This window comes from Micromonospora radicis (assembly GCF_003583405.1).
Taxonomy (GTDB): Bacteria; Actinomycetota; Actinomycetes; order Mycobacteriales; family Micromonosporaceae; genus Micromonospora; species Micromonospora radicis.
The window spans coordinates 228,297-285,967 of sequence record NZ_QXEC01000002.1 but is presented as its reverse complement, the minus strand read 5'-3'; the positions used below and the strand labels follow the sequence as shown (position 1 = coordinate 285,967).

Annotated in this window: 48 protein-coding genes and 1 pseudogene (2 of these 49 cut by a window edge); 20 read left to right on the top strand and 29 right to left on the bottom strand. The window is 72.8% G+C overall.

What is annotated here, in order from left to right; all coding sequences use genetic code 11:
- The 7 genes from D2L64_RS03960 to rimP all read right to left on the bottom strand — a co-directional run.
- Positions 1-480 carry the 5' portion of a DHH family phosphoesterase gene (locus tag D2L64_RS03960; protein ID WP_119573462.1) on the bottom strand. It extends 609 nt beyond the left edge of the window, so 480 of the gene's 1,089 nt are visible here — the first part of the coding sequence; its start codon is at positions 478-480; its stop codon lies beyond the left edge, outside the window.
- A gap of 29 nt (positions 481-509) precedes the next feature.
- Positions 510-1,013: a 30S ribosome-binding factor RbfA gene (rbfA, locus tag D2L64_RS03955; protein WP_119573211.1), complete on the bottom strand. Its 504-nt coding sequence runs from the start codon at positions 1,011-1,013 to the stop codon at positions 510-512.
- 144 nt (positions 1,014-1,157) lie between these two features.
- Positions 1,158-1,451: a DUF503 domain-containing protein gene (locus tag D2L64_RS03950; protein WP_119573209.1), complete on the bottom strand. Its 294-nt coding sequence runs from the start codon at positions 1,449-1,451 to the stop codon at positions 1,158-1,160.
- Between the two features lie 89 nt (positions 1,452-1,540).
- Positions 1,541-4,531, bottom strand: coding sequence for a translation initiation factor IF-2 (gene infB / locus D2L64_RS03945; RefSeq protein ID WP_119573208.1), 2,991 nt, complete (start codon positions 4,529-4,531; stop codon positions 1,541-1,543).
- A gap of 115 nt (positions 4,532-4,646) precedes the next feature.
- Positions 4,647-4,955 (bottom strand): YlxR family protein, encoded by a 309-nt coding sequence (locus D2L64_RS03940; RefSeq protein ID WP_233558746.1) that lies wholly within the window; start codon positions 4,953-4,955, stop codon positions 4,647-4,649.
- A 16-nt stretch (positions 4,956-4,971) separates the two neighbouring features.
- On the bottom strand, positions 4,972-6,015 hold the full coding sequence (gene nusA, locus D2L64_RS03935; RefSeq protein ID WP_119573206.1) for a transcription termination factor NusA: 1,044 nt from the start codon (positions 6,013-6,015) through the stop codon (positions 4,972-4,974).
- Positions 6,012-6,665, bottom strand: a complete 654-nt coding sequence (gene rimP, locus D2L64_RS03930; protein WP_119573204.1) for a ribosome maturation factor RimP — start codon at positions 6,663-6,665, stop codon at positions 6,012-6,014. Before rimP ends, nusA begins: the two co-directional genes overlap by 4 nt.
- A gap of 223 nt (positions 6,666-6,888) precedes the next feature.
- Between rimP and D2L64_RS03925 the strand changes: the two genes are divergently transcribed.
- The 8 genes from D2L64_RS03925 (at position 6,889) to D2L64_RS03895 (ending at position 13,866) form a co-directional block, all read left to right on the top strand.
- Complete coding sequence (locus D2L64_RS03925) at positions 6,889-7,353, top strand: hypothetical protein (RefSeq protein WP_119573202.1); 465 nt, start codon at positions 6,889-6,891, stop codon at positions 7,351-7,353.
- A complete protein-coding gene (locus D2L64_RS03920; RefSeq protein WP_119573200.1) occupies positions 7,350-7,778 on the top strand; it encodes a ferritin-like domain-containing protein in 429 nt (142 codons plus the stop codon). The genes D2L64_RS03925 and D2L64_RS03920 overlap by 4 nt, the downstream gene beginning before the upstream one ends.
- Before the next feature lie 88 nt (positions 7,779-7,866).
- On the top strand, positions 7,867-8,448 hold the full coding sequence (locus tag D2L64_RS03915) for a PadR family transcriptional regulator (RefSeq protein WP_119573198.1): 582 nt from the start codon (positions 7,867-7,869) through the stop codon (positions 8,446-8,448).
- Between the two features lie 110 nt (positions 8,449-8,558).
- Positions 8,559-9,263, top strand: coding sequence for an ABC transporter ATP-binding protein (locus D2L64_RS03910; RefSeq protein WP_119573461.1), 705 nt, complete (start codon positions 8,559-8,561; stop codon positions 9,261-9,263).
- On the top strand, positions 9,260-11,989 hold the full coding sequence (locus D2L64_RS03905) for an ABC transporter permease (protein ID WP_233558745.1): 2,730 nt from the start codon (positions 9,260-9,262) through the stop codon (positions 11,987-11,989). Before D2L64_RS03910 ends, D2L64_RS03905 begins: the two co-directional genes overlap by 4 nt.
- A gap of 20 nt (positions 11,990-12,009) precedes the next feature.
- Entirely contained in the window at positions 12,010-12,525 is a 516-nt protein-coding gene (locus tag D2L64_RS03900; protein ID WP_119573196.1) for a nitroreductase/quinone reductase family protein, read from the top strand.
- A gap of 311 nt (positions 12,526-12,836) precedes the next feature.
- Positions 12,837-12,995: a hypothetical protein gene (locus D2L64_RS27785; RefSeq protein ID WP_233558744.1), complete on the top strand. Its 159-nt coding sequence runs from the start codon at positions 12,837-12,839 to the stop codon at positions 12,993-12,995.
- Between the two features lie 151 nt (positions 12,996-13,146).
- Positions 13,147-13,866 (top strand): nucleotidyltransferase domain-containing protein, encoded by a 720-nt coding sequence (locus D2L64_RS03895; protein ID WP_199714391.1) that lies wholly within the window; start codon positions 13,147-13,149, stop codon positions 13,864-13,866.
- Between the two features lie 44 nt (positions 13,867-13,910).
- On the opposite strand, the gene D2L64_RS03890 is transcribed toward D2L64_RS03895, so the two are convergent.
- Both D2L64_RS03890 and map read right to left on the bottom strand, forming a co-directional pair.
- A complete protein-coding gene (locus D2L64_RS03890) occupies positions 13,911-14,624 on the bottom strand; it encodes a VIT1/CCC1 transporter family protein (protein ID WP_119573192.1) in 714 nt (237 codons plus the stop codon).
- Positions 14,621-15,478, bottom strand: a complete 858-nt coding sequence (gene map / locus D2L64_RS03885) for a type I methionyl aminopeptidase (RefSeq protein WP_119573190.1) — start codon at positions 15,476-15,478, stop codon at positions 14,621-14,623. Before map ends, D2L64_RS03890 begins: the two co-directional genes overlap by 4 nt.
- Positions 15,479-15,572: 94 nt before the next feature.
- Between map and D2L64_RS03880 the strand changes: the two genes are divergently transcribed.
- Positions 15,573-15,887, top strand: coding sequence for an STAS domain-containing protein (locus tag D2L64_RS03880; RefSeq protein ID WP_199714390.1), 315 nt, complete (start codon positions 15,573-15,575; stop codon positions 15,885-15,887).
- A gap of 1 nt (position 15,888) precedes the next feature.
- Here the strand turns inward: D2L64_RS03880 and D2L64_RS03875 are convergent, their stop codons facing one another.
- From D2L64_RS03875 to pcaF, 7 genes and pseudogenes are all read right to left on the bottom strand, one after another.
- Complete coding sequence (locus tag D2L64_RS03875) at positions 15,889-19,566, bottom strand: SpoIIE family protein phosphatase (RefSeq protein ID WP_119573188.1); 3,678 nt, start codon at positions 19,564-19,566, stop codon at positions 15,889-15,891.
- Positions 19,567-19,717: 151 nt separating this feature from the next.
- Positions 19,718-20,485: a 3-oxoacyl-ACP reductase gene (locus tag D2L64_RS03870; RefSeq protein ID WP_119573458.1), complete on the bottom strand. Its 768-nt coding sequence runs from the start codon at positions 20,483-20,485 to the stop codon at positions 19,718-19,720.
- 2 nt (positions 20,486-20,487) lie between these two features.
- Positions 20,488-20,705 (bottom strand): annotated as a pseudogene (locus D2L64_RS03865) (aldehyde dehydrogenase family protein); the annotation flags it as partial.
- Positions 20,706-20,707: 2 nt separating this feature from the next.
- On the bottom strand, positions 20,708-22,072 hold the full coding sequence (locus tag D2L64_RS03860; protein WP_119573186.1) for a glutamine synthetase family protein: 1,365 nt from the start codon (positions 22,070-22,072) through the stop codon (positions 20,708-20,710).
- A gap of 446 nt (positions 22,073-22,518) precedes the next feature.
- On the bottom strand, positions 22,519-23,019 hold the full coding sequence (locus D2L64_RS03855) for a DUF456 domain-containing protein (protein WP_119573457.1): 501 nt from the start codon (positions 23,017-23,019) through the stop codon (positions 22,519-22,521).
- An 80-nt stretch (positions 23,020-23,099) separates the two neighbouring features.
- A complete protein-coding gene (locus D2L64_RS03850) occupies positions 23,100-25,316 on the bottom strand; it encodes a putative bifunctional diguanylate cyclase/phosphodiesterase (protein WP_119573184.1) in 2,217 nt (738 codons plus the stop codon).
- Positions 25,317-25,489: 173 nt separating this feature from the next.
- The gene (gene pcaF, locus D2L64_RS03845) at positions 25,490-26,692 is read right to left on the bottom strand and encodes a 3-oxoadipyl-CoA thiolase (RefSeq protein WP_119573182.1); all 1,203 of its coding nucleotides are present in this window, start codon (positions 26,690-26,692) and stop codon (positions 25,490-25,492) included.
- 106 nt (positions 26,693-26,798) lie between these two features.
- Here pcaF and D2L64_RS03840 point away from each other — a divergent pair, with 106 nt between their 5' ends.
- The 3 genes from D2L64_RS03840 (at position 26,799) to D2L64_RS03825 (ending at position 29,922) form a co-directional block, all read left to right on the top strand.
- On the top strand, positions 26,799-27,764 hold the full coding sequence (locus D2L64_RS03840) for a glutathione S-transferase family protein (protein WP_119573180.1): 966 nt from the start codon (positions 26,799-26,801) through the stop codon (positions 27,762-27,764).
- The gene (locus D2L64_RS27780; RefSeq protein ID WP_233558743.1) at positions 27,757-28,746 is read left to right on the top strand and encodes a DUF998 domain-containing protein; all 990 of its coding nucleotides are present in this window, start codon (positions 27,757-27,759) and stop codon (positions 28,744-28,746) included. Before D2L64_RS03840 ends, D2L64_RS27780 begins: the two co-directional genes overlap by 8 nt.
- A 108-nt stretch (positions 28,747-28,854) precedes the next feature.
- Entirely contained in the window at positions 28,855-29,922 is a 1,068-nt protein-coding gene (locus tag D2L64_RS03825; protein ID WP_119573178.1) for an NADH:flavin oxidoreductase/NADH oxidase, read from the top strand.
- 47 nt (positions 29,923-29,969) lie between these two features.
- Here the strand turns inward: D2L64_RS03825 and D2L64_RS03820 are convergent, their stop codons facing one another.
- Together D2L64_RS03820 and D2L64_RS03815 are read right to left on the bottom strand one after the other, a co-directional pair.
- Positions 29,970-33,683, bottom strand: a complete 3,714-nt coding sequence (locus D2L64_RS03820; protein ID WP_119573176.1) for an ATP-binding cassette domain-containing protein — start codon at positions 33,681-33,683, stop codon at positions 29,970-29,972.
- A gap of 127 nt (positions 33,684-33,810) precedes the next feature.
- On the bottom strand, positions 33,811-34,650 hold the full coding sequence (locus D2L64_RS03815) for a GNAT family N-acetyltransferase (protein WP_119573174.1): 840 nt from the start codon (positions 34,648-34,650) through the stop codon (positions 33,811-33,813).
- A 185-nt stretch (positions 34,651-34,835) separates the two neighbouring features.
- Here D2L64_RS03815 and D2L64_RS03810 point away from each other — a divergent pair, with 185 nt between their 5' ends.
- On the top strand, positions 34,836-35,414 hold the full coding sequence (locus D2L64_RS03810) for a PadR family transcriptional regulator (protein ID WP_119573172.1): 579 nt from the start codon (positions 34,836-34,838) through the stop codon (positions 35,412-35,414).
- A 699-nt stretch (positions 35,415-36,113) separates the two neighbouring features.
- On the opposite strand, the gene ispG is transcribed toward D2L64_RS03810, so the two are convergent.
- The 5 genes from ispG to D2L64_RS03780 all read right to left on the bottom strand — a co-directional run bounded on the left by ispG (position 36,114) and on the right by D2L64_RS03780 (position 42,114).
- The gene (gene ispG, locus D2L64_RS03800; RefSeq protein WP_119573168.1) at positions 36,114-37,286 is read right to left on the bottom strand and encodes a flavodoxin-dependent (E)-4-hydroxy-3-methylbut-2-enyl-diphosphate synthase; all 1,173 of its coding nucleotides are present in this window, start codon (positions 37,284-37,286) and stop codon (positions 36,114-36,116) included.
- 9 nt (positions 37,287-37,295) lie between these two features.
- Positions 37,296-38,546, bottom strand: a complete 1,251-nt coding sequence (locus tag D2L64_RS03795; protein WP_119573166.1) for a M50 family metallopeptidase — start codon at positions 38,544-38,546, stop codon at positions 37,296-37,298.
- A complete protein-coding gene (gene dxr / locus D2L64_RS03790) occupies positions 38,546-39,757 on the bottom strand; it encodes a 1-deoxy-D-xylulose-5-phosphate reductoisomerase (RefSeq protein ID WP_119573455.1) in 1,212 nt (403 codons plus the stop codon). Before dxr ends, D2L64_RS03795 begins: the two co-directional genes overlap by 1 nt.
- A gap of 269 nt (positions 39,758-40,026) precedes the next feature.
- Entirely contained in the window at positions 40,027-41,004 is a 978-nt protein-coding gene (locus D2L64_RS03785; protein ID WP_119573164.1) for an arsenic resistance protein, read from the bottom strand.
- 117 nt (positions 41,005-41,121) lie between these two features.
- Positions 41,122-42,114, bottom strand: a complete 993-nt coding sequence (locus D2L64_RS03780) for a P1 family peptidase (RefSeq protein ID WP_119573162.1) — start codon at positions 42,112-42,114, stop codon at positions 41,122-41,124.
- Between the two features lie 71 nt (positions 42,115-42,185).
- On the opposite strand from D2L64_RS03780, the gene D2L64_RS03775 reads away from it, so the two are divergent.
- On the top strand, positions 42,186-43,223 hold the full coding sequence (locus D2L64_RS03775; RefSeq protein ID WP_119573160.1) for a LacI family DNA-binding transcriptional regulator: 1,038 nt from the start codon (positions 42,186-42,188) through the stop codon (positions 43,221-43,223).
- On the opposite strand, the gene D2L64_RS03770 is transcribed toward D2L64_RS03775, so the two are convergent.
- Positions 43,165-44,076, bottom strand: coding sequence for a siderophore-interacting protein (locus D2L64_RS03770; RefSeq protein ID WP_119573158.1), 912 nt, complete (start codon positions 44,074-44,076; stop codon positions 43,165-43,167). The genes D2L64_RS03775 and D2L64_RS03770 overlap by 59 nt on opposite strands.
- Entirely contained in the window at positions 44,073-45,122 is a 1,050-nt protein-coding gene (locus tag D2L64_RS03765) for an iron-siderophore ABC transporter substrate-binding protein (protein WP_119573156.1), read from the bottom strand. The genes D2L64_RS03770 and D2L64_RS03765 overlap by 4 nt, the downstream gene beginning before the upstream one ends.
- A 107-nt stretch (positions 45,123-45,229) precedes the next feature.
- Between D2L64_RS03765 and D2L64_RS03760 the strand changes: the two genes are divergently transcribed.
- From D2L64_RS03760 to D2L64_RS03750, 3 genes are all read left to right on the top strand, one after another.
- Complete coding sequence (locus D2L64_RS03760; RefSeq protein ID WP_233558742.1) at positions 45,230-46,255, top strand: FecCD family ABC transporter permease; 1,026 nt, start codon at positions 45,230-45,232, stop codon at positions 46,253-46,255.
- A gap of 125 nt (positions 46,256-46,380) precedes the next feature.
- Positions 46,381-47,322, top strand: a complete 942-nt coding sequence (locus tag D2L64_RS03755) for a FecCD family ABC transporter permease (protein WP_233558741.1) — start codon at positions 46,381-46,383, stop codon at positions 47,320-47,322.
- 44 nt (positions 47,323-47,366) lie between these two features.
- Positions 47,367-48,179, top strand: a complete 813-nt coding sequence (locus D2L64_RS03750; RefSeq protein WP_119573152.1) for an ABC transporter ATP-binding protein — start codon at positions 47,367-47,369, stop codon at positions 48,177-48,179.
- Positions 48,180-48,766: 587 nt separating this feature from the next.
- Here D2L64_RS03750 and D2L64_RS03745 read toward each other — a convergent pair.
- Positions 48,767-51,331, bottom strand: coding sequence for a M14 family metallopeptidase (locus tag D2L64_RS03745; protein ID WP_158603444.1), 2,565 nt, complete (start codon positions 51,329-51,331; stop codon positions 48,767-48,769).
- A gap of 160 nt (positions 51,332-51,491) precedes the next feature.
- Entirely contained in the window at positions 51,492-52,037 is a 546-nt protein-coding gene (locus D2L64_RS03740) for a GNAT family N-acetyltransferase (RefSeq protein WP_119573148.1), read from the bottom strand.
- 112 nt (positions 52,038-52,149) lie between these two features.
- Between D2L64_RS03740 and D2L64_RS03735 the strand changes: the two genes are divergently transcribed.
- Positions 52,150-53,022, top strand: a complete 873-nt coding sequence (locus D2L64_RS03735; RefSeq protein ID WP_233558740.1) for a YhjD/YihY/BrkB family envelope integrity protein — start codon at positions 52,150-52,152, stop codon at positions 53,020-53,022.
- Complete coding sequence (locus D2L64_RS03730) at positions 53,019-54,617, top strand: phytoene desaturase family protein (protein WP_119573146.1); 1,599 nt, start codon at positions 53,019-53,021, stop codon at positions 54,615-54,617. The genes D2L64_RS03735 and D2L64_RS03730 overlap by 4 nt, the downstream gene beginning before the upstream one ends.
- 89 nt (positions 54,618-54,706) lie before the next feature.
- On the opposite strand, the gene D2L64_RS03725 is transcribed toward D2L64_RS03730, so the two are convergent.
- A complete protein-coding gene (locus tag D2L64_RS03725; protein WP_119573144.1) occupies positions 54,707-56,284 on the bottom strand; it encodes a Rieske 2Fe-2S domain-containing protein in 1,578 nt (525 codons plus the stop codon).
- 285 nt (positions 56,285-56,569) lie between these two features.
- On the opposite strand from D2L64_RS03725, the gene D2L64_RS03720 reads away from it, so the two are divergent.
- Positions 56,570-56,791, top strand: coding sequence for a DUF2631 domain-containing protein (locus tag D2L64_RS03720; RefSeq protein WP_119573142.1), 222 nt, complete (start codon positions 56,570-56,572; stop codon positions 56,789-56,791).
- A gap of 64 nt (positions 56,792-56,855) precedes the next feature.
- Here the strand turns inward: D2L64_RS03720 and D2L64_RS03715 are convergent, their stop codons facing one another.
- A protein-coding gene (locus tag D2L64_RS03715; protein WP_119573140.1) for a DivIVA domain-containing protein crosses the window boundary here: on the bottom strand, positions 56,856-57,671 show its 3' portion. Its footprint extends 390 nt past the window's final position; 816 of the gene's 1,206 nt are visible here — the last part of the coding sequence; its start codon lies off the right edge, out of view; its stop codon occupies positions 56,856-56,858.

Below are 57,671 nucleotides of genomic sequence, written 5' to 3'. Positions count from 1 at the left end.
GGTCGCCGCGGCGACCGGGTCGACCAGGTTGACGTCACCGAAGCCGGTGTTGGAGGCGTGGTGGTCGAGCACCAGCGCGACCCCGGTGCCGGACAGCCGGTCGGCCAGCGCGCCGAGACGCGACTCGCTCGCCGCGTCGAAGCAGATGACCAGATCCGGCTCCGGCTCCGCCTCCGTCGCCGGCACCAGCAACTCCAGCCCGGGCAGTTCCCGGAACGGCTCCGGCACCTCCGGCGGGCCGGGGAAGGTCGCCTGCAGCCGGCGTACGCCCAGCCGGCGCAGGCCGAGCCCGAAGCCCAGCATGCTGCCCAGCGCGTCCCCGTCCGGGTTGACGTGGCAGATCAGCAACACCCGGCCCTCGGGTGCCAGCCGGCGTACGGCCGCCACCGCCGCGTCCCAGTCGGCCTCGGTCGGGCCCGCCGTGACCGGCGCCGGGCCGGTACCGCCGACCGGGCGGCGCGGCGCCGCGGCGGGATCCACCTCGGTCAGGGCACCGCCCGAGGAGGCGGTCACCGCCGTTCCCCGCCCCGGGCCTCGTCGCCGGCACCGTCGGCGGCCTCGACCTCGTCACCCTCGGCCTCGTCGGCGTCCTCGTCGTCCTCCAGCCGGTACGGCTGGGCGTCGCCCGCGTACTCCGCCTTGGCCGCCAGTCGCTGTACCTCCGCGTCGGCGTTGCGCGCCGCGGCGAGCAGGTCGTCGATGTGCTTGACCTGGTCCTGCACGTCGTCCAGCACGAAGGTCAGGGTCGGCGAGTGGCGCAGACCGAGCGCCTTGCCGACCGTGCTCCGCAGCATGCCCTTGGCGCTGTCCAGCGCGGCGGCGGTACCCGCCTGGGCCGCCGCGTCGCCGAGCACGGTGTAGAAGACCGTGGCGTCGCGCAGGTCGGCGGTGATCCGGGCGTCGGTGATGGTGATCATGCCGAGGCGCGGATCCTTGATCTGGCTCCGCACCACCGACGCGACCAGTTCACGCACCCGCTCCGCGTGCCGGCGTACCTTGGCCGGATCCGTCATCTCGCCACCTCCACGGCGTACCGCTACCGGCCAGGACCGACGACGTCCACGTCGCCGGGCCACACCGGCCCCCAACACCTCGAACCCTACCCGCGCCGCCACGGCCGGCGCGCGGGGCGGCGGCGGGTGGCAGCACCACCGCCGTCAGTCGTCCGCGCCGTGCAGCCCACGACGCACCGACAGCAGTTCCACCTCCGGTCGACCGGCGACCAGCCGCTCGCAGGAGTCGATCACCTCTCGGGCGTGCGCCGGCTCGGCGGCCACCACCGCCACGCCGATCTCCGCGCGCCCGTGCAGGTCGAGCGCACCCACCTCGGCGGCCGACACCTCGAAGCGGCGCAGCGCCGCGACGATCGGCCGTACGTAGGACCTCTTGGCCTTCAGCGACCGGGAGTCGCCCGGCAGCAGCAGGTCGAATACTGCGGTTGCGGTGTACATCGCTGCGGACCCTACCCGCCCACCACCCCACATGATCAAGGGGTTTACGCCTTTCGGCGTAAACCCCTCGACCTGTGCTCACCGCAGGATCAGGCGCGAACCTTCTCCCGCATCTCGAAGGTCTCGATGACGTCGCCGACCTGGACGTTGTTGTAACCGGCCAGGGTCAGACCACACTCGAAGCCCTCGCGGACCTCCGTCGCGTCGTCCTTGAACCGCTTGAGCGAGCTGATCGTGAGGTTGTCCGCCACGACCGTGCCGTCGCGCAGCAGGCGCGCCTTCGCGTTGCGCCGGATGATGCCCGACCGGACGATGCAACCGGAGATGTTGCCGATCTTGGAGGAACGGAAGACCTCGCGGACCTCCGCGCTGCCCAGCTCGACCTCTTCGAACTCCGGCTTGAGTAGGCCCTTGAGCGCCGCCTCGATCTCCTCGATGGCCTGGTAGATGACGGTGTAGTACCGGATCTCCACGCCCTCGCGGTCGGCCATCTCGCGGACCTTGTTCGAGGCCCGCACGTTGAAGCCGATGATCGTGACCGGCTCGGACGAGGCGCTGGCGAGCATGACGTTGCTCTCGGTGATCGCGCCGACGCCCCGGTCGAGGACCTTGAGCTGAACCTCCTCGGGGATGTCGAGGTTGAACAGCGCGTCCTCCAGGGCCTCCACCGAACCGGAGACGTCACCCTTGAGGATGAGGTTGAGCGACGTCTTCTCGCCCTCCTTGAGCTGCTCCATGAGCGTCTCGAGGGTGGCCCGGCCACGGGAGTTGGCGAACGCCGCCGCCCGCCGCCGTGCCTGACGCTGCTCGGCGATCTGCCGCACCGTGCGGTCGTCCGCCGCGGCGAGGAAGGTGTCGCCCGCGCCGGGCACCGCGGTCAGACCGAGGACCATCACCGGACGCGCCGGACCGGCCTCGGTGACCTGGTTGCCGTTCTCGTCGAGCATCGCCCGGACCCGGCCGTGCGCCCCACCGGCGACGATCGAGTCGCCCGCCCGCAGGGTGCCCTTCTGCACCAGCACCGTCGCCACCGCACCACGGCCCTTGTCCAGGTGCGCCTCGATGGCCACACCCTGCGCCGGCCCGTCGATCGGAGCGGTCAGCTCCAGCGACGCGTCGGCGGTCAGCAGCACCGCTTCGAGGAGATCCTCGATGCCGATGCCGGGCTTCGCGGCCACGTTGACGAACATGGTGTCGCCGCCGTACTCCTCGGCGACCAGGCCGTACTCGGTCAGCTGCTGGCGGACCTTGTCCGGGTTGGCCTCCGGCTTGTCGACCTTGTTGACCGCGACCACGATCGGCACGTCCGCCGCCTTGGCGTGGTTGAGCGCCTCGATGGTCTGCGGCATCACGCCGTCGTCGGCCGCCACCACCAGGATCACGATGTCGGTGACCTGGGCACCACGGGCACGCATGGCGGTGAACGCCTCGTGACCCGGGGTGTCGATGAAGGTGACCGCCCGGTCCTCGCCCTCGTGCGGGACGTGGACCTGGTACGCGCCGATGTGCTGGGTGATGCCGCCGGCCTCACCGGCCACCACGTTCGCCTTGCGGATCGCGTCGAGCAGCTTGGTCTTACCGTGGTCGACGTGACCCATGACGGTCACCACCGGCGCACGGCTGACCAGGCGGTCCTCCGCGACCTCGGCGTCGAGGTCGATGTTGAACTGCGCGAGCAGCTCGCGGTCCTCGTCCTCCGGGCTGACGATCTGCACGTTGAAGCCGAGGTGCTCACCCAGCAGCAACAGGGTGTCGTCAGAGCAGGACTGGGTCGCGGTGACCATCTCGCCCAGGTTGAACATCTCCTGGACCAGCGAACCCGGGTTGGCGTTGATCTTGTCGGCGAAGTCCGACAGCGAGGCGCCACGGGAGAGTCGAACCGTCTGCCCCTGACCCCGGGGAGCACCCGAGCTCATGGTCGGGGCCGACAGGTTGTCGAACTCCTGTCTGCGCTGCTTCTTGGACTTGCGACCACGCGTCGGCTTGCCACCCGGACGCCCGAAGGCACCCGCGGCGCCGCCGCCACGGCCACGACCGCCGCCACCCGGACGACCGCCGCCACCGGCCGGCGCACCCGGGCGGAAACCGCCGCCCGCGCCGCCACCACCGCCACCGGGACCGCCACGGTAGCCACCGCCCGCGCCGCCACCACCGCCACCGGGGCCGCCACGGTAGCCACCGCCACCGCCGCCACCACCGGGGCCGCCACGGTAGCCACCGCCACCGCCGCCACCCGGACGGCCGGCACCGCCACCGCCACCGGGGCGACCGGCACCGGGACCACCCGGACGACCGGGCCGCTGGCTCGGCATCGAAGCCGGACTCGGCCGCGGCGGCATCGAGGCCGGGCTGGGCCGCGGCGGCATCGAAGCCGGGCTCGGCCGCGGACCACCGGCACCGGCGGCCGGCGGCCGCTGCTGCTGGCTGCCCTGAATGCCGAACGGGTTGTTACCGGCGCCCCGCGCCGGCGGACGCCCCTGCCGACCACCGGGCCCGGGAGCGGGCCCGCTGGGGCGGGCTGCCGGGGAACCCGGCCGGGGCGGCATGTTGCCGGGCCCCGGACGAGGGCCCGGACGGGCGCCCCCATCGGCCGGGGGCTCCCGGCGGACGTTCTCCCGCTGCTGCTGGCGGGCGGCCTGCGCGGCCTTGACCGCGGCCTCCTGCTCAGCCTTCAGCGCGGCCGCACGCGCCTCGGCGGCGGCCACCTCGATGTCATGAGCACTCGCCGGCTTGGCGACCGGGGCCGCCGACGGCGGCGGGCCGGGCACCGGGGCCTTCGGCTTGGGCCCGGGCATCGCCGGACGCCGGGGCGGCGTCGGCTTGGCGGTGATCCGGGGCTCGCCGGAGGTCGGCGACGGGGTCGGTGCCGCCGGAGCCGGTGCGGCCGACGGCGGAGCCGTCGGGGCGGCACCGGAGCCACCGGAGACGAAGGCGCCTCGCAGCCGCCGGGCGACCGGCGCCTCGACGGTGCTCGACGCGGACTTCACGAACTCGCCCATTTCCTTCAGCTTGGCGAGAACGGTCTTGCTTTCGACCCCGAGCTCCTTTGCAAGCTCGTGTACGCGGGCCTTACCTGCCACTGCACTCCTCACTCCGAGGTCGTGCGGGCAGCACCCGCAGCGACCTCACTCGTGCACTTGAAGCCTGGTCATTTCTGGGACTTCATCGTGTGCTCATGTCGGTCGTCCTACCTTGCTAGCGACCCTCGTCCGGTCGGGTGACCGGACGTGGTGGTTGACGCGTCAGGTACTCCGCGAGGGCTCCGTCACCCGGAACCCCGGCGAGGCGCAGCGCCCGCCCGAAGGCTCGACGCCGCACTGCCTGCGCGAAGCAGGCCGGATCCGGGTGCATGTTCGCTCCCCGACCCGGCAGGCTGCGGGCCGGATCGGGTCGGAGGCTGTAGCCAGCCCCCTCGTCGACCGCGACGATCCGCAGTAGTTCACTGGCCGGCGCACGCCGTCGGCAACCCACACAGGTGCGCTCCGGCTGCGCGCGTCGTACCACCGCTGGAAGTCTACCCCTAGCTACCCGAGACCGCGCCGCCCGGCTCCCGGACCTGATCGGCACCGGCCCGACCGGAGGCGGCGGTCTGTTCCGCATCCGACCGGATGTCGATCCGCCAACCGGTCAACCGGGCGGCAAGCCGGGCATTCTGCCCCTCCCGCCCGATCGCGAGCGACAACTGGAAGTCGGGCACGGTCACCCGCGCCGCCCGGCTCGCCAGGTCGACCACCTCGACCCGCAGGGCCTTGGCCGGCGAGAGCGCGTTGCCGACGAAGGTGGCCGGATCGTCCGACCAGTCGATGATGTCGATCTTCTCGCCGTGCAGTTCGCTCATCACCGCCCGCACCCGCTGCCCCATCGGGCCGATGCAGGCGCCCTTGGCGTTGACGCCGGGCGCGGTGGAGCGGACCGCGATCTTCGTACGGTGACCTGCCTCACGTGCGATCGCACCGATCTCGACCGTACCGTCGGCGATCTCCGGCACCTCCAGGGCGAAGAGCTTCTTCACCAGGTTCGGATGCGTACGCGACAGCGTGATCTGCGGGCCGCGCATGCCCTTGGCCACGTGCACCACCACGCACCGGATCCGCTCACCGTGCGTGTACCGCTCACCGGGCACCTGCTCGGACTGCGGCAACACGCCCTCGAGCTTGCCCAGGTCGACGGTGACGATGCCCTTCTCCGCCCGCGCCTCGTGGGCCTGCACCACGCCGGTCACCAGATCGCCGTCCCGACCGACGTACTCACCGAAGTGCGCCTCGTCGGTCGCCTCCCGCAGCCGCTGCAGGATCACCTGCTTGGCGGTCATGGCGGCGATCCGGCCGAAGTCGTGCGGGGTGTCGTCCCACTCCCGCTCGACGGTCCCCTCCGGGTCCAACTCCTGGGCGTAGACCAGCGCCGCGCCGCTCTTGCGGTCGATCTCCACCCGGGCGTGCTGCTGCGCCCCCTCGGTGTGCCGGTACGCGGTCAGCAGCGCGGTCTCGATCGCCGCGAGGATCGTGTCGAACGGGATCTCCCGCTCGCGCTCGAGTGCGCGCAGCGCCGCGAGGTCGATGTTCACCTCTCCTCGTCCTCCACATCGTCATCGTCGTCGTCATCGTCGTCGTCTTCTGATTCGGGCAGCTCGTCGAGGCGGCTGAACTCGACCTGCACCCGACCCGGCCCCAGCTCGGCGTAGGGCAACTCCAGCCGCTCGGTGTCGATCTCCAGCGCCACGCGCTCGTCGTCCGCGCCGACCACCCGGCCGGTGACCTGCCGGTCACCCGCCGCCCGGGCGCCGGCCACCGACTCGCCCCGGACGGTCACCCGGACCAGCCGGCCGACGTTGCGCCGCCAGTGTCGGGGCAGCGTCAGCGGACGGTCCACCCCGGGGGAGCTGACCTCCAGCTGGTACTCACCGGCGACGATGTCGCCGCCGGACTCCTCGGCCGCGTCCAGCGCCGCCGACACCGCGCGGGAGACGTCCGCCACCGCGTCCAGGTTCACGCCGCCGTCGGCGTCCACGATCACCCGCACCACGTGCCGGCGACCGGCCCGGGAAACGGACAGGTCCTCCAGGTCGTAGCCGGCGCCGTCGACCACCGGTGCGATCACCGCGCGTAGCCGCTCCCGCCGGGCAGCGAGGTCGCCACGGGGGCCCTGGCCGCCTCGTGGCGCCGGGCCGCCGCGGGGTCTCCCCGCCGTTCTGGTGGCACGGCCACGCTGCGTCATCTGTCGGACCCCTCCACTGCTCGCCGGCCACCATGCCGGCACGCCACCGGTGCGGACGCGCCGGTGGCTGCGCAGAGCGTAACGCGCCGGCCCGAGGAGGGCCCGGGCGGCGCACCGACGCCACCGCCGTACGCCGGCCGCCGCGATGGTGTTGACTTGTCCGGTGGCGATGGGCTCAACGACTCGGCGGGACGGATCGTCCCACCTGCTCTCCCGACGCGCGGTGCTGCGGGCCGGCGCGCTGCTGACGCTCGGCGGTGCCAGCGTGCCCCTGACCGGCTGTGACCTGCTCGACCGGGAGGAGCCCCCACGTCCCGATCCGCTCACCCCGCTGTTCGACGAGGCGCTGCGGCTCGCGGCCGGGCTGCGCGCCGCCGCCACCGCCCAACCCGACCTCGCCGGCCGGCTCACCCCGCTGGCCGAGGCACACGAGGCACACGCCGCCGAACTCGCCCAGCTGATCGGCGCCGCCCTGCCGTCGACGACCGTCACCCCCGACGATCCGACCGGAACACCCCCCGGCACACCGCCGGCCGACCGCGCCGCCACCCTGGCGGCGCTGCGCAAGGCCGAACGCGCGGGCCGGGACTCGGCCACCGCGGCCTGCGCCGCGGCACCCGAGGACCGGGCCGCGCTGCTCGGTTCGATCGCCGCCGCCCGGGCTACGCACCTGGAGGCCCTGCGATGAACGCCGAGTCGGCCCTGGCCGCGGCGCTGACCGCCGAGTACGCCGCGATCTGGGCGTACGGCCCGATCGGGGTACGCCTCGCCGAGGCCGAACGCAAGGCCGCAGTCGAGGCGGAGGCGGCCCACCGGGCGCGCCGCGACGCCCTCGTGGTGCAGTTGAGCACCGGCGGCGGCACCGTCCCGCCGGACCGGCCCGGGTACGCGCTGCCCTTCCCGGTGACCGACCGGGCCAGCGCCCTGCGGCTCGCGGTGCAGGTCGAGGAGCGGACGGCGGTGTTCTGGCGGGCGGTGCTGCCGGCCAGCGCGGGGGCGGAACGGGACCGGGCGCTGACCGCCCTGATCGACTACGCGGTGCGGGCGACCCGCTGGCGGCGCAGTGCCGGGATCGCCCCGCTGACCGTGGCCTTTCCGGGCCGCCCGAGCTGATCCAACAACTGCCCGCCCGGGACCGGAGACGCGGCGGTGGGCGCCCTCCGGTTGCGGAAGGCATACCAGGTATGCATACTCCGGTTCCATGTCCATCCGCCACGGTCTGCTCGCGTTGCTCGAACGCGGCCAGATGTACGGCTACCAGCTGCGCGCCGCGTTCGAGGAGTCGACCGGATCGACCTGGCCGCTGAACATCGGGCAGGTATACACGACGCTCTCCCGGCTGGAACGGGACGGTCTGGTGCGTCCGCTGCCGGAGAGCGAGGCCGGACAGCGGCCGTACGAGATCACCGACGCCGGACGGGCGGACCTGGCCCTCTGGTTCGCCACCCCGATCAGCCGGACCGACCGTCCCCGCGACGAGCTGGCGATCAAGCTGGCCCTGGCGCTGACCACCCCCGGCGTGGACGTCCGGACGGTGGTGCAGACCCAACGCACCGCCACCATGCGCGCCCTGCAGGAGTTGACCCGGCTGAAGTACGCGAGCGACCGCCCCGAGGACCTACCCTGGCGGCTGGTACTGGACGCGATGATGTTCCAGGCCGAGGCCGAGGTGCGCTGGCTCGACCACTGCGAGACCAGCCTGGTGCGGCACCGCCCCCCGGCCAACGGCCCGGCGCCCAGCTCCGAGGCGGTGGGTCTCAGCGGTGAGGAGGCACGACGGTGAGTGCGGCCAGCGGATCCGTGCCGGCGCTCCCCGGTCCGGACGTTCCTGACCCGGATGCCGGACCGGGCGGGCACGGCCCGCTCGACGCGCCCCGCGAGGCCGTACTCGAACTGCGTGCGGTGCACCGCACGCACGGCACCGGACCGGCCGCCGTACCCGCCCTGCGTGGGGTGAGCCTGACCGTACGCCCTGGCGAGTTGGTCGCCGTGATGGGCCCCTCCGGCTCCGGCAAGTCCAGCCTGCTCGCCCTCGCCGGTGGCCTGGACCGCCCGACCAGCGGTGAGGTGCACGTCGAGGGGCAGTCCCTGCACACGTTGGACCGCAACGGCCTGGCCCGGCTGCGCCGTCGCCGGATCGGCTACATCTTCCAGCACCTCAACCTGATCGGCAGCCTGACCGCGGTGGAGAACGTCGCGCTGCCCCTGGAACTGGACGGCACGGGCGTCCGCCGGGCCCGCCGGCTCGCGCTGGACGCGCTGACCGAGGTGGGCATGTCCGAGCTGGGCGACCGATTCCCCGACCAGCTCTCCGGCGGGCAGCAGCAACGGGTGGCGATCGCCCGGGCGCTGGTCGGCGAGCGACGCCTGGTCCTCGCCGACGAGCCGACGGGCGCGCTCGACTCGCAGACCGGCGAGGCGGTACTGCGCCTGCTGCGCCGCCGGGTCGACGCGGGCGCCGCCGGAGTGCTGGTCACCCACGAGGCCCGCCACGCCGGCTGGGCCGACCGGGTGGTGTTCCTGCGCGACGGCGTGGCGGTCGACTCGACCGCCCCGCTGGCCGGCGTCGAGGCACTGCTCTCCGGCAGCGGCCGGTGAGCCGCGACGACCGGCGGCGACGGGGCAGGACACGCGGCGTCGAGCTGGTCGGGTCGTGGCGGGCCGCACTGCGAATCGCCCGCCGGGAGGCGACGCGGGCTCGCGGGCGTACCGCACTGGTGCTCGCGATGATCATCCTGCCGGTGCTGGCGCTCAGCTTCCTCGCGGCCAGCACGGACATGTCCCAGCTGACCCCCGCCGAACACCTGGATCGGCGGCTCGCCGGCGCGGACGCCGAACTGCGGGTGGTGGCCCGGACGCCGGTGACACAGAGCAACGACGGCACCAGCTGGGCGTCGGACGACTCCGAGCCGATGCCGAGTCCGGCCACCGTGGAGCAGGTGGCCGCCCTGCTACCGGCCGGCAGTCGGATCCTGCCGGTGCTGCGCTGGCTGCCGTTCTCCGCCCGGGACGGCGACCGGGTCCGCGACGACCTCTCCGCCTCCGTGGTCGACCTCACCGATCCGCTCGCCGACGGGCTGGCCCGGATCCACGCGGGTCGGGCACCGGCCGCCGCCGACGAGATCGTGGTGAACCTGGCCGCCGGGCGCTCGCTCGACGTCGGCATCGGCGACCGGATCGCCGCCGCGGACGACGCCCGCGGCTGGACGGTGGTCGGCCTCGGCGAGTTCCCGGACCAGCTGAGCCCGGCGGTGATCCTGCATCCGAGCGGTGCGCCGCCGAGCGAGCCGTACCCCGAGCCGGCGTTCCTGGTCGACCTGCCCGGCCCGCTCACCAGCGAACTCTTCGCGCAGCTCAACGAGGAGGGTGTGGTGGTGGCGGCCCGGTCGACCGAGCCGCCGCCGAACACGATCATCGACGAGGCGAGCCCGGGCCTGGTCGCGGACGAGGGGCTCGGCGTCGGGGTGCTGATCGCCGGGCTCGGCCTGCTCGAGGTGGTGTTGCTGGTCGGGCCGGCCTTCGCCGTCGGGGTACGGCGTCGGCGGCGGGATCTCGCGCTGGTCGCGGTGGCCGGTGGCGACGCCGCCATGCTGCGCCGGGTGGTCCTCGCCGACGGGGTGGTGCTGGGCGTCGTCGGCGCCGCCATCGGGATCGCGCTCGGGGTGGCGGTGGCCTTCGCCGGCCGGCCGCTGGTCGAGGAGTTCGTCTTCGGGTACCGCTTCGGCGGGTACCGCGTCTGGCCCGCGGCCCTCGTGGTGATCGCGCTGGTCGCGGTGCTGGCCGGGGTGCTCGCCGCCCTGGCACCGGCGTGGATGGCCGCCCGGCAGGACGTGATGGCCGGGCTGGCCGGCCGGCGGACCCCACCGACGCCCTCCCGCCGGTGGCTGGTCGTCGGCGGGCTGCTGGCCACCGGTGGCGCCGGCATCGCCGCGCTCGGCGCGGTGCTCACCTCCCAGTCGGTCATCCTGACCGGGTTGCTGCTCGGCGAACTCGGCCTGGTCTTCGCCACGCCGACCCTGGTGGGGTTGGTGGCCCGAGTCGGCCGGTTCCTCCCGCTGGCGCCCCGCATCGCGGTCCGCGACGCCAGCCGCAACCGGTCCTCGGCGGCGCCGGCCATCTCCGCGGTGATGGCCGCGGTCGCCGCCAGCGTCGCGCTCGGCCTCCTGCTCGCCAGCGAACAGGCCCGCAGCGACGTGCTGTACCGGCCCAACCTGCCCGACAGCACGGTGCTGGTCACCACCTTCGGCGAACCCGACGACGGCCCGCCGCCCGCGCCCGAGGAGATCGCCGAGCCCGCCCGCGAACACCTCGGCGCCCGGACGATCGCCCCGCTGGTCTGGGCCGGCTGCGCCCCGGAGCTGGCCAACTGCCTGGTCACCGCGACCCTGCCGGCCGAACGGGCCTGTCCGTGGCGGGCGAGCGAACCACTGAGTACGACCGACCAACTCCGGGCCCGGGCCGACCGGCGCTGCCAGGGGTCACCCGAGGACTACCACGGTCCGTACTTCCGGGTGGCCGTCGACGACGGTGCGGCGCTGCCGGTCCTCACCGGAGCGACGCCGGACGAGACCGCCGCCGCCACCGCCGTGCTGCGGGCCGGTGGGGCGGTGCTGACCGACCCGCGCTACGTGGTGGACGGCCGACTGGAACTGCGCGTCGAGCGCGGCCACGGCGACGTCGCGGAGCGTACGGACACCCTGGACGTACCCGGCCACGCGCTGGACAGCGAACTCGGCGGTGAGTGGCTGCTGCTGTCCCGGGCCGCGGCCGACCGGCTCGGGTTGGTGAGCGAACACATCGGCTGGGCGATCCAGACCGACAGCGCCATCGAACGGAGGCAGGAGAGCGCCTTCGCCGCCGCGATCCGCCCACTCGGGTCGCTGGGCGTCGAGTTCTCGGACCGGCGCGGCTTCGGCGACACCGCCCCGATGCTGCTCCTGCTCGCCGGGGTGTCCGCGGTGGTCACGGTGGGTGCCGCGGGCATCGCCACCGGCCTGGCCGCGGCCGAGGGCCGCGCCGACCTGTCCACCCTCGCCGCCGTCGGCGCCAGTCCGGGGGTACGCCGGCTGCTCTCGCTCTGCCAGGCCGGCGTGATCGCCGTACTCGGCTCGGCGCTGGGCATCGTCGCCGGCCTGGGCGCGGCGGTGATCGTCCTGATCTTCACCAACCAGCGGTACGCGGCCGCCTGGCCGATCGAACCGCCCTATCCGCTGGTCGTGCCCTGGTTGACCCTCGGCGTGCTGGTCGCGGTGCCGCTGATCGCGATGCTCGGCGCGGCGCTGTTCACCCGATCCCGGCTGCCGGTGGAACGCCGACTGGACTGACGGTGCGACAGACTGTGCGGATGTTCCTGACACCCCTCACCCGCCGGGTCGGTCGATACCGGTGGTTCGGCGCCGCCATGCGCCTGCTCGTGCCCGTCGACCGGGCCGTCGGGCGGCTGACCCGGGGACGGGTCGTCGCGCTCGGGCTGGTGCCGTCGCTAGTGATCACCACCACCGGCCGCAAGTCCGGCAAGCCCCGCAGCAATCCCCTGCTGTACGTGCCCGACGGGGACGCGTACGTGGTGATCGGCTCCAACTGGGGACAGCCCCACCAGCCGGCCTGGGCGCTCAACCTGCGCGCCCAACCGGCTGCCGAGGTGGACGTGGCGGGCCGCCGGGTGCCGGTACGCGGCGAGTTGGCCACCGGCGCCGAACGGGACCGGCTGTGGCGACTGCTGCTCGACGAGTGGCCGGCCTACCAGGCGTACGTCGAACGGGCCGGCGGGCGGGAGATCCGGATCTTCCGACTGGTGCCGGCGGAGCGCGGCGCGCCCGGGGATTCGGACGGGCCGGACAGCCGAGCCCGCCAGCCCTAGACGAGTAAGTCCTAACTCGGGGCGGGGCTGCGGGCGCAGCGAAGGTCTAGCTAGTCGTGTCTCGAAGTCGGGTGCGGCGGGTCGGTGATCGATAGACAGCATTGGATGATCCGCGCTGGCGCCGTGGCTGGCAGCCCCGGGAGAGGGTTACCTTCAGAGCGTTGATTTCACGGTGAAATCAAAATTTCAGGGTGAAATCACGCCTACCCACGGGTCTGCCTCCGGCCAGCCGAACTGCGTCGCCGGCTAGACGAGTAAGTCCTAACACCCCTGAGTGGTGGAGATAGACGAAGGGCGTTGAGGATCAGTTTGTGACGACCGACCTCAACACCCTTCTGACCGCACTGTACGTGAAGATCGACCACTGGCTCGGGCGGCAACGTCGGCCCGGGCGGCCACCCAGGTTGTCCATCGAAGGCGTCGCGGCACGCATCGCGCAACGCCTCCTCGCGAAGACCGCCGCGATCTAGCACAACCGGACCACCGGCCAGCCCACCACCAGGTCCCTGATCCCCTACGACCACTGACCAGACTTCGGACTTACTCGTCTAGGGTGTGGTGACCGGACCGTCGCTCCCGGCGACGGCGCGCCGCCGGTGACGCTTACGCGGGATGGTCGGCATGGACGAGGTCGCAGAGCACCCGGACGATCCACGCTGGCAGCTGGCCGAACGGGTCGCCGAGGCGATCCGTCGGCGGTTTCCGGCCGACGTGCTCGCGCTGGCCGTGCACGGTCCGTTGGCACACGGTGACGACGACGGTGGTGGCGACGGCGAGGTCGGGTTGCTGGTGGTCACCTACCGGCCGAGCACCGGTCCACCGTCGTCGACCCGCCGGGTCGACGGCATCCTGGTCGGCCTGACCGTGGTCGACGCCGCGGAGCGGCTGCGCCAGGCCCGCCAGCTGACCTCACGCTGGCCGCTGACCGCGGACCGGTTCGTGACCACCCGGTCGTTGCACGACCCGACGGGCTGGCTGCGCACGCTGCGCGACGAACACCTCGGCCGGTTGGCCCGGGCCCGGCCGGCGGAGTTCAGCGCGGCCGCCCGCACTGCGTGGTACCGGGGCAGCGGCGCGCTGGCCCGCGCCGCCCGACTGGCCGAATGGTACGAGACCGACCAGGCGCTGCTGATGCTCGGCGAGGCCCGGCTGGCCGCGGCCACAGTGCAAGGACTACTCGGACGCACCTACTTCCGCGACCCCGGTGACGCGGTCCGACGAACCGGACTGGCCGGCGCGGACATGACCGCGGTGGGCGCGGTGCTGACCGGCCAGGCCACCGAACTGGCCGCCCGGGGCCGCCCCGTCGACGGCACCGTCGACGACCTGCTCGCCGGCTGACCCCCGGAGGGACACTGCCCGGGCCGCCCGGGGAGACTGCCCGGTCAGAGCCCGCCCTGGACTCCGATCAGGGCACCGATCACGTAGGTCGCCGCCGCGGCGGCGGCGCCCAGCAGCAGTTGGCGCAGGCCACCGGTCCACCAGCGGCGGTTGGTGAAGCGCGAGACGACCGCGCCGGCCACGAAGAGGCCGAGTCCGCCCACCGCCAGGGCCAGCGCCAGGCTGGTCGCACCGAGCAGGTACGGCAGCAGCGGCACCAGCGCACCGACCGAGAAGCAGAGGAACGACGAGATGGCCGCCGTCCACGGGTTCGGCTGCTCGTCGGGGTTGACGCCCAACTCCTCCTGGACGTGCACCCGCAGGGCCTGTTCCGGGTGCTGGCGCAGCGCCTCGGCCAGTTGGCGGGCGAGATCCGCCGGCAGGCCCCGGGCCATCCAGATCTCGGCGAGTTCCGCCGCCTCGCCCTCGGGGTTGCGTTCCAGCTCACGCCGTTCCTTGGCCACCTCGGCGGCGATCTGCTCGTTGGCCGAGCGGACGCTGGTGTACTCGCCGAGCGCCATCGAGATCGCACCGGCGACCAGACCGGCGCTGCCGGTCAGCACGATGTTGCGAGGTGACACCCCGCCGCCACCCACGCCCGCGATCAGGGCGATGTTGGTGACCAGGCCGTCCATCGCGCCGAACACGGCCGGCCGCAGCCAGCCGCCGGACACGTCCGCGTGGTGCGACTCCCGGGGCATCGCCGGAGCCTCGGTCACGGCAGCGTCAGGATCTCGTGGCCGGCCTCGGTCACCAGCACCGTGTGCTCGAACTGGGCGGTCCACTTCCGGTCCTTGGTGACCACGGTCCAGCCGTCGTCCCACATGTCGTACTGGTGGGTGCCGAGAGTGATCATGGGCTCGATGGTGAAGGTCATGCCCGGTTCCATCACGTCGGTGGGTCGGGGGCTGTCGTAGTGCGGCACGTAGAGGCCGCTGTGGAAGGCCTCCCCGATGCCGTGGCCGGTGAAGTCGCGCACCACCCCGTAGCCGAACCGCTTCGCGTACGACTCGATGACCCGGCCGATCACGTTGATCTGGCGCCCCGGGGCGACCGCGCGGATGCCCCGCATCATCGCCTCGTGGGTCCGCTCGACCAGCAGTCGGGCGTCCTCGTCGACCGCGCCGACGCAGAAGGTCGCGTCGGTGTCGCCGTGCACCCCGCCGATGTACGCGGTGACGTCGACGTTGATGATGTCGCCGTCGGCCAGCACGGTGGAATCCGGGATGCCGTGGCAGATCACCTCGTTGAGGCTGGTGCAGCAGGACTTCGGGAAGCCCCGGTAGCCGAGCGTCGACGGGTAGGCGTCGTGGTCCACCAGGAACTCGTGCACCACCCGGTCGATCTCGTCGGTGGTCACCCCGGGCTTGCAGTGCTCACCGGCGAGCTGCACCGCCTGGGCGGCGATCCGACCGGCGACCCGCATCCGCTCGATGGTCTCCGGCGACTGCACGTGCGACCCCTGCCACGGGCGGGGTGCCTTCTTACCGACGTACTCGGGTCGGGCGATGTGGGCGGGCACCGGCCGCCACGGGGAGAGCGTGCCGGGGGTCAGCGGCGCACGGACGGTCATGCCACCAGCCTATCGCCGGCCCACCGGTGACCCGTACCACCGTCCCGGGCACCGGGTTGTTGCCCCACCAGGAGCACTGTGTCAAGGTGTCAGCGTGGATCAAGGGGGCGCACCTCCCGTCTTCTCCGCCGTCGCGGAGACCGACGGTGATCACCTCCGCGTGGTGGTCACCGGCGAGGTCGACATGGCGACCGCCGACACGATGCTCCAGGCCGCGCTGCGCGAGCCGGCCGCCCGGGTGACGCTCGACCTGCGCGCGGTCACCTTCTTCGACTCGGCGGCCATCCACGCGGTGGTCCGGCTCGCCGGCCACTACCCGCAGGCCCTGACCGTGCTGCCGTCCCGGCAGGTCAGCCGGGTGCTCCAGATCGCCGGCCTGGGCGGGCAGCCCTGGCTGCGACCGGCCTGACTCAACCGGTCAGCTGCCGGCGCAGGGTGACCTGCGTCCCGTCCTTGGTCCGGCTGACCGACAACTCCCCCAACGCCCGGATCAGCGACAGGCCCCGGCCCCGGAAACCCGACCCGGTCGACTGCCGCCACCGGCCGGTGTCCCGCACCGTCGCCACCACCTCCCGGTCCTCCACCGTCACCTCGACCTCGATCGTCGGCCGCACCGGGTCGACCGGATGCTCGATGGCGTTCGCCGCCGCCTCGGAGACCGCCACCGTGAGGTCGAACAGGTCGGTCTCGCTCACCCCGTGCGCGACCAGGAAGTCCTCCAGCCGCTTGCGCAGCACGCTCAGCCGGTTCGGGTCGGCCGGCAGTCGCAGCGCGAAGCGGTGCAGCTCGGCCGCCTCCAACGCCAGCACCGCCACGTCGTCGCGGCGCGGCCGGTCGGCGACCCGCCTGACGACGGTGTCGATCAGATCGGCCACGTGGTCACCGGGCTGCGCGGCGTCGGCCTGCAACTGGGCCAGCGCGTCGTCGATGGCGACCTCGCGGTCCTCGATCAACCCGTCGGTGTAGAGCAGCAGACGGTCGCCGGGCCGCAGCTCGCCGGAGACCGTCTCGTACCCGGTACCCGGGATGGCGCCGACCGGCGGACCGAGGGCCCGGGAGTGCAGGAAGGCCGCCTCGTCCCCTCGGATCAGCAACGGCGACGGGTGTCCGGCGCTGGCGTAGCGCAACTGGCCGGTGCGGGGGCTGAACCAGAGACAGAAGACCGTGGCGAACGAGCGCGACTCGGTCGAACCCACCAGCCGGTTGAGCCGGGTCAGCGACTCCCCCGGGCCGAATCCCTCCAGCACGTACGCGCGCAGCGCGTTGCGCAGCTGACCCATCGCGGCTGCCGCCGGTACGCCCTTGCCGACCACGTCACCGATCACCAGCACGAGTTCGTCGTCGTCGCGGGCGACCACGTCGTACCAGTCGCCGCCGACCTCGACGTCCGCGCTGCCGGGCAGGTACCGGCTGGCCACCACGGCACCGGGCAGCTGCGGCAGGGTACGCGGCAGCAGGCTGTGCTGGAGGGTGGTGGCGATACGGTGCTCAGCCTCGTAGAGCTGGGCGTTCTCCAGGCGTACCCCGACCAGCCGGGCGAGCTGGGTCAGTGCGGCCTCGTCGGTGCCGACCCCCTCGACGGAGGGCCGCCACACCCGCAGCTCGCCGAGCCGTCGGCCGGCGACACCGGTCAGTGGCAGCACGAAGGAGGGCTCGACCGGGGCGGTACCGCCGCCGTCGGCCTCGTACCGGGCCCCACCGGCGGCGATCACCACCCGGACGGCCTCGGCGAGGCTGAGCGCGTGCCGGGCCGCGACCTGAAGCACGTCGGCCGTGGAACGGGCGGTGTTCACCGCGACGGCGGCGTCGGCGAGCGCGCGCAGCCGGCGGATCATCTGGCCGCGCAGCTGACCGAGTTCCACGTTGGCGCGGACCCGGGCGATCAACTCCTGCCCGGAGAAGGGCTTGGTCAGGTAGTCGTCGGCACCGACCGACAACCCCGCCACCTCCTCCGCCGAACCGGCGCGGGCGGAGAGCAGCACGATCGGGACGTAGCGGGTACGCGGGTCGGCCCGCAACGCGGCAACCAGACCGAAGCCGTCCAGCCGGGGCATCATCACATCGGTGAGTACCAGGTCGAAGGCGTTGTCGGTGGCCAGCCGCAGGGCGTCGACGCCGTCGGTGGCCGCCACCACCTCCCAGCTCGGTGCCAGCAGCCGCGCGACGTGTTCCCGCAGGTCCGGATTGTCGTCGACGACCAGGATGCGACCCTCCGCCGCCAGTCCGGTCGGCCGGGCCGCCGGGCCGCCGGGCGCGGACGGTAGGGCGGCGGTCGGCGCCGGGCCGCTGGTCCAGCGCACCGTCTCGGCCACGAACAACTCGGCCTGCTGCGGCTCACGTTCGGTGCCGGCGGCCTCGGCCACCCGTTCGGCCGGCAGGTGCCCGGTGCCGAACGGGACGGTGACCGCGAAGGTGCTGCCCCGGTCGACCTGGCTGTCGACGGCCACCTGCCCGCCGTGCATCTCGACCAACTCCCGGACCAGGGCCAACCCGATCCCGGTGCCCTCGTGGCTGCGGGAGCGGGCCCCCGGCACCCGGTGGAACCGCTCGAAGACGTACGGCAGTTCCGCCGCGACGATGCCCACCCCGGTGTCGGCGACCTCCAGCCGGGCGGCCCCGCCGACGGCCCGTACCCGGATCCTGATCTCGCCCTCGAAGGTGAACTTCACCGCGTTGGAGACCAGGTTGAGGACGATCTTCTCCCACATGTCCCGGTCGACGTAGACCGGTTCGGCCAGCGGCGGGCAGTCCACCACCAGCCGCAGCCCGGCCCGCTCGGTGGCCGAGCGGAAGGTGCTGGCCAACCGGGCGGTGTAGTCGGCCAGGTCGGTCGGCTCGTAGCGCGCGGCCAGCCGGCCCGACTCCAGCCGGGAGAAGTCGAGCACGGTGTTGACCAGCTTCAGCAGCCGCAGCGCGTTGCGGTGCATCGTGGTGAGCCGGTGGATGTACGTCGTCGGCAGTTCGGGGTCGGCGAGCAGGTCCTCCAGCGGGCCGAGCACCAGGGTCAGCGGGGTCCGGAACTCGTGGCTGACGTTGGCGAAGAAGTTCGTCTTCGCCAGGTCCAGGGCGGCCAGCTCAGCGGCCCGCGCCCGTTCCTGCTCGTACGCCCGCTGTTTGCCGACCGCGCGGGAGACCTGCGCGGCGACCAGCTCGAAGAAGGTGCGGTAGTCGTCGGTGAGCGGCAGTCGGCGGGCCGCGCCCAGCACCAGCACACCGGCCGGCTCGTTGGTCGCGCTGATCGGCAGCACCACCGCCTCCTCGGCGGCGTCGGCGGGCACCCGACCGAGCAGCTCGGCCGTGGCCACCCGGTCGGCGACCCCGGCCGCCACCACCTCGACCAGCCGGGCGGGCGGTTCGACGGGGCCGTCCTCGGTGCCGCTGACGCCGGCCCGGCGCAGGTGCCCGTCGCCATCGTCGAGGTAGAGCAGCGCGAACGGCACGTCCGCCCGGTACCGGTCGAGTACGGCGGCGGCGACCCGCCCGAGTTCCTCGCTGCTGCCCGGGTCGGCCAGCTCCGTGCCGAGTTCGGCCAGCGCGCGCAGCCGCCGTTCGCCGAGCACCCGCCCGGTGGTCTCGCTGCAGATGCAGAGCACGCCGCTGATCGTGCCGTCGGCGGCGCGGATCGGGTCGTAGGAGACGTCGAAGTAGACGTCCTCGACGAACCCGTACCGGTCGAGCAGGAAGTGATGGTCCTGCGCCTGGTACGACTCGCCGCTGCGCAGTACGCCGTGCAGCAGCGGACCGAGCACCTCCCAGGTCTCCGCCCAGTGCTCCCGGGCGGGCCGGCCGAGGGCGACGGGATGCTTGTCGCCGATGGTCGGCCGGTAGGCGTCGTTGTAGAAGGCGAGCAGCTCGTCACCCCAGAACATCGCGATCTGCGCCTTCGAGGCGAGCATCGTGCTGATCGCGTTGCCCAGCGCGGCGGGCCATCGGTCGGGGGTGCCGAGCGGGCCGGCCGACCAGTCGTGGTCGGCCAGCAGCCGACCCATCTCACCGCCACCGGCGAACGCCGCCGCGAGAAGCGGGGGGACACCGCCGTCCGCCTGGGACGGGCGAGCCCCGTCCGCACCCCCCTGGGCCGAGTTCATGCAGCCTCCCCGGCCGTGTCCACGACGCTCCGATCTTGCCTGCCGTGACTGGCCTTCTACCCCGACGGACCAGCAACGTAACGCATTCACGGGGTCGGACGCTGCGCGCCGCCGAAGCACCCGAGGGCGACCACCAAGGGTGCCGGTGCGATCACAGCGGGGTGACGTACGCGCCGGTGATCCCGCCGTCGACCACGAACTGCGCGGCGGTCATGAACGAGGCGTCGTCGCTGGCCAGGAACGCCACCGCGGCGGCGATCTCGGTCGGCTCGCCGAACCGCCCCATCGGCACGTGCACCAGCCGGCGGGCGGCCCGTTCCGGATCCTTCGCGAACAACTCCCGCAGCAGCGGGGTGGCCACCGGGCCGGGGCAGAGCGCGTTGACCCGGATGCCGTCCCGGGCGAACTGCACCCCCAGTTCGCGGGTCAGCGCCAGCACCCCGCCCTTGCTCGCGGTGTACGCGATCTGCGAGGTGGCCGCGCCCATCAGCGCCACGAACGACGCCGTGTTGATGATCGAACCCCGACCCTGCCGGCGCATGTGCGGGATGACGTACTTGCAGCAGAGGTAGACGCTGGTGGTGTTGACCCGCAGCACCCGCTCCCAGGCGTCCAACCCGGTCTCCAGGATGGAGTCGTCGTCCGGCGGCGAGATGCCGGCGTTGTTGAAGGCGACATCCACCCGCCCGTACCGCTGCACCACCCCGTCGAAGAGGGCCCGCACCGCCGCCTCGTCGGCCACGTCGGCGGCGACGAAACCGCCGCCCACCTCGTCGGCGGCCCGCTGGCCGGCATCCGCGTCGATGTCGACGCAGACCACCCGGGCCCCCTCCGCGGCGAACCGCCGCACCGTTGCCAGCCCGATCCCGCTGCCCGCCCCGGTCACCACGGCGACCCGGTCCTGCAACCGTGCCTGCATGCTCACTCCTCCGTGCCGATGAACACGTTCTTGACGTCGGTGAACGCGTGCAGGGCGTCCGGGCCCAACTCGCGGCCCAGGCCGGAGCGCTTCATGCCGCCGAACGGCGTCCAGTACCGCACCGAGGAGTGCGAGTTGACGCTCAGGTTGCCCGCCTCCACCGCCCGGGCCACCCGCAGCGCCGGCCCACGTCCCGCGTCCAGATCGAGCCGGACAGGCCGGTCAGAGGCGCTCGAAGCCACGGGTCAGTTCCCAGTCGGTGACGGCGGCGTCGAAGGCGGCCAGCTCGACGCGGGCCATGTTGGCGTAGTGGGCGACCACTTCGGGACCGAACGCGTCCCGGGCCACCTCGGAGGACTGCCACAGGGTGAGGGCGTCACGGAGGGTGCCGGGAACGCGTTGCGCCGTCTCGTCGTCGTACGCGTTGCCGGTGCACTCCGCGCCCAGGTCCAGCTCCTGTTCGATGCCGTGTACGGCGCCCGCCACCAGCGCCGCGATCGCCAGGTACGGATTGACGTCGGCGCCCGGTACCCGGTTCTCCACCCGCATCCCCTGACCATGCCCCACCAGCCGCAGGGCGCAGGTGCGGTTGTCGGTGCCCCACCGCAGCGCGGTCGGGGCGAACGAGCCCGGCTGGTACCGCTTGTACGAGTTGACGTTCGGCGCGAAGAAGAGGCTCAGCTCCCGCATGGTGGCCAGCAGTCCGGCGAGCACCCGTTGGCCGGTGACACTCAGCTGCGCCGGCCCGTCGCCGAGCAGCGCCGAGCCGTCGGAGGTGTCACGCAGCGAGAAGTGGATGTGGCAGGAGTTTCCCTCCCGGGCGTTGGGCTTGGCCATGAAGGTGATCGACATGCCCTCCTGGGCGGCGATCTCCTTCGCCCCGTTCTTGTAGATCACGTGGTGGTCGGCACAGGCCACCGCCGCGTCGTACCGGAATGCGATCTCGTGCTGGCCGAGGTTGCACTCGCCCTTCGCGCTCTCCGGGGTGAGCCCGGCGCCGGCCATCTGGTTACGGATGCGGCGCAGCAGCGGCTCCACCCGGGCGGTACCGAGCAGCGAGTAGTCCACGTTGTACTGGTTGGCCGGGGTCAGCTCCCGGTAGCCGCGGCGCGACGCCTGCTCGTACGAGTCACGGAACAGCACGAACTCCAGCTCGGTGCCGGCGTACGCGGTCAGCCCGTGGGCGGCCAGCCGATCCAGCTGGCCGCGCAGGATCTGCCGGGGCGAGGCGGCCACCGGGCCGGCGCCGTCGGGCCACTCCAGGTCGGCCAGGAGCATCGCCGTACCGGGCTGCCACGGCACCCGCCGCAGGGTGTCGAAGTCCGGCTTCATCGCGAAGTCGCCGTAGCCGCGTTCCCAGCTCGACATCGCGTACCCGTCGACGGTGTTCATGTCGACGTCGACGGCGAGCAGGTAGTTGCATCCCTCGCTGCCGTGCGCGACCACCTGGTCGAGGAAGTAGGGCGCGTGGAACCGCTTGCCCTGCAGCCGGCCCTGCATGTCGACCAGGGCCAGCACCACCGTGTCGATCTCATCCTCGGCCACGGCGACCCGCAGTTGTTCCAGCGTGAGCGGCGCTCTTCTCATCCGCGAGCCTCCATCACCAAGGTCTACCGGCCGGGCCGACGACCGTCAATGGGCCGCACCGCTGGTACCCCGTTCCCCTCCACCGACAAACCGGCATCGCCCCGGCGCGCAATTGCGTTGCCACGCTGGCTCGGCGTGGCGCATCCTTGAGCCTGTGACCAGGCCCGATCGCGACGGGCCAGTCCGGGCCCTCGGAACGGCCCGGCGGCCGCGGCGGTGCGGGGAAACGTCACCTCTCTCTCGGGTACGGCGTCGCGCCCTACCCTGACTCCGCCCCGCACCGCCCGGCGTCCCCCAACCCACCGGCCGGCTGTCTCGTCAGCGGGGCGCGGCAACCACCGGACGCCGCAACACCGGATGTCGCAACACCGGACACGGCAACCACCAGGCCCGGCAGCCACCGGGCGGTCAGGTGGCCACCGGGCGATCAGGTGGCCACCGGGTGGTCAGGTGGCCACGAGGCCGACCACCCAGAGCCCGCCGATCACCACCCCGGAGAGGAACTCGATCAGCATCGACAGGCCGGCGGCACCGACCGCCTGCTTCGTCGCCGGCCAGGCCAGCCGGGTGTCACCCAGCCGCAGCCGTTCCATCAGGAAGATCCCGCCGACGAAGCCGATGACCAGCCCGACGACCGGGATGACGAAGAAACCGACCAGGCCGAGCAGCGCCCCGGCCAGCAGCGAGGTGGCGGGCACACCGGCCCGCTGGAGGTTCCGGCCCGGCCAGGCGTACTTGACCACGGTGCCGGCGAGGGCGACCAGGGTGGCGGCCGCGAGCACCAGCCAGCGGCCGGGACCGGCCCCACCGAACAACGCCCACACCAGCACCCCGCCCCAGCACAGTGGCAGCGCCGGCAGGCCCGGCACCACCACACCGGCCAGGCCGGCCAGGATGGCCAGCGCGGTGACCACCGCCACCACCGCTGCGGTGTCCGTCAGGCTCACGTCGACTCCGATCGTCACGTCGGTCGAGCAGGCGGCCCAGCGCCGCGGCGGGAATCAGCGACGCCGATCCGTACGCCTGATCATGACGGGTCGGCGCCACGCAGCCGGGCCACGATCGCCTCGACGGGTTCCGGCGGCCCGAACAGCCGACCCTGCGCCGAGTCGCAACGCAACGCCCGCAGCCGTTCGGCCTGCGCCGGTGTCTCCACCGCCTCGGCGGTGACCCAGAGTTCCAGCGCGTGCGCCAGCCGCACCAGGGCGTCGACGATCCGCTCGTCGCGGTGGTCGGCGGCGTCCGGCTCGTCACCCCGGATGCCCTCCACGAAGGGCGCGGCCAGCTTCAGGCAGGTGACCGGCAGCCGACGCAGGTACGCCAGATTCGAGTACCCGGTGCCGAAGTCGTCGACGGCCAACCGTACGCCGAGCGCCGCCAGCCGGTACAGCGTGCGCAACGGCTCCCCCGCGGAGCCCATCACCGCGCTCTCGGTCAGCTCCAGTTGCAGCAGCTCCGCCGGTAGCCCACTGCCGGCCAGCGCCTCGGCGACGGTGTCCACGATCTCCGGTGCGTCGGCCTGCCGGGCGGCCAGGTTGACGCTGACCACCAGCCCGGCGTCGGGGTACTCCGCATGCCACCGGGCGGCGTCGCGGCAGGCCTGCCGGAGCACCCACTCGCCGAGCCGGACGATCAGCCCGGTCTCCTCGGCCAGCCCGATGAACCGGTCCGGGCCGACCAGCCCCAGCTCCGGGTGCTGCCAGCGGACCAGCGCCTCGACCGCCAGCATCCGACCGTCGAGCAGCGACACGATCGGCTGGTAGTGCAGCACGAACTCGTCCCGGTCCAACGCCCCCGGCAGCCCGGCGGCCAACGCCGACCGGGCGATGTCGCGGGCGCTGCGCTCCGCGTCGTAGACCGCGTACCGGCCCCGGCCCTCCGCCTTCGCCCAGTACAGGGTGGTGTCGGCGGCCTTCATCAGCTCCGAGGCGGTGGTGCCGGCCGGTTCCGCGGCGACGACGCCGGCGCTGGCCGAGACGGTGAACTGCCGATCGCCGAGCAGCAGCGGCGCAGACACCGCGGCCAGCGCGGTCCGCGCCACGACGGCCAGGTCGTCGACCCCGGCGGCACCGTCGACCAGGATGACGAACTCGTCGCCGCCCATCCGGGCCACCAGGTGGCCCTGCTCGGCCACGCACTCGGCCAGCCGCCGTGCGATGGTCACGAGCAGCCGGTCGCCGAGGTCGTGGCCGAGGCTGTCGTTGATCGCCTTGAACCCGTCGAGGTCGAGGAAGCAGACCCCGACCCGGCCCGGCTGGTCGGCCGGGTCCAGCAGTTCGGACAGTCGCTCGAAGAATCGGGTGCGGTTCGGCAGCCCGGTGAGCGGGTCGTGCAACGCCTGGAAGCGCAGCCGCCGTTGCAGCTCGTACCGTTCGGTGATGTCCTCGGCCACTGCCACGGCGAACCGTGGCCGGCCGTCGTCGTGACGGATCAACGAGAGCGTCAGGTCGGTCCAGACGATGCCGTCGTCCTTGCGCCGGAACCGGGTCTCGAAGCGGGCCGCGTCGAACTTGCCCTCGACCAGTTCCTGGTACCGCCGCGACAGCTCGGGAGCGTCCTCGGGGTGCAGCAGCGCCGCGACGTCGATCCGCCGGAACTCCTCGATCGAGTAACCGAGCAGGTCCCCGAACGACTGGTTCACGTCGATGATCGTGCCGTCGACGGCGGCGATGCCGATACCGGTCGCGGCGCCGCGGAAGACCGCCCGGAACCGGGCCTCGCTGTCCCGCAACGCCTGCGCCACGGTGTCCCGGGCCTGCCAGGCGGAGCGCGCGATCCGTTCCTGCTGGGCGAAGGTGTGGTCGCGCAGGGCCCGGGCGAAGCCGGCGGCCAACCCACCCTGCGCGGCGGCGATCCGCGTGTCGAGCCCGGGCCGACCGCCGAGCACCTCGGCGGGGAACCGCTCGGCGAGCGTACGCACCGACCACTCGAGCACCCCCGGCTCGGTCAGGTGCGCCTCGACCAGCGCCCGACCGACCTCCTCCGCCACCGGACGCACCGGCTCGGTGGAGAGCACGACCTGGGCCAGCCGGAGGGTGTGCGCCAGCAGCAGCCGTTCCGTCTCGGCGCCGCTGAGCGGCACGAACCCGAGCCGGCGTACGGCCCGGGCCCACTCGACCGCGTACCGGCGGGCACCATCGGGGTCTGTGGCGGGCCCGCCCGCGGCTGTCCCGGAGCCGCCCGGTCCTGTCGCGGACGCGAGCGCGTCTGTCGCGGACCCGTCCGGGGCGCCGACGTCGGACATCGGTCAGCGCACCCCCCAACTCGTCACCACAGGTCATGGGATATCGCCCACTCTAGGCCCGGCCGGCATCCCCAGGGGAGATCCACCGCGGTCTTTCCTGGTCACCGCGGCCGGCGCGCTGCGGCACTCCTTCGCCACCGATGACTGGGGGAGCGCGGCCGAAGCGCCACCGGTCAGGCGGTCTCCAGCAGCAGCGAGATGCCTTGCCCGACGCCGACGCACATGGTGGCCAGGGCCCGCCGCCCACCACGACGACGCAGCTCCAACGCGGCGGTCAGGGCGAGCCGGGCGCCACTGGCACCGAGGGGATGCCCCAACGCGATGGCCCCGCCGTTCGGGTTGACGTGTTCGGCGTCCTCGGGCAGCCCCAGTTCCCGCAGGACCGCCACGGACTGCGCGGCGAACGCCTCGTTCAGCTCGACCACGTCGATGTCGGCCACGGCCAGCCCGTACCGTTCCAGCAGGCGCCGGGTCGCCGGCACCGGCCCGATGCCCATGATCCGCGGCGGCACACCGGCCGTCGCCGTGCCGACGACCCGGGCCAGCGGGGTCAGACCGTACGCGGCCACCGCCCGCTCCGAGGCGACCAGCAGCGCCACCGCGCCGTCGTTGACACCGGAGGAGTTGCCGGCGGTGACCGTGCCACCGGCCCGGAACGGGGTGGGCAGCGCGCCGAGTTTCTCCAGCGACGTCTGCCGGGGGTGCTCGTCGACCTCCACCAGGCGCGTCTCACGCCGACCGGCCGGGACGGTCACCGGCACGATCTCCTCGCCCAGTCGGCCGTCGGCCTGGGCCTTCGCCGCGCGCAACTGCGAGCGGTACGCGAACTCGTCCTGGGTAAGCCGGTCGACGCCGAACTCGACGGCGACGTTCTCCGCCGTCTCCGGCATCGAGTCGATCCCCCAGCCCCGCTCCATCAGCGGGTTGACCAGCCGCCAGCCGATCGTGGTGTCGTACGTCTCGGCGGTCCGGGAGAAGGCGGTGGTGGCCTTCGGCATGACGAACGGCGCCCGGCTCATGCTCTCCACCCCGCCGGCCACGACCAGGTCGGCCTCACCGGCGACGATCGCGCGGGCGGCGCTGGCCAACGCGTCCAGGCCCGAGCCGCAGAGCCGGTTCACCGTACTGCCGGAGACCTGCTCGGGCAGCCCACCCAGCAGCGCCGCCATCCGGGCCACGTTCCGGTTGTCCTCACCGGCCTGGTTGGCGCAGCCGAACACGACGTCGTCGGTGCGCGACCAGTCCACCGACGGATGCCGGGCGACCAGCTCGCGGATGACGTGTGCGGCCAGGTCGTCGGGTCGTACGCCGGAGAGCGCGCCGGCGTACCGGCCGATCGGGGTGCGGACACCGGCCACCAGATATGCCACGGTCATCGCGAGTCCTTCGGGGGTGGGAAGGTCGGGGCGTCGGCGTCCACCGGGTCCACGGGGACGTCCGGCGGCCAGGATATCGCCGGCGCATCGGCGATAGGTTGTCGGCATGGCAGGAGCCCAGTTCAGCGCGGAGACCAGCGAAGGCGGCGCGTTCGTCCGCCAACCCAACCGGTTCACCGGGCGGGTCACCCCGCACTCCACCTCGCCGCCCGGAGGCGGACCCGACGAGGCGGACCGCTGGCCGTTGGAGCCGGGCCGGTACCGGCTGATCTGGTGCCGGGCCTGCCCGTGGGCACACCGGGCGCTGATCGTGCGCAACGTGCTGGGGCTGCGGGACGCCATCTCGCTGGGCACCGTCGACCCGATCCGGGACGATCGCGGCTGGCGGTTCACCCTCGACGAGGACGGCTTCGACCCGGTGCTGGGCATCGGCTTCCTGTCCGAGGCGTACCTGGCCACCGACCCCGACTACACCGGCCGGGTCACCGTGCCCGCGCTGGTGGACACCGTCACCGGCCGGGTGGTCACCAACGACTATCCGCAGCTCACCCTGGACCTGTCCACCGAGTGGCGGCGGCTGCACGGTCCGGACGCGCCGGATCTGTACCCGGTCGAGCTGCGGCCGGAGTTGGACCAGCTGATGGCCGAGATCCACCGCGACGTCAACAACGGCGTGTACCGGTGCGGCTTCGCGACCTCCCAGTCCGCGTACGACGAGGCGTACCGCGCCCTGTTCGCCCGGCTGGACGTACTGTCGCAGCGGTTGACCAACCGCCGCTACCTGATGGGCGACGCGATCACCGAGGCGGACGTGCGGCTGTTCACCACGCTGGTCCGCTTCGACGTGGCGTACCACGGGCACTTCAAGTGCAACCGACAGAAACTCACCGAGATGCCGGTGCTGTGGGCGTACGCCCGGGATCTGTTCCAGACCCCCGGGTTCGGCGAGACGGTCGACTTCGACCACATCAAGCGGCACTACTACGCCACCCACCACGAGATCAACCCGACCGGCGTCGTACCGCTCGGCCCGGACCTGCACGGCTGGACGACGCCGCACGGGCGTGGCTGAACCACGCGGCCAGCCGGACGGCTCGGCAGACGGCTCGGCAGACGGCTCGGCGGACGGCTCGGCGGACGGCTCGGCGGACGGCTCGGGCGGTGGCCGACGTCGCGGCGTCGCGCGGGTCGCCGCGGCCGGCGCGGCGGTCGGTGTGCTCGCCGGTACGGCCCTGGTGACGCTCGCGGTGGTCGCCGGCCCCGGTCCGGGCCTGACCGGGTACGTCAGCGAGGCCGGCGTCGCCGACAGCGGGTACGCCTGGACGTACCGGATCGGCGTCTTCGCGCTGGCCGCCGCGTTGCTGCTGCTAGCCGTCGCGCTACGGACCGCCCCGCGGGCCGACACTCCCACACCGCCGGATTCCGGCACCCCCACACCGCCGGATTCCGGCACCCCTCCGCCGCCGGGGGTCGGCAAGGTCAGCGTGCCACCGGCCCAGCGGCGCCTGCCCCGGGCCGACGGTCCGGTCGGGGGGTCGGACCGCGTCGACCGGGGCCGGAGGGGCGCAGGTGTTGCCTGGTGGAGCGGCCAGGCGTGGCGGGTCGTGGTGCCACTGCTCGTCGCAGCCGCGCTGGCCACCACGCTTTCCGGTGCGGTGACGTGCAGTGCCGGCTGCCCGCTGCCGCCGTTCGAGCGGGCCACGGTGGCGGACCTGGTGCACGGCGCGGCGAGCATCGCCGCGACGGCGGCGGTGGTCTTAACCATGATCGCGATCGCCCTGTGCCGGACCGTCGACCGGGTACTGCGCCGGATCGCGGCGATCGCGGCCACGGTCGCACTGCCACTGGCCGGCGCGGTGGGCCTGGCCATGCTGCTGATCGGCCGCAGCACGCTGGTCGGCCTACTGGAGCGGCTGCTCCTGGCAGTCGCCGTCTCCTGGGCCCTGACCACCACCCTCACCCTCACCCCCACCCCCCGCCCCCACCCACCCCACCCACCCCACCCACCCCCACCCGACCCGCGCCTTGATCATGAGGTTGACGGCAATCATTGATCTTCAAACCGCCGCCAACCTCATGATCAACGGGGTGGGGGTGGGGGTGAGGGTGGGCGTGCGGGGGTGGGGTGGGGTGGGCGGGGGTGGGGTGGGGAGGATGGGGGGATGAGTGTGTTGTTCTCGCCTTTGACGTTGCGGGCGGTGACCCTGCCCAACCGGATCGCGCTGGCGCCGATGTGTCAGTACAGTGCCGGGCCCGACGGGCTGCCCACCGACTGGCACCTGGTGCACCTGGGCGCCCGCGCGATCGGCGGCGCCGGGCTGGTGATGACCGAGGCGACCGCGGTGGTGCCGGAGGGTCGGATCAGCCCGCAGGACACCGGGCTGTGGTCCGACCGGCACGTCGACGCCTGGCGCCCGGTGACCCGGTTCCTGGCCGCGCACGACGCGGTGCCCGTCGTGCAGCTCGCGCACGCCGGGTTCAAGGCCTCGACGTACCGGCCGTGGGATCCGCGCCGGGGCGGCGTGCCCGACACCGAGGGTGGCTGGGTGCCGGTCGGGCCGACCGGCGCGCCGTTCGTGCCGGAGTACCGGGTGCCGACGGCGCTGGACGAGGCCGGCATCGCGGCCGTCGTGGAGGGGTTCGCGGTGGCCGCCGGCCGGGCGGTGGCCGCCGGGTTCGCCGCAGTGGAGATCCACGCCGCGCACGGGTACCTGCTGCACGAGTTCCTGTCCCCGTTGACGAACCGACGCACCGACGGCTGGGGCGGGGACCGGGCCGGGCGGATGCGGCTGCCGTTGGCGGTCGCCCGCGCGGTCCGCGCCACGGTCGGCGAGCAGGTGCCGGTGCTGGCCCGCATCTCGGCGACGGACTGGGTGGACGGCGGCTGGTCGGTCGAGGACAGCGTGGTGCTCGCCAGCGAGTTGGCCGCCGCCGGGGTGGACCTGGTCGACTGCTCGTCCGGGGGCGCGTCCCCGACCGCCCGCATCCCGGTCGAACCTGGGTACCAGGTACCACTGGCCGCCCGGGTCCGCCGGGAGGCGCGGGTGCCCACCGGGGCGGTCGGTCTGATCGTCGAGCCGGAGCAGGCCGAGGCGATCGTCGCCGACGGCGAGGCCGACCTGGTGTTGCTCGGCCGGGAGCTGCTGCGCAACCCGTACTGGCCGCACCAGGCCGCAGCCAAGCTCGGTGCCGACGCCAGTTGGCCCGAGCCGTACCTGCGGGCGGTCTGAACGCCCCGGTCCGGCTTCCCGGCAGCGACCCGGGAGGCCGGACCGGCTCAACCCGCCAGATGCCCCCAACGCTGCTCCAGGTCGCGCCACGGCCCCTGGGCCTGCACCACGCCGCCGGTGAGCACCACCACGTGGTCGGCGCGGACCAGCGCGGCGCGTTTCGAGGTGGAGCCCACCACGGTGACCCCACGGTCGCGCAGCGCCTGCCACAGGGCCAGCTCGGTGGTGACGTCCAGCGCGGAGGAGACGTCGTCGGCCACCAGCAGTTCGGTACGCGGTGCCAATGCCCGGGCCAGCGCCAGGCGCTGTAGTTGCCCGCCGGAGAGCCGGGTGCCCTTGTGCCCGATGAGCAGCCCGAGGCCGCTGCCGGTGGCGGCCAGGTCGTGTTCCAACTGGGCCGTGGTCACCGCGTGGCCGGCGTCCACCGGATGGCCGAGGGTGATGTTGTCGGCGACCGTGCCGGAAAGCACCCTGGGCAGCTGGCCCACGTAGCCGACCTGGTTGGGACGCAGGAACAGTTCCGGATCGGTGACCGGTTCGCCGTTCCAGGTCAACTGCCCGGTGTGCGGCGCGATCCCGGCCAGGGCGCGCAGCAGCGACGACTTGCCCGATCCGACCGGGCCGAGGACCAGGACCAGCTGCCCGCGTTCCACGGTCAGGTCGACGTCGCGTACCGCGACGGTGCCGTCGGTGTGCCGGACGCCGAAGCCGACCAGTTCCAGCCGGCGCAACGGGGTGCGCGGGGCCACCGGCGGGGCGGGTGCCGTCCCGGCGGCGAGGTCGACACCGGGCACCCGCGCCGAGTACGCCTCGATCCCGGTCATCTCCGCCGTCCGCCGGGTCCACACCCGCGCCGAGGGGACCTGCGAGATCAGCGACGCCGTGGTCCAGGCGAACCAGCGGGCCGCGCCCAGCGTGGCGACCGCGACCAGCGCCGCCGCGGCGGTGATCGTGCCGTTGAGGAACAGTGCCCAGACCGCGATCGGCAGCAGCCCGCTGGCCAGCGCGGGCGTGGACCGGGCCCACACCTGCACGGCGATCTCCCGGCGCTGCCGCTCGCTGCGTACCGTGTCGAGTTCGGCGAGGTGGCGCAGCACCGGCCGGGTGGCCCCGGCGAGCTTCACCGTCCGGGCGGCCGAGAGCGTGGAGACCAACGCGGTGGCGAACGCCGCCCGCGCGGTCACGGTGTCCCGCGCCGCCCGCTCCAGCCGGGGCCCGAACGCCGTCGCGGCCAGCCCGGAGAGCACCATCGTGCCGAGGAAGAACAGTCCGGGCACCACGCTGCCGGTGACCAGGGTCATCACCACCAGCAGAATCAGGCCGACCGCCTGGTCGAGCACGTTGTCGGCGAGTTGCACCACCCGCTCGGTGTCGCCGCCCTGGGCCACCACCTCCGCCGGGGTGTGCCGGCTGACCCGGCGCGGGCCGGTCTGGCCGTACACCAGGCGGGCGCTGATCCGCAGCATCTGCCGCACCCACCAGGCCGGGAACCACAGGTGGGTCCAGTAGTGCGCGGGAATGGCGAGGATCAGTCCGGCCGCGATGCCCAGCGCCGGCAACCAGGGGTCACCGGTGCCGTCGACCACGTCGGCCCAGAGCCAGGCCAGTACCGGCCCGTCCAGGCCGAACACGGCCAGCACCCCGAAGATCCCGACCGCCGCCGCGCCGTAGCGGGGGTCGTTCAGGCAGAGCCGGAAGATCTCCCGCAGCGTACGCAGCAACGGGGCCGGCCGGCGTTCGACGCCGGCCAACGTGCCGGGCTGGTCACCGACCGCCAACGGGCCCGGTCGCTCGGCCCCCGCCGGCGGACCGGGCTGGTCGACGGCGCCCGGCGGGCCGGACGGGTCGGCGATCGCCAGCGGGCCGGGCGGGTCGGCGACCTGCGGGCCGGGCGGGTCGTCGGCCGCGAGCGCGGTGGTGCGGTCCCCCTCGGTCGGCGAAGCTGACGGCCGATGCCCCTCGCGGCTGGCCACACCGGCGCCGCCCACCGAGGCGACCCCGCCCGCGGACGCGGCGCCGACCAGGGCCGGTTCGGCGGAGTCCCAGTCGGCATCCGGCGCGGCCAGCAGGTCACCGTCGCCGTACGCACCTGAGTGGCTGGCCGCGAGCAGTTCGGCGAAGCGACGGGACCGGGCCAGCGGGGCGGCCTCGACCACCGCGCCGTCGGCCAGCACCACCACCTCGTCGCACTGACGCACCGACGACAGCCGGTGCGCGATGACGATGCCGATCCGGTCCCGGAGCAGCCGCTCGGTGGCCTGCTGTACCCGGGTCTCGGTGACCGGGTCGAGCCGGGCGGTGGCCTCGTCGAGGATCACCACGTGCGGGTCGCGGACCAGGATGCGGGCGAAGGCGACCAACTGTTCCTGCCCGGCGGAGAGCACGTGCCCGCCCTCGCCGAGGCGGGTGTCCAGCCCGGCCGGCAGTTCGGCGATCCAGCCGGCCAGACCCAGCTCGTGCAGGGCGTCGCGGGCGGCGGTGAGCAGGGCGGGGTCGAACAGCGCCACGTTCTCGGCGAGGGTGCCGGCGAGGATCTCGGTACGCTGCGGCACCACCGCGACCCACCGGCGTAGCTGCTCGACGTCCAGTTCCAACACGTCGCGGCCACCGAGCAGCACCGTGCCGGGCGGTACGTCGACGGCCCGGGTGAGCACCTTGGCCAGCGTCGACTTGCCCGAACCGGTCCGGCCCACCAGGGCGTACGAGCGGCCCCGGGTGAAGGTGAGGTCGACCCCGCGCAGCGCGGCACCGCGGTCGGCGTCGGATCCGCCGGCCGGGTAGTGGAAGGTCAGGTCGCGGATGACGAGATCCCCGTCGACCGGTGCGTCGCCGCCGACCGGTTCCTGCGGGGAGTTCTGCAGCAGCTGCACCCGACCCCAGGCGCCGAGGGCGTACTGCACCTCGGGCACCATCCGGCTGACGTGTTCGACGGTCATGCCCAGCGAGAGGGCGAGCAGCCAGATCGCGGTCAGCCGGGCGGCGTCGACGCGACCGGTGCTCAGCGCCCACACCCCGCCGAGCACCACCAGCGCGATGCCGACCCGGGTCACCCCGGCCGCGATGGTGTTGACCTGCGCCGACATCCGCCAGACCCGCAACCCGCGGCGGAGCACCTCGGCCGCGCGGCGGGCGTACAGCCGCAACACGTACGGCCGGGCCAGGCTGGTGCGTACGTCGTCCTGGCCGTGGATGGACTCCTCCATCACCGCCGCCAGGTCCGACCAGGCCGCCTCCTCCTTCATCCGGGCCGGGGCGATCCGCCCGGCGGGTCGGCGCAGGGTGACCGCGAGCAGGACGACCACCAACAGCATGCCCAGCCCGGCCGGCCACCAGACGGTGAGGCCGACGAGGGTGGACAGCAGACCCACGGCCAGTGCCTGCGCCAGCCGGGTGCCCGGACCGCGTACCCCGGAGGCCACGTCGTAGACGTCGCCGTCGATGCGGTCGAGCATCTCGCCGACGGGGGTGGTCTCCAGGGCCGGTACGGGCTGGCCCATCGCCACCCGGCACAACCGTCGGCGTAGGTCGGCGGACCAGTCGGCGGTCACACCGGCCATCACCAGGCTGATCACCAGGTCGCTGAGCACGGCGGCCACCAGGGCCACCGACAGCAGCGCGAAGAACCCGACCGACCGCGAGACCAGCACCGGCCCGGCCAGCGCCGCGGTCGCCGCCTGTCCGATGCCACCGACCATGATCAGGACGACCACCAGGGTCATCCGGCGAGGCGAGGTGACCCACAGATCACGAAGCAGGCGCATGGGTCGGTTCCTCCGGTTTGGTGGCGGAGGTTCCAGCCTGCTGGGCCGAGCCGGCCGGCTCAACGCATTTTCAGGTGAGCCGGCACACGCGGCGGAAACCGCCAGCGCACCGTCCCTGAGCTGCGGCTCAGAAGAGGACGGTGGCCAACGTACCGACCGGGCGGAAGCCGCAGCGCTGGTAGACCCGCCGGGCGGGCCGGTTGAAGTCGTTGACGTAGAGGCTGACCGTCGGGGCGACACGGGTGAGCGCGTCGCGTACCACCGCCGCCATGGCCGCGGTGGCGATCCCCCGGCCACGCCACTCGGGCGCCACCCAGACCCCCTGCACCTGCGCCGTGCGCCGGGTGACGACCGCCAGTTCGGCCTTGAACACCACCCGACCATCGACGAACCGGGCGTACGCCCGGCCGGAGCGGATCATGTCGGTGACCCGGCGCCGGTACCCGCGCCCCCCGTCCTCGGCCAGCGGCGAGACCCCGACCTCCTCGGTGTACATCGCCACCGCGGCCGGGAAGAGCAGGTCGAGTTCACCGCCACGGACCCGCCGCACCTCCGGGTCGGCGGCGACCTCGGGCAACGCGTCGGTGGCCAGCAACGGCTGGTTCGGGCGTACGTCCCGGGCCGGTCCCCAGGTGTCGGAGAGGCGGTCCCACAACTCCAGCACCGCATCGGCCCGCCCCACGATCGAGGAGCAGAGCCGTTCCTCGCCGGCGAGCAGGTCGGCGAAGGCGGCGACCGCCTGCCGACCGGCCAGCACCGGGGTCAGGTTGCCGCCCAGCCAGCACACCGATTCGAGGTTGCGCCGGGAGCCGTACCCGAGCACCCGACCCTCGGCCCGCCACCACGCCAGCCCGCGCGCGGCGACCCGCTCCGCGACCTGCGCGCTCGCGTACGGATCGAGGTCGAGCAGCCGCTCGACCGCGCGACGTTCCGACTCCCCCAGTTGCCGCACCGGCGCCGTCAGCACGGCTACCAGCCTGCCAGATCCGTCCTACTCGTGTTGGCGGACGGTAACCGTGGCCCGACGCCCGGCCGCCCATCCGGGCAGGGACCAGTACGAACCACCCAGACCACCGCCTGCCCGAGAGTTGTCGGCGTTGCATTGGCGATATATCGTTGATGCATCAGCGACAGTCCAGGAAAGGACATCAGATGAAGTTCCATCGACGTGGGCACCTCCTGCACGAGGCCCGGATGCGCGGCTTCGGCTTCCCCGCCGGACCACCCTTCCCGCACTTCCCACACGGCGGCGAAGGCCACGGCCGGGGCGGCCGAGGGCGCGGCCGGGGGCGCCGACCCAACGTCCGCAACGCGGTGCTCGCCCTGCTCACCGAGCGGCCGATGCACGGCTACGAGATGATCCAGGAGATCGACTCCCGCACCGGCGGGGCCTGGCGCCCCAGCCCCGGATCGATCTACCCCACCCTCCAGCTACTGGAGGACGAGGGCGTGGTCGTCGCCACCGCGGAGTCAGGCGGCGGACGGAAGCGGTTCACCCTCACCGAGCAGGGACGCGCCGAGGCCGAGACGGCGGCGCAGACACCCCCGTGGGCCGAGGTGGCCGAGGACACCATCAACAGTTGGCACGACATCCGCAACGCGGGCGCGCAGGCGATGCACGCGCTGCGGCAGGTCATGCTGACCGGCACCGACGACCAGCGGGAACGCGCCGCCCAGGTGCTCGACGAGACCCGCCGCAAGCTGTACGCCATCCTCGCCGAATCCGAGTGAGCCCGCCGGCAGTGCGGGCGGCCGCCCCTCAACCGGCCGCCCTCAACCGGCCGCCCGCATCAGCCGACCGACCGCAATCAGCCGACCGCCCCAGTCGCCCCGACCGACCCCAGTCGCCCGACCGACCCCAGTCGCCCGACCCCACGGCGGTGCCGAGACACCGCCCCCCGATACAGGATCACGCTCGATCCCGGATCGAGCGTGACCATGGACATCACCAGACACACGTCGAACAACATCGGGAGCAACCACGCCACGACCCGCACCGGGGGTGGCCTCCCGCCCACCCGCCTTGTCGATCATGGATGTGCGGCGCCCGCCGGCAACCCGCTCCACGTTGGCGGCCCGCGCCCCCACAAACGCCCACAAAGGATGGCGATCTTCGGGTTGAGCAGGTTGGTCACCAGCCCCATGGTGAGAGCAGGGCGCTTCGACCGCCAACACTCATGATCGACAGGGCTGGCGGTATGCGTACGGCGGCGCTGGTGGCACACGCTCAACAGAGCGGGTGGCACGTGAGGGCGGAACTGGTGGCACACGCTCAACAGAGCGGGTGCCACGTGACGGCGGAGCTGGTGGCACGTGACGGCGGAGCTGGTGGCGCACGTTCAACGAGGCGGGCGGCACGTGGGACGGCGCTGGTCGCACACGCTCGACAGAGCGGGTGGCACGTGACGGCGGAGCGTGTGGGTGGGCGGGTCAGTGGATGGTGACGGTGGGGCCGGGGAGTAGGTCGCGCAGTTCCTCGGGGAGTTCGGCGCCCATCTCGTCGGCCAGCCGCAGCGCCTCTTCGATGAGGGTCTCCACGATCTGCCCCTCGGGCACGGTCTTGATGACCTGACCCTTGACGAAGATCTGTCCCTTGCCGTTGCCGGAGGCGACGCCCAGGTCGGCCTCGCGCGCCTCGCCCGGTCCGTTCACCACGCAACCCATCACGGCCACCCGCAGCGGCACCGGCAGCCCTTCCAGGCCGGCGGTGACCTCCTCGGCGAGCTTGTAGACGTCCACCTGGGCCCGGCCGCAGGACGGGCAGGAGACGATCTCCAGGCCGCGTTCACGTAGGCCGAGGGACTCCAGGATCTGGGCGCCGACCTTGATCTCCTCGACCGGCGGAGCGGAGAGCGACACCCGGATGGTGTCCCCGATCCCCTCGGCGAGCAGCGCCCCGAAGGCGACTGCCGACTTGATGGTGCCCTGGAAGGCCGGGCCAGCCTCGGTCACGCCCAGGTGCAGCGGGTAGTCGCACTGCTCGGCGAGCTGCCGGTACGCCCGGATCATGACCACCGGGTCGTTGTGCTTGACCGAGATCTTGATGTCCCGGAAGCCGTGCTCCTCGAACAGCGAGCACTCCCACAGCGCCGACTCGACAAGCGCCTCGGCGGTGGCCTTGCCGTACTTCGTCAGCAGCCGCTTGTCCAGGGAACCGGCGTTGACCCCGATCCGGATCGGGGTACCCGCGTCCGCGGCGGCCCGGGCGATCTCCGCCACCTTGTCGTCGAACTGACGGATGTTGCCCGGGTTGACCCGGACCGCCGCGCAGCCGGCGTCGATCGCGGCGAAGACATACTTGGGCTGGAAGTGGATGTCGGCGATCACCGGGATCTGCGACTTGCGGGCGATCGCCGGCAGCGCCTCCACGTCGTCCTGGCTGGGCACCGCCACCCGGACGATCTGGCAGCCGGAGGCGGTCAGCTCGGCGATCTGCTGGAGGGTGGCGTTGACGTCGGCGGTGAGGGTGGTGGTCATCGACTGTACGGAGACCGGGGCGCCACCACCGACCGGCACCGAACCGACCATGATCTGGCGGCTCGCCCGGCGGGGGGCCAGCGGCGGCGGCGGTACGGCGGGCATACCGAGGCTGACAGCGGTCACTTCAGGCACTCACCTTGGGAAGAGGGTGATCGGGTTGACGACGTCCGCGGTGATCGTGAGCAGCGTGAAGACACCACCGATCAGGATCACCACGTACGTGAAGGGCATCAGCTTGAAGTAGTCGACACGTCCCGGGTCGGGCCGGCGCAGCCGGGCGTACACCCAGGAGCGGGCCCGTTCGAACCAGGCGATGGCGATGTGCCCGCCGTCCAGCGGCAGCAGCGGCAGCAGGTTGAACACCCCGATGAAGAAGTTCAGCGAGATGAACAGCATGATGAAGATTTCCCAGGCGTTGTTGGCGACCGCCTCACCGCCGAGGACGCTGGCGCCGACCACGCTGATCGGGGTGTCGATGTCCCGTTCGCCGCCGGTGATGGCCCGCCACAGTGCCGGGATCTTCTCCGGCAGCCGCTGCAACGCCTGGGCGGTGGCCACCGCCATGTCACCGATGAAGGTGCTGGTCGCGCCGACCGCCTCGACCGGACCGTAGCTGACCAGGCCGGGGGTGGAGAGGACCAGGCCCACGCCGAGCGCGGAGACCTCGGTGACCGGGCCGTCGGGGTTGTCGATCGGCGGACGCTTGGTGGTGGCCAACGTGGTCTCGGTGGTGGCGGGCTGGCCGTCGCGCTCGTACCCGATGGTGGCGGTGCTGCCGGGGGTGGTGGCCCGCAGCGTGGTCAGCAGCTCGCCGTAGTTGTTGATCGGGGTGCCGTTGATCGAGGTGATCCGGTCGCCGTTGCGCAGCCCGCCGGCCCCGGCGGGGCTCGGCGCGTCACCGGTGGCGCACTCCCGGTAGGTGGTGTCCGGCAGGACGCAGTCCTGGATGGCGACCACTGCGGGCTCGGCGCGGATCTGCTCCTCGTTGCGCGGGAAGTCGGGGTTGGGCAGGCCGAAGGTCATCGCCGCCAGCCAGGCCGCGAAGATGGCCAACCCGAAGTGGGTGATCGAACCGGCGGACATCACGATGGTCCGCTTCCACACCGGGTAGCGCCACATGGCGCGCTTCTCGTCACCGGGCTCGACGTCGTCGTCCTGCGGCGTCATCCCGACGATCTTGCAGAAGCCGCCGAGCGGGATGCCCTTGAGGCCGTACTCGGTCTCGCCCCGCCTGAACGAGAAGATGGTCGGGCCGAAGCCGACGAAGTAGCGGGTGACCTTCATGCCGAAGGCCTTGGCGGTGAGCATGTGGCCCGCCTCGTGCAGGCTCACCGAGATGAGGATGCCGAGGGCGAACAGCGCCACCCCGAACGCGAACGACATCAAGCTCCTTCCACCGCAGCAGCGATGATCTCCTGCGCGTGCGCGCGGGCCCACGACTCGGCGTCGAGTACGTCCTCGACGGTACCCGGTTCACCGAAATCGGGAGCCTCCTCCAACACCCGCTGTAGCGTGTCGACGATGCCGAGGAACGGCAGTCGTCCGGCGACGAACGCGGCGACGCATTCCTCGTTGGCCGCGTTGTAGATCGCGGGCCGGCAGCGCCCCGCCGCACCGGCCGCCTTGGCCAGCGCCACCGCCGGAAACGCCGCGTCGTCCAGTGGCGCGAACTCCCAGGTGTGACTGGTCGTCCAGTCGACGGCGGCGGCGGCGTCCGGCACCCGGTCCGGCCAGCCGAGACCGAGGGCGATCGGCAGCCGCATGTCCGGCGGGCTGGCCTGGGCGATCGTGGAACCGTCGACGAACTCCACCATCGAGTGGATCACCGACTGCGGATGCACCATCACGGTGATGTCGGCGTACGGCACGTCGAACAGCTCGTGCGCCTCGATCACCTCCAGCGCCTTGTTCACCATGGTCGCCGAGTTGATCGTCACCACCGGCCCCATGTTCCAGGTCGGGTGGGCCAACGCCTGCTCCGGCGTGACCGAGGTCAACTCGTCGCGCCGCCGCCCCCGGAACGGCCCGCCGCTGGCGGTGACGATCAGCCGGCGCACCTCGGCCCGGGTGCCGGAGCGCAGGCACTGGGCGAGGGCGGAGTGTTCCGAGTCCACCGGGACGATCTGCTCCGGCCGGGTCACCGCGGCCTTGACCAGCGAGCCGCCGGCCACGAGCGACTCCTTGTTGGCCAGCGCGAGGGTGCGCCCGGCGCGCAGCGCCGCCAGGGTCGGCGCGAGTCCGAGCGACCCCACCACCCCGTTGAGTACGACGTCACACGGCCACTGCGCCAACTCGGTCATCGCGTCCGGCCCGGCCACGATCTTGGGCAGCTTGAACTCGCCGGAGGCCCAGCCCCGCCGGCTGGCCTCGGCGTAGAACGCCAACTGGAGGTCCTGCGCGGCGGACGCCTTGGCCACCCCGACCGCCTCGACGCCGAGTTCCAGCGCCCGCGCGGCGAGCAGGCCGACGTTGCCGCCACCGGCGCCGAGCGCCACCACCCGGAACCGGTCCGGGTTGCGCCGCACGATGTCGATGGCCTGGGTGCCGACCGATCCGGTAGAACCCAGCAGCACAAGATCACGGGGGGAACTCACGCCGCCCATTCTTCCCCACGCCGCCGCAGCGCAAGGAAGGGCACCTTACTGACTTCTCCGGCAACGGAAGGGGCCCTTGCCGACCCGGAGGAGGCAGCAGGTCGGGGGCGAGCTGAGCGGTCCACGGCTCGTCGCGCCACCGCAGCACATCGAACGAAGGTCCGCTCACCCCTCAGCGGAACAATCTGCTCAGCCCGGCCAGCACAGCCCGCGCCGCACGCCATCGCACCGCAGGTCCGTCAATTGCCGGTCCCGCAGCCCGTGCCGCGTCAACCTGGCACCCGATCGGGCGGGCGGTGCGGGAAGAGGATTCGGGGGACGAACCAGAGGTAGAAGATCATGCCGAAGAGTTCGACCAGGGACTGCATCACGACCACGACTGCGGCGATCTCCCAGCCGCCGGGCAGCGAGATCGCGAAGGGCAGCACGATGAACGAGTTCCGGGTGCCCAGGGAGAACGCCAGCGTACGGCCCTGCCCGGTGGACAGTTTCCCGACGGTGGCGAGCAGCTTGGCGAGCAGGAGACTGACGGCCAGGAAGGTGACCGCGACCGTGACGACCACGGGCAGCAGGTCGAGCGCGTCGCGGGCCGGACCCACGTGCGCGGCGGCGACCAGGAGGATCACCACCGACAGCAGCGGCACCGGCCACCAGCCCAGCCCTTCCCGGATCCGCTCCCGGTCGGAGCGGCGGGCGAACCACACCTCACTGAGCACGGCCAGACCCAACGGTACGAGCAGCACCAGCAGCGCGGGCCAGACGTCGGCGGGGGCGAAGACGGCGGTGAAGTCGGTGCCGGCCATCAGCCAGAGGTACCCGGGCAGCAGCGCCAGTTGCAGCAGCAGGCTGATCGGGGTCAACGCGGTCGCCCGGGTCGCGTCGCCCCGGCCGAGTTGGGTGAAGGTGATGAACCAGTCGGTGCACGGCACCAGCAGCACCAGCAGCAGCCCCAGCCGCAGCGCGTCGTCGGCGGGAGTGAACTGCACCAGCCCCCAGACCACGGCCGGGATGAGCAGGAAGTTGCCGACCAGCGCGGCGGCGAGGAAGCGTCGGTCCCGGAACGCGGCCGGGATCGAGATCAACGGCAGTTGGGTGAAGGTGGCGTACAGCAGCACCGCCAGCACCGGCCAGACCAGCGCCTCGACGGCGGGCCCGGCCTGCGGCCAGACCGTGCCGACAGTCAGGCCGAGCACCACGGCCGTGAGGTAGCACCAGACCTGGTGGCGTTCGAGCCGATCCCGGCTCACGAGCCGACGATCCGTGTACGTGCCGGACCGAGCTGCCTGACCAGGTCGCGCGGAGACGTTCCCATGACCCGCCACGCTAGTCCGTCCGCCCGGGCCGTCATGATCGGCGGAGTGTGGTCAGGTGCCGCGCACGCCACTGAGGACGGCGTCCCAGGCAAGTTCGGCGGCGACCGTGCCCAGCCGCAGCGACGGGGCGGGCACCGTCACCTCGTCGGTGGTCAGGGCGAACAGGGTGTCGCCGTCGGCGATGGTGTGGAACGGCTGGATCGCGCGGTGCATGGAGCTGTGCACCTGGGTGGCGAACTGGGCGAGTTCGGTGTCGGTCATCCGGACGTTGGTGACCACCGCGGTCAGCGTGGTGTTCCCACCGGCCGGCGCGAGGTCGGCCGTGGACGCCGCGAGCAGTTCCGCGTAGTCGTCGGCCGGATGACGACGCCGGCCGGTCACCGGGTCGAGGTTGCCGCGCACGATGCCACCGTCGCGGTCGACGATCACACCCATCGCGTTCACCACGGTCAGCACCAGCAACCGGGCCACGCCGATCCGGGCGAAGGCCGCACCCTGCCCGCCCCACTCGGCGCGCGCGTTGTCGACCTTGCCGACGGTCGCGCTGACGGCGGCGCCGACCCGACCCACGGCCACCCGGTCGGCGCGTACCGCGCGCAGCCCGTCGGCTCCGAGCGCGGCATCGGGGTAGACGGCGTTGTCCCGGGGGGTGAAGTCGTAGACCACAGCCCCGGACACCACCGGCAGGCTGCCGAAGTCGGTCGCGTAGCCGGTGCGGCGGAGCAGTTCGTCGTACACGCCGGAGGCGGCGGCGAGGCCGAAGCTCGACCCGCCGGCGAAACACAACGCGTGGTGGTACGGGAACCCGCCGCTGACCCCGACCGCACCACCGCGCTTGTCGACGGCGGTACGCGCGCCGCGCGGGACACTGAGGACGGTGACACCGGTCGGCCCGTCGGGGTACTCGGCGGTGCCGATCCCCACGCCGGGCAGGTCGAACTCGACCCACCCGTCGCCAGCCGCACCGAGCACGGCGGGTCGGTTCCGATGGTCGTTGCCGAAGGGCGACGTCGTACGCGGCGGCGCCGGATACTGCGTGGACATGAGGCTTACCGTCTTCCGTCGGTGGGCTGGTGCCGTGTCCCGGCCGCTGCCCGGTTCCCTAGACTGAGCCGATGGCCCGTCCAGTCACGCTGCATGACGTCGCGCGCCGGGCCGGGGTCGGCAAATCCACAGTTTCCAATGTGCTGTCGTGTTCCGGCCGGGTTTCCGAGGCGACCCGGGAGCGGGTCCGCGCGGCGGTGGAGGAGTTGGGCTACGTCCCGAACCGGGCGGCCCGGCAGTTGCGGGGTGGTCGGACCGGCGTCATCGGGGTCTACGTGCCCGGTGTGCCGTCCACGTCGGAGTTCTACATGCGGTTCGTCTTCGGCATCATGGAACGCGCCGCCGCCCGCGACCGGGACGTCACCATCCTGACCGCCTCCGGACGCCGGTCGGCGCGGGCGCTCGACGGGGTGATCGTGGCCGACCCGCACCAGGACGACGGGTTCGTGCCGGTCCTGATGCGCGGCGGCATGCCGGTCGTGTGTTTCGAGCGCCCCCCGGACGGCATGCGCCCCGAGGTCGTGCTCTGGGCGGACCACTATCGGGCGATCACCGGGCTGCTGGACCGGATGACGGCCGCCGGTGCGCGCCAGCCCGCCCTGGTGCTGCCACCGGAGACCGGCGACTGGGCGGCCCAACTGGGGTCGGCATACCGCGACTGGTGCACCCGGCACGGCGTTGCCGCCGTGATGGCACAGCATCCGTGGGTACCGTCGCCGCCGGAGGTGTCCCGGGCGGTCGACCAGGTGCTCGCCCACCCCGGGGTGGATGCCCTGGTCTGCGCCTCGGTGGACACCGCACCGGTGGCCGTGCAGATACTGCACCGGCAGGGCCGGCAGGTCGGGCGGGACGTCCTGGTGGCCAGTGCCACCGAGTCGAGTGCCCTGCGGCTGGGCCAGCCGCCGATCACCGCGCTCGACCTGTCGCCCTCGGACGCCGGCCGCCGCTGCGCCGACCTGCTCGACGCACTGATCGGCGGCGACCCGGGCGGTGTCTACGAGCACCCGGTCCACCTGTGGTGGCGGGACTCCACCCGAGGGCGGGAGCCGATCACCGGCTCATCCGTTCCAGCGCATCCTCCATCCGGTCACCGGCCTCCACCGGGTTGAGTCCGGCCGCGAGCGCGTCCTGGTAGACCTGGTCGAGGAGGGGGCGGTGGCGGGCGTAGCGGTGTGCCCAGTCGGCCGCGTCGGTACGCCAGTAGCCCACGCAGGCGGAGCGGTCACGGGGCAGGCGGTGCACGGTACGCAGCACGGACCGGGCCTGGCGGCACTCGCCGGCTTCACCGGCGACCCAGACGTAACCGGGGCCGGTTGGCAGGGGCATCTCCCGCAGCCGGTCGACGAGGCTTCCCGGGCCGTTCCCGTTGCCCACCGCGACCCGTACGTCGATCTGCACTGCCGGGTCGTCGCCGGCGGCGGCGAGCAGGTCCCGGGCGTCGGCCAGCTCCGGCAGGTCCACCAGCACCCGCACCGGGAGGCCGGGGGTCCGCTCCGCGACGGCCCGGGTCGCGGCCGGCAGCCCGGCCAGGTCGGCGGCGAGCACCACCCAACGGGTGTCCACCGGCGGGCGGTACCAGGCGCGGCAGCGCCACAGCAACAGACCGGTGCCGGTTTCGGCCCGCCGTGCCCAGGTCGTGGCGGGGCCGTGCTCGTGTAGCGCGAAGTCGATGGTGAGCTGGCCGGCGACCGGGTCGACGGCCCGGATCGAGTAGTTGCGGCCGGTGGGCGGGGACTGCTCGTCGTGGTAGCCCCACACTCCGCCGCGCAGGGTCATCGGTGGTGGGGCGGACTCGTCGGGGCGGGGAAAGTAGAGCGTCACCGACTCGTCCGGTACGCCCAGGGAGGGAAAACCGGCCAGGTCGGGGCCGCCGAGGACGATCCGCTGCAGGTGCGGGGTCAGCCGCCGGACCTCGTGCACGGTGGCCGTCCAGTAACCGGGCCGGGTGAGCGTCTCCGTCATTTCGCGCTGTACTCCGAGTCGGTGGCCGGGTCGCCGTCGACCGCGGCGGCGAGCGCCGGCACGATCTTGTCCAGCACGTACGGCAGGCTCAGCACGGAGGAGAACGCCAGCGCCCCGTTGGCCTCGGTGCCGAGGAAGACCTCCCGGTGTTGGGCACGGACTTCCAGTCGGGTGTAGAGCGGGTCGCCGAGCAGGGAGGTCACGCCCGGGTCGGTGGTGGCCTCGGACCAGACGGCGACGTCCACGTCGACCAGGTCGAACCGTTCCCGGCTGATGGTGGCGGACTGGTTGGCGTTGTCGGTGAGCGTGGTCACCTCGGGTGACATGGTGAGCCCGAGGTCGAGCAGCACCTTGGAGGCGGTGGTCTCAGGGCTGAACAGGTAGTACTGGCCCTCGTACGTGGAGGCGAAGACGGTGCTGGCGCCCTTGAGGGCGGGATGCGTCTCGGTGACCGAGGCGATCCGCTGTTCCAGCTCGGCGACGAGTGCCTCGGCTTCGGCGTTGCGGCCGGTGATCTGCCCGGCGGCCCGGGTCATCTGCTGCCAGGTCACCGCCCAACTGCCGTCCCCCTCGGGCTGGGCGACGGTGGGGGCGATCTTCGTGAGCAGGTCGTACTCCTGCTGGGTCATGCCGGAGGAGAGTCCGACGATGACGTCGGGGCGCAGCGCGGCGATCTGTTCGTAGTCGAGTTCGGCCCGGGCCAGCACCTCCGGCTTCGCGTCGCCGAGCTGCTCACGGGCCCACGGCCAGACGGCGTTCGGCATCGCGCCGTACCAGTCGCGGATCGCCACGGGAACCTCGCCGAGGGCGAGGAAGTAGTCCTGTTCCTTGAGGCCCACCACGACGATGCGCGTGGGCTTCGCGGCGATCGTCGTGGTACCGAAGGCGTGGGTCAGCGTGGCGGGAAACGCGGCACCGGACGATGCGGACGCCGGCTCGGCCGGATCGACCTCGCCTCCGGCGCATCCGCTGGTCACCAGGGTGACCAGCAGAAGGGTGGCGGCGATCAGGCGGGTTGTCAGCCGACGTGGGCGGTTTGCGGGCATGGCCTTCGACTCTCGTGCGGGGGCGGGTGGGGAAGCAGCTTCCCATCGGGCTTAGGGTAGGTTTACCTTAGTCACTGATGGAACGTTCCACCATGAAGTGAGTCACAGTGTCAGTCGCCACCCCCACGGGCGTACGCCGACCCCGACTGCTCGCAGCCGGGCTGCTCACCTGCGCGCTCGCCCTGCTGGCCGCGATCGCCGCCAGCCTCGTCGTCGGTGCGCTGCCCCTGCCGGTCGGCACCGTGCTGCGGGAACTCCTCGCCCACGGCGACAGCACGGCGAGCCTGGTGATCTGGCAGGTCCGGCTGCCCCGTACGGCGATCGCGATCTGTGTCGGCGCGGCCCTGGCGCTGGCCGGCGCCCTCATGCAGGTGCTCACCCGCAATCCCCTCGCCGACCCCGGGCTGCTGGGCGTGAACGCCGGTGCCGCCGCGGCCGTGGTGGCCGGCCTCCTGGCCGGGGTAGGCAGCCAGCGCGGCCATCTCCTGCTCGCCCTGCTCGGCGCGGGCATCGCCGCCACCCTGGTCACCGTCGTCGGCGGACCCCGCGGCCCCGGCACGAGCGACGACGGCCGGCTCGTCCTGGCCGGTGCGGCCGTCGGCGCCTGCCTGACCGGCGCCGTGGCCGGTGTCACCCTGCTGGACCAGACCGCGTTCGACAGGTACCGGTTCTGGGTCGTCGGCAGCCTCGCCGACCAGCCGTTGTCCGCCCTGCTCACGGCCGCGCCGGCACTGCTGGTCGGGCTGGCCGTCACGGTGGCCGTGATCCGGCCGCTGGACGTGCTGCGCTTCGGTGACGACGGCGGCGGCGCCCTCGGCGTCAACCCCGGCCGCACCCGCCTGCTCGCGTTGCTCGCCACCACCCTGCTCTGCGGTGGCGCGACCGCCGTGGCCGGTCCCATCGGTTTCCTCGGACTCGCCGTCCCGCACGCCGCCCGCGCGATCTGCGGCCCCCGGCTCGGCTGGATCGTCGCCTACAGCTGCCTCCTCGGCCCGATCCTGCTGGTCGTCGCCGACGTGATCGGCCGGCTCCTGGCCCGCCCGGGCGAGATCGAGGTCGCCATCGTCATGGGCGCCATCGGTGCTCCGGTGTTCATCGCCCTGGTCCGCGCCCGAAGGATTCCCCGACTGTGACCACCGTCCCGCCCCTCGGTCCAGCCCTCGGGCCGCCCCTCAGGCCGCCCCTCGACCCAGCCCTTGGCCCGGGCCGACGCACCCTCCGTCGGCACACCCGCCGCGCCGCCCTGACCTGCCTCGTCGTGCTGCTGCTCAGCGCTGGCCTGGCCGTCGGCGCGCTGGCCAGCGGCCGGTACGCCACCCCGCTGGCCGACCTGTGGCCGGTGCTGACCGGCGGCGGCGACCCCGGTCTGCGATTCATCCTGTTCGAGCTGCGGCTGCCCCGCATCGGCACCGCCCTCGCCGTCGGGGCGGCCCTCGGCGCGGCCGGCGCCCTCTTCCAGAGCGCCAGCCGCAACCCGCTCGGCAGCCCCGACATCGTCGGCTTCACCGTTGGCGCGGCCACCGGCGCGCTCGTCGTCCTGCTGGTGCTCGACGGCACCCCGCTCACCCCCGCGGTGGGCACGGCGCTCGGTGGTACTGCGGTCGCCGCCACGACACTGCTGCTCGGCGGCACCGGACAGCGCCTCATCCTCGTCGGGATCGGGCTCTGCGCACTGCTCACCTCCGTCAACGCGTACCTGCTGACCCGCGCCGAGGTGACCGACGCGCAGAACGCGGCGGTCTGGCTCGTCGGCAGCCTCAACGGCAGCGGCGCACACCTGCCGTTGCTGGTCGGCACGCTCACCGTGCTGCTGCCGCTCGCCGTCCTGGCGGCCCGGGGACTACGACTCATCGAGACCGGCGACGACAAGGCCCTCAGCCTCGGCGTACCCGTCCGGCGGCAACGCCGCACCGCGACGGCCCTGGCGGTCGCACTCACCGCAGTCGGTGTCGCCGGAGCCGGACCGGTCGGCTTCATCGCCCTGGCCGCCCCGCACCTGGCCCGCCGGATCACCCGGGTCGCCGCTCCCCTGGTGACCACCAGCGCGGTACTCGGCGCCGCCCTGCTGCTCGCCGCGGACCAGCTCGCCCAACGCCTCGTCCCCGGGCAGCAACTGCCCGTCGGCGCGGTCACCGGCGTGCTCGGCGGCGGTTACCTCGCGCTCGTGCTGGCCTGGACCTGGCGGGGAGGCTCCCGGTGAGCCGTCTCATGCCGCACACCGCACCCGCTGCCCCGGAGGCAACCATGAGCACCCCAGCCGCGATCGAACTGGACTCGGTCACCGTCGGCTACGACCGCCGCACCGTCTGCCGGAACGTCTCCCTCCAGATCGCCGAGGGCAGCTTCACCGTCTTCATCGGGCCCAACGGCTGTGGCAAGTCGACCCTGCTGCGTACCATCGCCCGGGTACTGCGCCCCCAGGCGGGCCGGGTCACCGTCCTCGGCCGCGACGTCCGCGGGTACGGCCGGCGGCAGTACGCCCGTACCGTCGGTCTTCTCCCTCAGGGCATCGAGGCACCGGCCGGGATGACCGTCACCGACCTGGTGGTACGCGGACGGCATCCGCACCGGTCGGCGCTGAGTCGGTGGACACCGCAGGACGAACAGGCGGTCACCGAGGCGCTGACGGTCACCGGGACCGCCGAGTTCGGCGACCGGGTGCTGGCCGAACTCTCCGGCGGTCAACGGCAACGCGCCTGGCTGGCCATGCTGTTGGCGCAGGACACCCCGGTCCTGCTGCTCGACGAGCCGACCACCTACCTCGACATCGCCCACCAGTACGAAGTCCTCGACCTGCTCGCCGACCTGCACGCCCGCGGCCGGACCGTGGTCGCCGTCCTGCACGACCTCAACCAGGCGGCCCGCTTCGCCACCGACCTGGTGGTGCTACACGACGGCAGCGTCACCGACACCGGTCACCCGTCGACGGTGCTCACCCCGAACCTCGTCGCCGACGTGTTCGGGCTGCGCTGCCGGATCGTGCCCGACCCGGTGACCGGCACACCCGCGGTGTTTCCCGAGCCGACCCGTCCGCACCCCTCACTCGGGCCGCGCTGATCGGCCTGACCCCGGCCTGACCGTTGCTGATCCCGGCCTGACCGTTGGGGGTGGGCCGGGTGCGGCGCGGCCGGCGGCCGACTGGACCTCGCCGGGGCATTGTGGGAAGTAGCCGTGATCGCTGTGAGCAATCATTGTTTCCCCGTGCAATCACGCAACAACACGATTGCCACCGGCGCGCCGCCTGAACTACCGGGTCCGGCACACCTTCGGCCTGGCTCGTACGGCAATCACCTCCTGCGCCCCTGCCGGCGATTGCCGCTCGACTCTCCCAGCGGTTCACGGCCGCCACCTCGGCCGTGCCGCGCGCTCCTCGTCGACCCAACTGCCGCAGCCGATGCCCGGCTCTGCCCGGCTTCGCTCTGCTCTGGCATGCTGTACTGCCCCGTCCGCACGGCGACCGTCTGCGTCAACCGGCGGCGATCAATGTGGGCGATGAGATTCTGCCGGCAGCGTCAACCAGTTCCCGGGCAGTTCGCGGAGGTGGCGGCGAGACGTAGATGTCGAAGTCCACGCCGCCCTGGCAACACCGCCCCGGTCGGTGCGCTGGGCACCGACCGGGGCGACTGTCATCGGAACCTGCTAGTTCACCGCCACAGGGCGGCGGCGACCTGCGGGTACAGGCCCTCCGGGTGGGCCCGGAACAGCGGCTCGGTGCCGAACAGGGTCACGTTCGCCCCCTTCGCCACACCGCTGACCACCACCGCGTGACCGGCGGCGGCGTCCTGACCACCCCAGTGGCCGGCGCGGAAGAAGCCCTCGGCGGCCAGTCGCTGGTCGACGCGGACGCCGTCACCGATCCGGGTGAAGTACTGCGGCGCGTCGACGAACGCGGTCGGCAGGGCGTTGCCGGTGATCGGCGACGCCGGGTCGTTGACCACGCTGACGATCCCGTTGGCGTCGCTGCGTCCCGCCGCGATCGTCACGTCGAGCAGGCCGGCGCGGTCGTTGAACTGCTTGCCGCTGGCCCCGCGACCCACCACGGTGCCCCCGTCGGCCAGCCACTGGTGGAACGCGGCGCTTCGGGTGGCGTCCAGGCTCAGCGGGTTGAACGCCGTCGTCGAGACGAAGAAGGCGTCGAAGTCCGCGAAGGAGAGCGTGCCGTTGTTGAACGCGGTGTGCGTCACCGAGACCGGGTCGAAGCCCATCTGGCGCAGGGCGAAGATCTCACCACCGTTGGCGGCGACACCGAGCCGGGTCTTCGACACCGGCGTGGCGTCGCGTACCTGCGGCGGGGTGAGTCGGACGAACTCGACCCCGTACTCCTCGGCGATCGGCCGGACCACCGACACGTCACCGGGCACCACGAAGGTACCGTCGGCCGTACGGGACACCCGCACCCCGTCGCCGAGCAGCCGGTTCACCGCCTGGATGCCGGCCACCGAGTCGACGGCCAGGCCGTAGTTCGCCTGCTTGCCCGGCGCCACGGCACCGGTGGCCCGGGCCTCGGTGACCAGGCGCAGGCCCTTGTCGTCCAGCGTCCCGTCCGTGCCGACCCGCTGCACGGTGGCGCCCCAGAGGTGACCGTGGCTCCACGCCGAGATGTCGTACATGGCGTTGAAGTCGTTGGTCACGTCCCGCCCGACCTCCAGCAGGGCACTGGCCAGGCCACGCTTGGCCTGCCGCATGTCCACGACGTAGCTGCCGGCCTCGTAGTGCGTACCGCCCAGCTTCACCGGCCGCCAGGCGCGGTGCACCTGCAGGTCGTTGTCCAGCATGAACTGGACCAGCCGGGCCGCCGAGGTGGCGCTGCGCTGGTCCGTGCCAGCCGGGATCACGTACGCCCGGGCGAAGTCCTGCAGGTGCGTCTTGACGTTGTCGCCGCGGGCCAGCGAGATGGCCAGCGGGTCGTCGATCGGCCGGGTCGACTCGCCGTCGACGCCGCGCCGGAACCACTCCAACTGGTTGGCGAGCAGCTCGGACCGGTGCTCGGTGGCGTAGCCGAGGTTGCCCTTGATCGACGCCACCGCGACGGCGGTGTTGATCCGGGTGCGCTCGTGGCGCTCCGCCACGGTCAGGTTGCCCCGCGGGTTCAGCGGGATCTCGATGGTGTGGCCGATGGTGCCGTGGTACATCGAGTACATCGGGGTGAAGATCGGCGGCCAGTCGTCCCAGCCCTGGGTGCGGTCCCGGAACGGGATGTCGTTACGCCGGCTGCCGTCCGGGTTGGCGCAGCTCGCCCGGGTCTCGCCGGTGGCGAGCACGGCCCGCTCCATAGCCAGCGCGTTGCGCAGCGCGTGCCTGATGTACAGGTCGTACTCGTAGTTGTCGCCGTGCGGGCCGGTGGTCGGCTCGATCAGCGTGCAGGAGACGTACCCGTGGATGTCCAGCATGGTCAGCGGGCTGTAGCGGACCAGCTGGGCGCGCACGGCGCGGACCTCGGGCTGCGACGCGGTGATGAAGTCGCGGTTCATGTCGAAGCCGTTGGCGTTGGCCCGGGTCGCCGCCACCCGACCGTCCGGGTTGTTGGTGACCACGAAGGCGACCACGTGCTTGTTCAGCATGTCCACCACCGCCGGGTCGGTGGAGAAGGCCAGCTCCTGAAGGACCTGGAGGCTGGCGTCGGTGCCCTCCCACTCGTTGCCGTGGATGTTGTTGTTGATGAACAGCGGCGTACGCCAGTTGTCGTACCCGCCTGCGGCGAGCTTGGCCTGCGCCGCGTGCGGGTCGCTGAACCGCAGGTCCGACAGCTGCTGCCAGTTCTTCCACTGGGCGTCGCTCATCGGTGCGGTGGCCACCACCAGGTGCAGGTCCCGGCCGAGCACCGACTGGCCGATCACCTCCACGCTGATCCGGTCGCTGCCCTGTAGGGCACGCAACGCGGGCGGGATGTCGTGGTACGGGATGAGGTTGTAGGCGATGGACGCGTCGGTCAGCTCCGCCGGCACGTCCTTGATGACATCGTTTCGCGGTTTGCCGGCGAGCTTCGCCGACGGTTCAGGCTGGCTGGGCTGCCGGCCCGGTGCGTCGGCGGAGCGGCCCCGCTGGGCCGGGCCGACGCCGAAGGGCAGGTCGGTGTCGGAGGGGCCACGCGGCGACCCGACGGCCGCCTCGTGGGTTGCCGGGTCCGGTGGTGCCGCCTGGGCGGCCGGGGTCGGTCCGAACAGGAGCAGGGTGCCGAGTGAAGCTGTCAGTAGTCGGCGTACGCGCACGTACATACCTCACTTCGAGGGGAGTGGGCGCCGGGCGGCGACTCTTGATCGCCTTGCGCCACGATGATTCGCTGTTCTACCAGCGCAGACAGCCGAAGTCGATAGCCCACGGCACGCGGGAACGCTCCCGCCCTCGACTCCCCCGCGATCCGGCCCCCGCTCAGTGCCCGGCGGTGCGGCGGAAGGTCTCCACCTCGGTCCCGCCGTACCAGTCGGTACGCCGGCCGAGGTGGGTCATGCCGAGCCGCCGGCAGACCGCCATCGACCGCTCGTTGCCCGGCATCACCACCGCGTACACCTGGCCCGTGCCGGCGGCGAACTCACGGGCCAGCATCCGGCGGCCCGCCTCGGTGGCGTACCCGTTGCCCCACGAGTCGGGGTGCAGGTGCCAGCCGACCTCGATGTCGTCGGTCGGCGTGCTGCCGTCCGCACCCGGCAACGGCTTGAGCAGTACGCTGCCGGCGACCACCCCGGTGGCCCGGACCTCGATCGCCCAGAGGCCGTACCGGCCGGCGTACGGGGCGTACCGCTCCCGCCACCCGGCCAGCCGCTCGGCCGCCTGCCCGGGATCGGTGAGCCGCCCCGCTCCCCCACCCAGCCAGCGCATCACCTCGACCCGCGAGTAGATGTCGTACAGCCGGGCCAGTTCGTCGGGCGAATCGCGCCACTCGCGCAGCACCAGGCGCTCGGTCTCATCGACGGCCATGACCGGGGATCCTACGCCGCGACGGTCATCCGCACGCCCCGGCGAGGCGGCGCGGTCGAGCGCACTCGCCGGGGCAGGCGTGGTCGGGGCCGGTACGGGGAACAGGGGCGGGATGGGTGGTGCGTGGCAGCGGACGAGGCGGATCGGCCGCGCCGCGTTCCGACCGGTACGCGGCCGGGATCTGTCGCTGCACGCCGCCGCGATCACCTTCTACGGGGCGATCGCGGTGGTGCCGGTGGCCCTGCTGGCGATCTGGCTGACCGCGCTGCTGGCCGGCGGCGACCAGGTACGCCGGCTCACCTCGTACGCCGTGGAGACCTTGCCGGACGCGATCGGCGCGCCGCACGCGGTGGCCGCCCTGGTCGAGGCCGGGGTGGGGCTGACACCATGGCTCGCGCTGGCCGCGCTGCTGCCGGCGTCGCTGTACGGCGAGGGGCTGCGCCGGGCATTCGTCTCCGTCGCGGCCCCCCGCTCCGACGAGCACCTGATCGGCTGGCGGGGCCGGCTGCTGCTGTTGCCGCTGCTCGCCCCGGCACCGGCACTGCTGCTGGCGATCCTGCTGGCGTTGCCGACGACCACCGGGCTGGTACGCCAGGGCGGCTGGGCCGGCGCGCTCGGCGTGGTGCTGTCGTTCCTGGCGGTGTGGCTGGTGCTCACCCCCGTGCTGCTCTGGGTGTTCCGGGTGGTCGGTCCCGCGTCACCGGACTGGCTCTCGACGCTGGCGGTGGGATCGTTCACCGCCGCGAATCTCTCCGGCTTCCTGCACGGCTTCGTGCTGTTCGCCTCGCTCCCGCTGGACCTGGGCCTGCCCTTCGGCGGCCTGGTCGAGGTGGGCGCCGCCGTGGCCGTCCTGCTCTGGCTCTACCTCTTCCACGTCATCGTGCTGGCCGGTTACTCCGCCACCCTGGCCCTCTCCGCCCACCGCCGGCAACGTGATGATCAGCGGGGGTTCGGCGGGGGTGCAGGGGTTAGGGTGCGGGGATGACGGGTGGTGAGGTGCCGGAGCGGGCCGACGTGGTGATCGTCGGCTCGGGGCACAACGGGTTGGTGTCGGCGATCATGCTCGCCCGGGCCGGGCTGGACGTGCTGGTGCTGGAGGCCGCCGACGTGATCGGCGGGGCGACCCGGACCGAGAACCCGTTCCCGAAGGTGCCCGCGCTGCGGCACTCCACCGGGTCGTACCTGCTCGGGCTGATGCCGCCGGAGCTGCTGGCCACCCTCGACGTACGCATCCCGGTGCTGCGCCGCGACCCGCACTACTTCCTGCCCACCCCGGGTGGCCCGGGCTCCCCGTACCTGCTGTTCGGCACCGACACGGCGGCCACCCGGGCACAGCTCACCGAGTTCTTCTCCCCCGTCGACGTGGCCGCCGACGACGCACTGCAGACCGAACTGGCCGCGCTGCGCGAGGATCTCGCCCCGGCCTGGCTGGCCGAGCCGCTCGACGTGGCGGAGACGGCGCAGCGTTACGTACGCCCCGAGCTGCAACAGGTCTTCGTCGACCTGGTCCGCGGCTCGGTCGCCGACTACCTGGCCCGCTTCGACTTCCGCTCCGAGCTGCTGGTCAGCATGTACGCGGTCACCGACGGGCTGTCCGGGCTCAACGCCGGCCCGGACGACCCCGGCACCGGCCACAACTTCCTGGTGCACAACATGTGCCGACTGCCCGGCTCGGGCGGCACCTGGATGATCGCCGAGGGCGGTATGGGCACCGTCTCGGGCACCTTCGCCGCCGCGGCCCGTGCCTCCGGCGCCCGGATCGTCACCGGCGCGCCGGTCACCGCGATCACCCTCGACGGTGGCGCCGCCAGCGGCGTCGTGCTGGCCGACGGGCGGGAGGTCCGCGCCGAGGTGGTGCTCGGCGCCTGCGACCCGTACCGGCTGATGGGGCTGTTGCCCGACGGCGCGCTGCCGGGTGCGCTGGCCGAGCGGATGGCAGCGGTCCGGCGCACCGGCACCACGCTGAAGCTCAACCTGGCCCTGCGCGGCCTGCCCCGCTTCTCCTGCCTGCCACCGGAGGCGCCGAGCCCGTTCGGCTCGACCATCCATCTGCTGCCCGGTGCGGCGTCGCTGACCTCCGCGGGCGGCGAGTCACCGATGGCGGCGCTGCGGGCGATGTGGGCCGACGTGCGGGCCGGGCGGCTGCCGGCGGAACCGACCATCGAGTGGTACCTGCACACCACCGTCGACCCGTCGCTGGCCGACCCGGCCGGGCACCACTCGTCGGCGCTGTTCGTCCAGTCGGTCCCGTACGAGCTGGCCGGCACGACCTGGGACGCGGCGCTGCCCGGCTACGTCGAGCAGCTGGTCGGGATCTGCGAACGGTACGCACCGGGCACCGGCGACCTGATCGCCGACGCGGTGCCGCTACCCCCGCCCGGCATCGAGGCGCACTTCGGTATCACCGGCGGGCACATCCACCACGTCGACAACACCGTCTCGTTCGCCGACCGGATGCCGTACGCGACCGGCGTCGACGGGGTGTACGCGGGCAGCGCCGGCTGTCATCCGGCGGGCAGCGTGATCGGTGCCGCCGGGCACAACGCCGCCCAGCGCATCCTCGCCGACCTCGGCCGCTGAGGTGTGACCGGGCGACGGCCGGATGGCCGGCACGGCAGCCAACGGCACGGGCACGGCGGCCAGCGGCTCGGGGTCGCCGGCCGCGCCGGCTACCGGACCTCGGCGCCCTCGACCTCAGCCGACTCACCGGCCCGGTGCGCACGGATCTTGTGCCCGACGCTGGTCAGGCAGCGGCCGCTGGGCAGGTCGAAGCGCCAGCCGTGCAGCTGGCAGGTGAGCTGGTCACCGTCGACGATGCCGAACCGGCTCAGGTCCGCCTTCAGGTGCGGGCAGCGGCGCTGCACCGTCCAGTCGCCGATGGTGATGTCCTCGGCGTCGACGGACCGCTCGTGCTCGTCGTACCAGCCCTCGGCGTACTGGAGCCGCTCGGTGGACAGGCACTTGAAGAAGGCGTACACGAACTCGTTGTACTGCCCGATCCGGGCGGCGGAGAACCGGCAGGACAGGAAGAGCGAGTTGACCCAGTCCACCTCGCCGATGTGCAGCAGGTGCTCAACCAGGGCCCGCTCGGTACGGAACCGGTACCTGACCTTCTCGTCGGCGTACGGCCGCACCTGCTTGCCGGGGAAGTCCACCACGATCGACTCGATGCTCTCGCCGTCGTAACCCACCAGGTCGAAGCGGACCGGACCGCCCACCCCCTTGGCCAGGTAGATCGACTCGTCGAGCAGCGGCTCGATGCGCTGCTTCAGCTCCTTGAGCACGTCGATCTCGGGGTGCCGCCAGGACGCCTTCTCCGCCTCGATGATCGGGCGCTTGCGCTCGCGCATCTCCTCCAGGTGGGCGACCTTGTTGGCGAAGAACTCCTCCAGCGGCACCGGGTGGGTCGTGGTCGCGCCGGAGGTGGTGATCTCGGAGACGCTGCCGGGCAGCAGCACGATGCCGTTGGTGCCGCCGACCTTGGCGTACTCGGCCAGGAAGACCGACTGGTCGGGGAAGATGTTCCCCTCGTCGCCGTGGATGTCGTTGAACTGCCACAGCTCGTCGTCGAGGAAGCAGGGCGGGCCGGCGATCGGGAAGACGTGGTCGGCCTTGAGGTCGTCGATGTAACGCCAGGTGCGGTCGAACTGCCGGTCCCGCTTCTGCTTGCCGAACGCGGTCTTCGCCGACTGCGGCAGCTCGTAGACCATCGGGTACCAGATCGCGCCGGAGAACTGGAGCATGTGCGCGTGCACGTGGCCCAGCTCGGCGAAGGTGCTCAGGTCGGTGGGGCGGGCGTCGTTCTGGTTGAGCAGCCGCACCCCGTCGTACTCCACCCACAGCGACGAGTCGCCGATCGGGCCGTCGGTCGGGCTGGTCAACGCCTGGATCATGATCTTCAGGCCGCCGTCCAGCTCGACGACCTCCTCGTTGCGGGTCTTCAGGAACTTCGTGAAGCCCAGCGCACGGAACTCGTCCTCCATCTCCGAGGTGGGAAACTCGGGCAGCAGCACGGTGGCCTTCTTCGACACGTACCGCTTCAGGTGCGCCGCGTCGAAGTGGTCCCGGTGCAGGTGGGAGACGTAGAGGTAGTCGACGTCGCCGAGGGTCTCCCAGTCGAGCAGGGAGTTGTCCGGGAACGGGAACCAGGAGGCGAAGTAGGCCGGGTTGACCCACGGGTCGCACAGGATGCTGCCCGCAGCCGTGTCGATCCGCATGCTCGCGTGCCCGGTACCGGTCACTCGCACCGCAGTTCCCCCTCAGTAAGACAAATCAAGCCGTACGCCAGAACGCTACCGGAGGCAGTGTGGTCATCGTTCCGCGACGCCGGTAGTACCGGCCGGCCCGGCGAGGACAGGCCGAAGGGCCCGGGACGTCCGGTCCTCGACCAGCCCGGTCCCGCCGCGCCCGCCGGGCGAGCAGGCACACCAGTCGAGGCCCGCCGCTGGCGGTATCGGTCGGGCCGTGCGTCGGGGCCGACCCGGGGCGTGCCAGACTAACCGGAGATCCGATCGCGAGGGAAGGACCGACCAGTGGCAGGAAGCGAGCCGGTAACGTCGCCAGACCAGCACAAGCCCGGGCACCGCAAGGCCGGGCGGATCGGCGCGGTCGTCACCGCGTTCGCGCTGCTGGCGATGCTCTGCGGCAACCACGAGGGCAGGGTCGAGGACATCTGGCTGATCGGCCTGGCGGCGTTCCTGCTGCTCATCGTGATCGGCGACGTGGTGCTGCGCCGCAACGGCCTGCGCTCCTGATCCACCCCGATAGCTGCGCGAAGGGCCCGCCCCCGGTATCCGGAGGCGGGCCCTTTCACCTCGGTCAGCGGCCGAAGAGGATGTCCTGCACGTTCTTCAGCGCGGCGTCGACCTCGGCCTCGAAGTAGCCGCCCTGTACCAGCCCGAAACGCAGCGTGTCCAGGTCCTTCGGGTTGACCGGCATCTGGTTACGCCCGGACATGCCGCCGAGCAGGCTCTCGAAGAACCGGTCCACCTGGTCGGGGTCGTACCCGCTGCCGAACCGGCGTACCTGGAAACTGCGCCGGATCTGGTCCACCCGGTAGAGGTCGCTGCCGGGCGGCCCGGCCATCGGCGGGCCAGCCATCGCCGGTCCCGCCATCGCCGGCGGGCCAGCCATCGGCGGCGGGCCACCCATCGGCGGGCCACCGAGCGCCTGCGGCGGCATCCCGGGTGGCCCGGCCGGGCCGCGACGCGGATCCCGGTCCGGCATCCGGATCTCCGCGGTCATGTCGGTGCGGGCCCGCCGCCCCGCCTCGAAGCCGTCGAATCGCGGCTCGTCCGGGGGGCCGTACCCACCGGGGCCGTCCGGGGGACCGTACCCACCGGGGCCATTCGGCGGACCGTAACCACCCGGACCGTCCGGGGGACCGTAACCACCGGGACCATCCGGGGGACCGTAACCACCCGGACCGTCCGGGGGACCGTAACCACCCGGACCATCCGGCGGACCGTAACCACCGGGGCCGGCGGGCAGGCCGCGCGGCGGGGTGCCGTGTCCCATCGGGCCGCCGGGACCACCCATCGGGGCACCCGGGCCGCCGGGGCCGCGCGGTGCGTCGTAGCCGCCGCGGGGAGCGTCGTACCCGCCGGCGAAGGCACCCGTCGGCTCGTCGTAGCG

What these genes read in the sequence shown, in the direction of transcription:
- rbfA (WP_119573211.1), bottom strand. Translation starts at nt 1,013, where the DNA reads ATGACGGATCCGGCCAAGGTACGCCGGCACGCGGAGCGGGTGCGTGAA.
- D2L64_RS03950 (WP_119573209.1), bottom strand. Translation starts at nt 1,451, where the DNA reads ATGTACACCGCAACCGCAGTATTCGACCTGCTGCTGCCGGGCGACTCC.
- rimP (WP_119573204.1), bottom strand. Translation starts at nt 6,665, where the DNA reads ATGACGCAGCGTGGCCGTGCCACCAGAACGGCGGGGAGACCCCGCGGC.
- D2L64_RS03920 (WP_119573200.1), top strand. Translation starts at nt 7,350, where the DNA reads ATGAACGCCGAGTCGGCCCTGGCCGCGGCGCTGACCGCCGAGTACGCC.
- D2L64_RS03915 (WP_119573198.1), top strand. Translation starts at nt 7,867, where the DNA reads ATGTCCATCCGCCACGGTCTGCTCGCGTTGCTCGAACGCGGCCAGATG.
- D2L64_RS03900 (WP_119573196.1), top strand. Translation starts at nt 12,010, where the DNA reads ATGTTCCTGACACCCCTCACCCGCCGGGTCGGTCGATACCGGTGGTTC.
- D2L64_RS03895 (WP_199714391.1), top strand. Translation starts at nt 13,147, where the DNA reads ATGGACGAGGTCGCAGAGCACCCGGACGATCCACGCTGGCAGCTGGCC.
- map (WP_119573190.1), bottom strand. Translation starts at nt 15,478, where the DNA reads ATGACCGTCCGTGCGCCGCTGACCCCCGGCACGCTCTCCCCGTGGCGG.
- D2L64_RS03875 (WP_119573188.1), bottom strand. Translation starts at nt 19,566, where the DNA reads ATGAACTCGGCCCAGGGGGGTGCGGACGGGGCTCGCCCGTCCCAGGCG.
- D2L64_RS03870 (WP_119573458.1), bottom strand. Translation starts at nt 20,485, where the DNA reads ATGCAGGCACGGTTGCAGGACCGGGTCGCCGTGGTGACCGGGGCGGGC.
- D2L64_RS03860 (WP_119573186.1), bottom strand. Translation starts at nt 22,072, where the DNA reads ATGAGAAGAGCGCCGCTCACGCTGGAACAACTGCGGGTCGCCGTGGCC.
- D2L64_RS03850 (WP_119573184.1), bottom strand. Translation starts at nt 25,316, where the DNA reads ATGTCCGACGTCGGCGCCCCGGACGGGTCCGCGACAGACGCGCTCGCG.
- pcaF (WP_119573182.1), bottom strand. Translation starts at nt 26,692, where the DNA reads ATGACCGTGGCATATCTGGTGGCCGGTGTCCGCACCCCGATCGGCCGG.
- D2L64_RS03840 (WP_119573180.1), top strand. Translation starts at nt 26,799, where the DNA reads ATGGCAGGAGCCCAGTTCAGCGCGGAGACCAGCGAAGGCGGCGCGTTC.
- D2L64_RS03825 (WP_119573178.1), top strand. Translation starts at nt 28,855, where the DNA reads ATGAGTGTGTTGTTCTCGCCTTTGACGTTGCGGGCGGTGACCCTGCCC.
- D2L64_RS03820 (WP_119573176.1), bottom strand. Translation starts at nt 33,683, where the DNA reads ATGCGCCTGCTTCGTGATCTGTGGGTCACCTCGCCTCGCCGGATGACC.
- D2L64_RS03810 (WP_119573172.1), top strand. Translation starts at nt 34,836, where the DNA reads ATGAAGTTCCATCGACGTGGGCACCTCCTGCACGAGGCCCGGATGCGC.
- D2L64_RS03795 (WP_119573166.1), bottom strand. Translation starts at nt 38,546, where the DNA reads ATGTCGTTCGCGTTCGGGGTGGCGCTGTTCGCCCTCGGCATCCTCATC.
- D2L64_RS03780 (WP_119573162.1), bottom strand. Translation starts at nt 42,114, where the DNA reads ATGTCCACGCAGTATCCGGCGCCGCCGCGTACGACGTCGCCCTTCGGC.
- D2L64_RS03775 (WP_119573160.1), top strand. Translation starts at nt 42,186, where the DNA reads ATGGCCCGTCCAGTCACGCTGCATGACGTCGCGCGCCGGGCCGGGGTC.
- D2L64_RS03770 (WP_119573158.1), bottom strand. Translation starts at nt 44,076, where the DNA reads ATGACGGAGACGCTCACCCGGCCCGGTTACTGGACGGCCACCGTGCAC.
- D2L64_RS03765 (WP_119573156.1), bottom strand. Translation starts at nt 45,122, where the DNA reads ATGCCCGCAAACCGCCCACGTCGGCTGACAACCCGCCTGATCGCCGCC.
- D2L64_RS03750 (WP_119573152.1), top strand. Translation starts at nt 47,367, where the DNA reads ATGAGCACCCCAGCCGCGATCGAACTGGACTCGGTCACCGTCGGCTAC.
- D2L64_RS03740 (WP_119573148.1), bottom strand. Translation starts at nt 52,037, where the DNA reads ATGGCCGTCGATGAGACCGAGCGCCTGGTGCTGCGCGAGTGGCGCGAT.
- D2L64_RS03735 (WP_233558740.1), top strand. Translation starts at nt 52,150, where the DNA reads ATGGGTGGTGCGTGGCAGCGGACGAGGCGGATCGGCCGCGCCGCGTTC.
- D2L64_RS03730 (WP_119573146.1), top strand. Translation starts at nt 53,019, where the DNA reads ATGACGGGTGGTGAGGTGCCGGAGCGGGCCGACGTGGTGATCGTCGGC.